This window comes from Haloferax sp. SDI50 (assembly GCF_059802635.1).
Genome location: NZ_JBPULL010000001.1, coordinates 989,311 through 1,046,981, shown reverse-complemented (window position 1 = coordinate 1,046,981; position 57,671 = coordinate 989,311). Strand labels below are relative to the sequence as shown.

The 57,671-nt window shown below is 62.5% G+C and carries 45 protein-coding genes and 3 pseudogenes (2 of these 48 only partly in view); 20 read left to right on the top strand and 28 right to left on the bottom strand.

The genetic code is table 11. The features are described 5' to 3' along the window. The 5 genes from ACSR87_RS05410 to ACSR87_RS05390 form a co-directional block, all read right to left on the bottom strand. Window positions 1-412, bottom strand: partial view of a lipopolysaccharide biosynthesis protein gene (locus ACSR87_RS05410; RefSeq protein ID WP_498529767.1) — the 5' portion only. It extends 1,076 nt beyond the left edge of the window; only the first 412 of its 1,488 coding nucleotides appear in the window; it begins with the start codon at window positions 410-412; its stop codon lies beyond the left edge, outside the window. Between the two features lie 133 nt (window positions 413-545). Further along, window positions 546-1,784 (bottom strand): low-salt glycan biosynthesis hexosyltransferase Agl6, encoded by a 1,239-nt coding sequence (gene agl6 / locus ACSR87_RS05405; protein WP_498529766.1) that lies wholly within the window; start codon window positions 1,782-1,784, stop codon window positions 546-548. A 486-nt stretch (window positions 1,785-2,270) separates the two neighbouring features. After that, window positions 2,271-2,708 carry a type IV pilin domain-containing protein gene (locus tag ACSR87_RS05400; RefSeq protein WP_004062816.1) on the bottom strand — a complete coding sequence of 146 codons (438 nt, stop codon included), beginning with the start codon at window positions 2,706-2,708 and terminating at the stop codon, window positions 2,271-2,273. A gap of 669 nt (window positions 2,709-3,377) precedes the next feature. After that, a complete protein-coding gene (locus ACSR87_RS05395; RefSeq protein ID WP_004041948.1) occupies window positions 3,378-3,539 on the bottom strand; it encodes a hypothetical protein in 162 nt (53 codons plus the stop codon). 282 nt (window positions 3,540-3,821) lie between these two features. Then, entirely contained in the window at window positions 3,822-4,316 is a 495-nt protein-coding gene (locus ACSR87_RS05390) for a hypothetical protein (RefSeq protein ID WP_233521783.1), read from the bottom strand. Window positions 4,317-4,441: 125 nt separating this feature from the next. Between ACSR87_RS05390 and ACSR87_RS05385 the strand changes: the two genes are divergently transcribed. Next, a complete protein-coding gene (locus ACSR87_RS05385) occupies window positions 4,442-4,726 on the top strand; it encodes a hypothetical protein (RefSeq protein ID WP_004062814.1) in 285 nt (94 codons plus the stop codon). Between the two features lie 394 nt (window positions 4,727-5,120). Continuing rightward, entirely contained in the window at window positions 5,121-6,095 is a 975-nt protein-coding gene (locus ACSR87_RS05380; RefSeq protein ID WP_275879766.1) for a CARDB domain-containing protein, read from the top strand. A gap of 163 nt (window positions 6,096-6,258) precedes the next feature. Here ACSR87_RS05380 and ACSR87_RS05375 read toward each other — a convergent pair whose 3' ends face one another. The 4 genes from ACSR87_RS05375 to ACSR87_RS05360 all read right to left on the bottom strand — a co-directional run bounded on the left by ACSR87_RS05375 (window position 6,259) and on the right by ACSR87_RS05360 (window position 12,382). Further along, a complete protein-coding gene (locus ACSR87_RS05375; protein ID WP_004062812.1) occupies window positions 6,259-6,879 on the bottom strand; it encodes a TetR/AcrR family transcriptional regulator in 621 nt (206 codons plus the stop codon). A 178-nt stretch (window positions 6,880-7,057) separates the two neighbouring features. Further along, window positions 7,058-8,170, bottom strand: coding sequence for a tubulin-like protein CetZ6 (gene cetZ6, locus ACSR87_RS05370; protein ID WP_006601223.1), 1,113 nt, complete (start codon window positions 8,168-8,170; stop codon window positions 7,058-7,060). 120 nt (window positions 8,171-8,290) lie between these two features. Next, window positions 8,291-10,810, bottom strand: coding sequence for an efflux RND transporter permease subunit (locus ACSR87_RS05365; RefSeq protein WP_004062810.1), 2,520 nt, complete (start codon window positions 10,808-10,810; stop codon window positions 8,291-8,293). Between the two features lie 3 nt (window positions 10,811-10,813). Next, the gene (locus tag ACSR87_RS05360; RefSeq protein WP_498529765.1) at window positions 10,814-12,382 is read right to left on the bottom strand and encodes a COG1361 S-layer family protein; all 1,569 of its coding nucleotides are present in this window, start codon (window positions 12,380-12,382) and stop codon (window positions 10,814-10,816) included. A 491-nt stretch (window positions 12,383-12,873) separates the two neighbouring features. Here ACSR87_RS05360 and ACSR87_RS05355 point away from each other — a divergent pair, with 491 nt between their 5' ends. Both ACSR87_RS05355 and csg read left to right on the top strand, forming a co-directional pair. After that, a complete protein-coding gene (locus ACSR87_RS05355; RefSeq protein WP_498531038.1) occupies window positions 12,874-14,406 on the top strand; it encodes a DUF7827 domain-containing protein in 1,533 nt (510 codons plus the stop codon). Between the two features lie 457 nt (window positions 14,407-14,863). Further along, entirely contained in the window at window positions 14,864-17,326 is a 2,463-nt protein-coding gene (gene csg, locus ACSR87_RS05350; RefSeq protein ID WP_498529764.1) for an HVO_2072 family ArtA-dependent S-layer glycoprotein, read from the top strand. A 370-nt stretch (window positions 17,327-17,696) separates the two neighbouring features. On the opposite strand, the gene ACSR87_RS05345 is transcribed toward csg, so the two are convergent. After that, entirely contained in the window at window positions 17,697-18,452 is a 756-nt protein-coding gene (locus ACSR87_RS05345) for a TrmB family transcriptional regulator (RefSeq protein WP_004062807.1), read from the bottom strand. A gap of 594 nt (window positions 18,453-19,046) precedes the next feature. On the opposite strand from ACSR87_RS05345, the gene ACSR87_RS05340 reads away from it, so the two are divergent. Further along, window positions 19,047-20,624 carry a hypothetical protein gene (locus ACSR87_RS05340; RefSeq protein WP_163489400.1) on the top strand — a complete coding sequence of 526 codons (1,578 nt, stop codon included), beginning with the start codon at window positions 19,047-19,049 and terminating at the stop codon, window positions 20,622-20,624. A gap of 307 nt (window positions 20,625-20,931) precedes the next feature. Here ACSR87_RS05340 and ACSR87_RS05335 read toward each other — a convergent pair whose 3' ends face one another. Further along, window positions 20,932-21,111, bottom strand: coding sequence for a hypothetical protein (locus tag ACSR87_RS05335; protein ID WP_158543167.1), 180 nt, complete (start codon window positions 21,109-21,111; stop codon window positions 20,932-20,934). A gap of 16 nt (window positions 21,112-21,127) precedes the next feature. On the opposite strand from ACSR87_RS05335, the gene ACSR87_RS05330 reads away from it, so the two are divergent. Both ACSR87_RS05330 and ACSR87_RS05325 read left to right on the top strand, forming a co-directional pair. Further along, window positions 21,128-22,318: a PH domain-containing protein gene (locus tag ACSR87_RS05330; protein WP_233509313.1), complete on the top strand. Its 1,191-nt coding sequence runs from the start codon at window positions 21,128-21,130 to the stop codon at window positions 22,316-22,318. 3 nt (window positions 22,319-22,321) lie between these two features. Beyond that, window positions 22,322-23,182, top strand: coding sequence for a PH domain-containing protein (locus tag ACSR87_RS05325; RefSeq protein WP_004062804.1), 861 nt, complete (start codon window positions 22,322-22,324; stop codon window positions 23,180-23,182). A 72-nt stretch (window positions 23,183-23,254) separates the two neighbouring features. On the opposite strand, the gene ACSR87_RS05320 is transcribed toward ACSR87_RS05325, so the two are convergent. After that, entirely contained in the window at window positions 23,255-25,513 is a 2,259-nt protein-coding gene (locus ACSR87_RS05320; protein ID WP_115891428.1) for an efflux RND transporter permease subunit, read from the bottom strand. A 28-nt stretch (window positions 25,514-25,541) separates the two neighbouring features. Then, window positions 25,542-27,098, bottom strand: coding sequence for a COG1361 S-layer family protein (locus ACSR87_RS05315; protein ID WP_115891429.1), 1,557 nt, complete (start codon window positions 27,096-27,098; stop codon window positions 25,542-25,544). Window positions 27,099-27,489: 391 nt separating this feature from the next. Between ACSR87_RS05315 and ACSR87_RS05310 the strand changes: the two genes are divergently transcribed. From ACSR87_RS05310 to ACSR87_RS05295, 4 genes are all read left to right on the top strand, one after another. Then, window positions 27,490-30,552, top strand: coding sequence for a right-handed parallel beta-helix repeat-containing protein (locus tag ACSR87_RS05310; RefSeq protein ID WP_115891430.1), 3,063 nt, complete (start codon window positions 27,490-27,492; stop codon window positions 30,550-30,552). Between the two features lie 290 nt (window positions 30,553-30,842). Beyond that, window positions 30,843-32,000 (top strand): COG1361 family protein, encoded by a 1,158-nt coding sequence (locus ACSR87_RS05305; RefSeq protein ID WP_004062800.1) that lies wholly within the window; start codon window positions 30,843-30,845, stop codon window positions 31,998-32,000. Window position 32,001: 1 nt separating this feature from the next. Then, window positions 32,002-32,679 (top strand): ABC transporter ATP-binding protein, encoded by a 678-nt coding sequence (locus tag ACSR87_RS05300; protein ID WP_004041966.1) that lies wholly within the window; start codon window positions 32,002-32,004, stop codon window positions 32,677-32,679. Then, the gene (locus tag ACSR87_RS05295) at window positions 32,676-33,818 is read left to right on the top strand and encodes an ABC transporter permease (RefSeq protein ID WP_004062799.1); all 1,143 of its coding nucleotides are present in this window, start codon (window positions 32,676-32,678) and stop codon (window positions 33,816-33,818) included. Before ACSR87_RS05300 ends, ACSR87_RS05295 begins: the two co-directional genes overlap by 4 nt. Before the next feature lie 27 nt (window positions 33,819-33,845). Here ACSR87_RS05295 and ACSR87_RS05290 read toward each other — a convergent pair whose 3' ends face one another. After that, window positions 33,846-34,646 carry a UbiA family prenyltransferase gene (locus ACSR87_RS05290; protein WP_206043028.1) on the bottom strand — a complete coding sequence of 267 codons (801 nt, stop codon included), beginning with the start codon at window positions 34,644-34,646 and terminating at the stop codon, window positions 33,846-33,848. Between the two features lie 333 nt (window positions 34,647-34,979). Between ACSR87_RS05290 and ACSR87_RS05285 the strand changes: the two genes are divergently transcribed. Beyond that, the gene (locus tag ACSR87_RS05285; protein WP_081597005.1) at window positions 34,980-36,614 is read left to right on the top strand and encodes a histidine kinase N-terminal 7TM domain-containing protein; all 1,635 of its coding nucleotides are present in this window, start codon (window positions 34,980-34,982) and stop codon (window positions 36,612-36,614) included. 452 nt (window positions 36,615-37,066) lie between these two features. On the opposite strand, the gene ACSR87_RS05280 is transcribed toward ACSR87_RS05285, so the two are convergent. Further along, complete coding sequence (locus ACSR87_RS05280; RefSeq protein WP_498529763.1) at window positions 37,067-39,169, bottom strand: beta-glucosidase; 2,103 nt, start codon at window positions 39,167-39,169, stop codon at window positions 37,067-37,069. Window positions 39,170-39,579: 410 nt separating this feature from the next. Then, entirely contained in the window at window positions 39,580-41,796 is a 2,217-nt protein-coding gene (locus tag ACSR87_RS05275) for a glycoside hydrolase family 3 N-terminal domain-containing protein (RefSeq protein ID WP_004062795.1), read from the bottom strand. 171 nt (window positions 41,797-41,967) lie between these two features. Between ACSR87_RS05275 and ACSR87_RS05270 the strand changes: the two genes are divergently transcribed. Further along, window positions 41,968-42,342, top strand: a complete 375-nt coding sequence (locus ACSR87_RS05270; protein ID WP_004041972.1) for a DUF8160 family protein — start codon at window positions 41,968-41,970, stop codon at window positions 42,340-42,342. A 596-nt stretch (window positions 42,343-42,938) separates the two neighbouring features. Here ACSR87_RS05270 and ACSR87_RS05265 read toward each other — a convergent pair. Then, window positions 42,939-43,082, bottom strand: a pseudogene (locus ACSR87_RS05265) (galactonate dehydratase); the annotation flags it as partial. Here ACSR87_RS05265 and ACSR87_RS05260 point away from each other — a divergent pair. Continuing rightward, window positions 43,083-43,310: pseudogene (locus ACSR87_RS05260) on the top strand (transposase); the annotation flags it as partial. 149 nt (window positions 43,311-43,459) lie between these two features. Continuing rightward, window positions 43,460-43,576 (top strand): annotated as a pseudogene (locus ACSR87_RS05255) (IclR family transcriptional regulator); the annotation flags it as partial. Here ACSR87_RS05255 and ACSR87_RS05250 read toward each other — a convergent pair. Both ACSR87_RS05250 and ACSR87_RS05245 read right to left on the bottom strand, forming a co-directional pair. Then, a complete protein-coding gene (locus tag ACSR87_RS05250) occupies window positions 43,555-44,880 on the bottom strand; it encodes a class-III pyridoxal-phosphate-dependent aminotransferase (protein ID WP_004041975.1) in 1,326 nt (441 codons plus the stop codon). The pseudogene ACSR87_RS05255 and the gene ACSR87_RS05250 sit on opposite strands and share 22 nt — an antisense overlap. A 246-nt stretch (window positions 44,881-45,126) precedes the next feature. Next, complete coding sequence (locus tag ACSR87_RS05245; protein WP_498529762.1) at window positions 45,127-45,930, bottom strand: IclR family transcriptional regulator; 804 nt, start codon at window positions 45,928-45,930, stop codon at window positions 45,127-45,129. A 373-nt stretch (window positions 45,931-46,303) separates the two neighbouring features. Here ACSR87_RS05245 and arcD point away from each other — a divergent pair, with 373 nt between their 5' ends. Then, window positions 46,304-47,773 carry an arginine/ornithine antiporter ArcD gene (arcD, locus tag ACSR87_RS05240; protein ID WP_163489405.1) on the top strand — a complete coding sequence of 490 codons (1,470 nt, stop codon included), beginning with the start codon at window positions 46,304-46,306 and terminating at the stop codon, window positions 47,771-47,773. A 13-nt stretch (window positions 47,774-47,786) separates the two neighbouring features. Here the strand turns inward: arcD and ACSR87_RS05235 are convergent, their stop codons facing one another. Further along, window positions 47,787-49,034, bottom strand: coding sequence for an ABC transporter substrate-binding protein (locus ACSR87_RS05235; protein ID WP_498529761.1), 1,248 nt, complete (start codon window positions 49,032-49,034; stop codon window positions 47,787-47,789). A gap of 124 nt (window positions 49,035-49,158) precedes the next feature. Then, a complete protein-coding gene (locus ACSR87_RS05230) occupies window positions 49,159-50,172 on the bottom strand; it encodes an NADP-dependent oxidoreductase (protein WP_004062789.1) in 1,014 nt (337 codons plus the stop codon). Between the two features lie 169 nt (window positions 50,173-50,341). Here ACSR87_RS05230 and ACSR87_RS05225 point away from each other — a divergent pair, with 169 nt between their 5' ends. The 4 genes from ACSR87_RS05225 (at window position 50,342) to ACSR87_RS05210 (ending at window position 53,008) form a co-directional block, all read left to right on the top strand. Next, window positions 50,342-50,986, top strand: a complete 645-nt coding sequence (locus tag ACSR87_RS05225; protein WP_498529760.1) for an SDR family oxidoreductase — start codon at window positions 50,342-50,344, stop codon at window positions 50,984-50,986. An 83-nt stretch (window positions 50,987-51,069) separates the two neighbouring features. Continuing rightward, entirely contained in the window at window positions 51,070-52,278 is a 1,209-nt protein-coding gene (locus ACSR87_RS05220; RefSeq protein ID WP_498529759.1) for an MFS transporter, read from the top strand. Window positions 52,279-52,389: 111 nt separating this feature from the next. Continuing rightward, on the top strand, window positions 52,390-52,539 hold the full coding sequence (locus tag ACSR87_RS05215; RefSeq protein ID WP_008575170.1) for a DUF7535 family protein: 150 nt from the start codon (window positions 52,390-52,392) through the stop codon (window positions 52,537-52,539). 76 nt (window positions 52,540-52,615) lie between these two features. Next, window positions 52,616-53,008 carry a hypothetical protein gene (locus ACSR87_RS05210; protein ID WP_498529758.1) on the top strand — a complete coding sequence of 131 codons (393 nt, stop codon included), beginning with the start codon at window positions 52,616-52,618 and terminating at the stop codon, window positions 53,006-53,008. 523 nt (window positions 53,009-53,531) lie between these two features. Here the strand turns inward: ACSR87_RS05210 and ACSR87_RS05205 are convergent. The 7 genes from ACSR87_RS05205 to ACSR87_RS05175 all read right to left on the bottom strand — a co-directional run. Then, entirely contained in the window at window positions 53,532-53,813 is a 282-nt protein-coding gene (locus tag ACSR87_RS05205) for an HPr family phosphocarrier protein (protein WP_498529757.1), read from the bottom strand. Between the two features lie 101 nt (window positions 53,814-53,914). Then, on the bottom strand, window positions 53,915-54,148 hold the full coding sequence (locus tag ACSR87_RS05200) for a hypothetical protein (RefSeq protein ID WP_498529756.1): 234 nt from the start codon (window positions 54,146-54,148) through the stop codon (window positions 53,915-53,917). Between the two features lie 18 nt (window positions 54,149-54,166). Beyond that, window positions 54,167-54,628, bottom strand: coding sequence for a PTS sugar transporter subunit IIA (locus tag ACSR87_RS05195; protein WP_498529755.1), 462 nt, complete (start codon window positions 54,626-54,628; stop codon window positions 54,167-54,169). Window positions 54,629-54,743: 115 nt separating this feature from the next. Next, window positions 54,744-56,186 (bottom strand): PTS galactitol transporter subunit IIC, encoded by a 1,443-nt coding sequence (locus ACSR87_RS05190; RefSeq protein WP_498529754.1) that lies wholly within the window; start codon window positions 56,184-56,186, stop codon window positions 54,744-54,746. A 172-nt stretch (window positions 56,187-56,358) separates the two neighbouring features. Continuing rightward, window positions 56,359-56,655, bottom strand: coding sequence for a PTS sugar transporter subunit IIB (locus tag ACSR87_RS05185; protein WP_004062782.1), 297 nt, complete (start codon window positions 56,653-56,655; stop codon window positions 56,359-56,361). Window positions 56,656-56,761: 106 nt separating this feature from the next. Beyond that, window positions 56,762-57,439 carry a triose-phosphate isomerase gene (locus ACSR87_RS05180; protein ID WP_498529753.1) on the bottom strand — a complete coding sequence of 226 codons (678 nt, stop codon included), beginning with the start codon at window positions 57,437-57,439 and terminating at the stop codon, window positions 56,762-56,764. Window positions 57,440-57,467: 28 nt separating this feature from the next. Next, window positions 57,468-57,671, bottom strand: the 3' portion of a protein-coding gene (locus ACSR87_RS05175) for a class I fructose-bisphosphate aldolase (protein ID WP_004041989.1). It continues 573 nt past the right edge of the window; only the last 204 of its 777 coding nucleotides appear in the window; the start codon falls outside the window, past its right edge; the stop codon is at window positions 57,468-57,470.

The window sequence follows — 57,671 nt, the reverse complement described above, 5'->3', positions numbered from 1 at the left end:
GTATTAACGGTGAAAGGCTAAGTACTCGGATGAGTGATGTTGCTTGGGGTTCATTGAAAACATCTGAAATAAATGGAGCTAATATATATGCTATGGACGCAATTGTAGCTCCTCTAACAATCTTCATAACCCACACAGTATTTAGGTACTCATCCACGTTTTCGTCTTTGTGCTGAATTAATGCTTGATCCAGACCTAATCGAGAAAATTGTTTGAATGCGGCGAGAGTAACTAGCCCGATACCAAGCAGCCCGAATGCAGCCGGTGAAAGTAACCTTGCTAAAACGATTATTTTCACCAGTTGTAAAATCCGATCCCCTACATTGATTCCTGTCACCCAAACTCCACTTTGGATGGCCTTTTGTTCCGTAGTGCCATCTGAAACTAACCTATTGTAGATACTTTGAATCACGGATCTCAATGTTGGTTCCTCGTCGCTGTAAGTATCAAGTCCATTTTCTAAGTATTATCGTAATATTTTCGCAGCCGTTATCTCTCAGAAACTAGTTTAGTATTGACTCTTGGAGGGGAGTTAATGAGGTTATTTACTCAACCGACCCCAACAAGAACGACCCAAAGACCATCTGCAACCCGACCACCACAGCCACGGTCGCCACAACATCAGCAACCGCGATAGGCAACGCACTGAACCCGCTCGTCACCCACGTGAACGCCAGGAGCCCACCGTAGGCCAACCCGCAGAGCAACACCACAGACCCAATCGTCGCCCCACGCTCCAAGGAAATTCGCTCGGTGAACCACGTCGTAAACGGATCGGAAGCCCCGCGAACCGGATCCGAAGACACCGTCGAGAAGGCCCCGAACAGCATCAACTGGAAGCCGGCGAGCGTCAGCAGGCCACCACCAATCCCGGTGTGAATCCCGAACTGCGCCCCACCGAGCTCCACACCGCTCCAGGCCAACACCAGCGCCAACACGCCAATCACAGACAACCCGAACCCAGGCGCGGAAAACAGATACCCCGGCGCGTTCACGAGCATGAACCGGACGTGTCGCCACCCGTCGGGGAAGCTCTCCAGATTGGCCTCGCCCTCGCGGGGGTGGTAGGTAATCGGCTTTTCTTTAATCTCCAAGTCCTTCGCGCCGGCTTCCATAATCATCTCGCTGGCGAACTCCATGCCCGTCGACGAGCAGTCCATGGTCTCCCAGGCGTCGCGGCTAAACACGCGCATCCCACTATGCGCGTCACTGACGCCAGCGCCGTAGAAGACGTTCAAGAACTTCGTCAACAGTGGATTCCCGACGTGTTCGTGCAGCGGCGGCATCGACCCGGGGAGAATCTCGCCCTCCAGTCGCGACCCCATGGCCATGTCGGCGTCGCCGGAGCGAACCATGTTCAACAGCTTGGGAAGCTCCTCGAAGTCGTAGGTGCAGTCGGCGTCGCCCATGGCGATGTACTCGCCGCGGACGCGCTCGAACGCGTACAGATACGCGTAGCCGTAGCCCTTGCCGTCGGGCTCGATGACAATCGCCCCATTTTCCGCCGCGATCTCGGGCGTGCGGTCGGTCGAGCTGTCCGCGACGACGACCTCGCCGTAAATCTGCATGTCTTCGAGGGCGGCTTTGACCCACTCGATACACTGGGCGATGCCACCCTCTTCGTTGAGGGTGGGCATCACGACCGAGAGGGTGGGTGCGATATCACTGTCTGCGGACAGCAGTAGCTCGTCACCGCTGAGGTGGATGTCCGAGGCAGACTGCCCGTTCGTCGCTCCCTGCTGTGGAGCGTCTACGGGGGATTCTGATTGGGATCTCGTGCTCATTTACTGGATTCCTCCGTGTCACTAGTGGGTGTGCCTGCGAGGGGCTGCAAGCGTACACACTCCGAGTTGACGCGTACTATCAGATAGACGAAAGCACACCTATAAAGAATTTGGCCTCTTACGACTTCCAGGATATCCTAGGACTTACGAGACCTCTATAGTGAGAGCCACGGACCGAGGGGTTCAACCGCAAAACCCACAGGTATGTCATCAAAAAATCTCTGTATTTCCACGACTGTTCAGGACGGTTCGAGGGTGTCCACGCGCTGTGACGCCGAGGCTGAGCGGTCGCCGCGGCCGAACTCGCACCGAGTCGTCGGTGTGCGTCGAGCGCGGCACAACCGCCTGACGACGGCGTGTCGCTCGCGGTCTCCCGCGGCGTACCGGTGCGTTTGGGACCACAGCACTAACGGACATATGGCTGTTTTATCTAGCTGCTGTTACTGCTCGTCGACACGCTCGCAAAAAAGTCGGTCAGTGGTTCGTTCAGCCGTTGTACGTCCAGCTCTGGAGCGTCGAAGAGCTGGAGCCGGAGTCGGAGGTCCAGATTACGCGGACCGTTTCGCCGGAGTCGAACGAGCTGCCGTTCGCAGTGACGGTAATCGAGCTCCCTGCGGTGATTTCGGTCGCTGAACCGTCGATGTCCGCCCAGGTGTCGCCGTCGTCACCCACGGGTCCCGAGATAGAGACGCTGTCTGCATCAATCGAGGTTCCGCTTTCGTGGGTAATCGTGAGGTTTCCTGACGTGTTGGTGTAGTCGAAGTCGAAACTCGCTTGCGGCGACGTTTCGCTGACTTGGTCGCCGAGACCGAGGACGAACGTGCCGATGACGGCCGCGAGAATGACCGTAATCGCGACCATGAGAATCACACCGATAACCGGTGAGACGGCGGAATCGTCGTTGAAGAGAGTTGTGAGTTGCATTGGAAATTCCTGCGCCCGGACAGGGAGTGGTCGACGCGCGATGCCGACAGTCGAAGCGACGTTCCGTTCGGCGCTCGTCGACGATGTGACCCACCTGCGGGGCTTAGATAGCCATTCGAACGGATTGCTATTAAAAGCAGATTGAGCAATCGTAACATAGCACGGGCGGTCTGCACCGGGGTCGTCGCGAGTCGGCCGACGCGGGCCGCGCCTGCCGTCCGCTCATCGTCGTCAATCGGTGGCGGTCCATCCGTTGTGGCAGTCACCACGCACGCGACCGCATCGGCAACGAGCGAACGCTGTGTGGGGACACTTTGACGGCCAAAATCCTCAAATACAGATATATTATCCACTTCTGATGAATAAAATCGGACTCCAAATCCGTCATCTGAATATGTATGAAAAAGCGAATTTAAACACGAATATTCTCTAAAAACATACACTATATAGGAGGAATACGTAGTCAAAATCGAATATCTGAACACACTACTCATGCTCTCCTGCTGTGAATTATATCTGAGAAGCGATTAGATTCAAAATTAATCCGAATATTTACTATTTTACCACGGCAGACGTGCGACGCGAGATGACTCGTCGGTCGCCTAGCCAGTCGTCTCGGCGGGAGACCCACAACACGCGGGACCGGCCCCGGTTGCGGTGAGAAGAGCGTCAGTCGGCGTCGTTCTGTTCCGTTCGGTCAGCCACTCCGTCCCACGCACAGAGTTGCAGCGCGTTCCGGAGGTGGAAGTCTTTCTCGTCGGGATCGTCCGTTTCGAGCGCTTTGTAGAGGTGATCTTTGGTCTGCTCGACGAACCGGGACGGCCCACTCATCGCTGTGACGCCCCCATATCAGTCGTTCCCTGCCCAGGGACATCCCGAGTGCCGCGACGTACCAAATTGTACAACCCAACCATCATGTCTAATAGTTAATCTAATCTAAAAAGTGTTTCTAGACCGTCTACCTCTTACGTGCTGTCTTCTCGGTGCGTCCTGATTCAAGCCGGGGCACTGATAATTCTGCGACACGAATACGCGAGGACCTGACTCCCAGTCGGCTTGAGACGGTTGAACTGGGACGCGGCCCGAGTTGGCCGAGGAAACCGGACCGTAGTACTAGTCTCGGGCGAACCCGACCTGGTAGTAATCGGGCGTTTCGGGGCAGTTTTTTTTCTTTCGCGTCCAGCGGTACGTGCTGTCCGTGTCGATGCTGTTGTCTCGCGTGTAGATTCGGAGCAGTTCCCCTTCGAGCGGGCCGCTCTCGTATTTGAAGTTCCACCACGGGAACGGGAGCGCGCCGCCTTTCCCCGGGGGGAACCGTCCGCCTTGGCCGTTACACCGGAACGGAAGCGAGTCATCGCGACAGGAGCCGTCGGGCGTCCGGTTGTCGCACGTTTCGGCTTCGAGAATGACGAACGACTCCTCTGGGTAGTACTCGTCTTCCTTGACGACCGCTTGGCCGCCTTTGCCGTTGGCGGCTGCTGTCCCCGTGGCGAGGAAGAGCGCCCCCGCACCGGCTGACGCTTGCAGCACCCGTCGGCGCGAGACTCCCTCGGAGCCAGACGTCTCCCGGTCGGCGGCCGACGTATCCGGCGAATTTGACAGTGGCATCATACAGCCCACTCGGACGACGCTAATCAAGATTCCGTCAGACAGCTGTTCGCTGGCTGTCGTGTCGAGCCCGACGCCATATTTATAATGGTTGTTGATGAATTACATGGTGGAGGTCGCTACGGATGTACAATCAACACGGGGGAGTGCCCGACGATGACCAATCAACACAGCAAGTAATCCAACCCGCGGAGATTAACGCGACTGAGCACTACGTTTGTAGCCTCATCGGTCTCGTCACCATGGTCGGAGTGGTCGTCCTCTTCACCCCGCTTTTGGTCGCACTCACGCGACCCTTCCAGCAACTGTCGGCTACCGCCTTCGTCTTCGTCCTCGCGACGGTCTGGTTGCTCGTCTGGCTGGGGACGGAACTGGTATGGGAATGGCAAACCGGACGACTCTTCCCCTGAGCCGCTTTTCGGCTAGTCTCGGTCGTGAGCGGCGGGAAAGCACGCCGACATCGGCCACTTGTCAATTATTCATCGAATCCATCGAGTCCTCCCTCACCGAGTATTAGGCTGGCCTAAAAACCGATGGCTTTTTATTTATTTAGGCAAGCCTAAAGTCTGCATGACAGCGAAAATCGACCGCGAAACGGGCGGAGTAGTTGGATTAGTAATGATTCTTTGTTTACTCACGGTTGGAAGTGTGGTGGGTGCTGCGGCAGCGGCACCCGCGCATACCGCCGTTACCGGAGTGAGTGTCTCCGAGGAGGACCCCGAAACTGGCGACCGTATTATAATTACACCGACAATTAGTCATTCTGGGTCGGGGAGCGGCAGCTTCGAAGTCACGGAGGTAACGGTGGAGGACAGCTCTGGAACGAAACATAGCGAAGCGAACCAAATCGGGGTGCTCGGCGCTGGCGACACCGCCGAAGTGCCGGTGAGCGCGCGCTTCGACACTGCCGGTGATAAGCGACTGACGGTGCACGTCCGCGGTCGCTATTACGACTCCGACGGTGCGACCTCGGAAATCGTCCACCTCAAGCATCCGGTGTTCGTCACGGTCTCGGAACCGAGCACGTCGACGACGGTTCCGCCCCGCGTCCACATCGAGACGCACAACGCAGTCGCCGAGACTGACACCACCGTGACGGTCACGGTGTCGAACGGTGATGACGAGGCGCTGACGGACCTGTCGCTTCGACTCGACTCGGTCGACGGCGAAATGCAGAGCCGGACCGCGATCACGCCGGTTCTCGCCGCGGAGAACTCGACGACCTACGAGTTCACGGTCGAACCGTCCGAGGCGGGCGAAACCGCGCTCAAGGCGACGCTCCGGTACAACGACGGCGAATCCGTCGAAGCGTTCGACACCGTCCAGGTCGAGTCGCTTCGGGACGACGTGTCGGTCTACGCGACCGCCTTCGAGGAAAACGACACGGTCTCCGTTCGGTACCGCGTCACCAACCACGGGAACGCACCCATCGACGACGTCGTCATCTCGGGCGTGTCGAACGAGTCGCAGCTGCCGACGACCTCGCTCCAGTCGGTCGATGCCGCGACTTCGAAGACGGTCGTCGTCGACGTGAACGAGCGCCCGTCGAGCACCGCAACGGTCGCGGCAACCTACGACATCGGCGAGACGACTGGTCAGGCGACGCAGTCGGTGCAGTTCGATTCGTCGGCAGCTTCGACAGGTACGAACGCGCTCACCGTGAACCTCGGCAGCGTAGACCCGTCGAACACGTCGACGTTCCTCCTGAGCGGCTTCTTCGGCGGGCTCGTGGTGACCGCGCTGTTGTTCACTGGCCGCCGGTGGGTCCGAGACGACTGAGAGCTGAGCACTGAGCCCGCACACTCCCGTCGGTCGGTCCCCGCTGTCCCTCCCGTCGCCGTGACGACCCTTCTTTCCGACATTCGACAGCAAGCGACCCGCGACTGTCACCTCCCGTAACGCACTCGCACGACGCCTCCCAGCGCCGCGTGTGCCGTCGAACTCAGCGGTAAATCCGATCAGCGAGGTGCTCTTGAATCTCGCTGTGCAGCTGTTCACCGTCGACCGAGCCGGTTGTCGCTTGCCGAAACAGCACCCCCGCCACGAACGTGATGATATGCTCGCTCGTTCGCTCGGGGTTTACCGGCTTGAACTCGCCCTGTTCGATTCCTTCTTCGATTGTCTCCGTGAGCCGCCGTTTGACCCTGGTCTCCGACTCGGTGAAAATCGCGCGGTAGTCCGGGTTCGAAGCCGATTGCGTTCGTAGCTCGACGTACGTCTTCGCGAGCTGTGTCAGTTCGGCCTCCGGCTGGCAACTCACCGGCTTCGCGGCGACGAACAGGGTCAGAAACCGTTCAAGCTCTTCGCGCGGTGTCGTGTCCTCCTGTTCGAAGATTTTCGCGAGGAACCGTCGATGCACGACGTCTAAGAGTTCCGCCAGTAACGACTCCTTGTCGTCGTAGTAGTGGTAGATAACCGATTTGCTGATGCCGACCCGGTCAGCGATTTGCGAGATGGAGATCCCATTGTATCCGGACTCGAGTAATATCTGGTGGGTCGCTTCGAGGATCGCCTGCTGTGTCTGGTGGCGATCGGAGTCTGCTGAATCCGAGAAGTAGGTCATAAATTCCGTTATCGTCAGTACGAGGCTAACGAAGCTAGCGCCGATTCGAAGTTAAACGTGTCGTTAGCTGGGACAGCAGTCCGAGAAATCGCGCAACTCCGCGCGGTCGTGGGGCGACCCCCAGTGTTCGCCGCCGCTCTGTGGCGCCGTCTCGCGACGTTTATCGACCCCCGTGCGTTCACGCGTCGCCCGAGTCACCTGCGTCCGCAACGGCTTGGAGCGCGGTCAACTGTGCGGTCGGGTTAATCCCGCCGAGGAGGACTAACACGCTGAGGGCGTCCGCATCCGGCCGGGGGTCGTCGCCGTTCCGAACCTCCAGACTCCCCGTCTGCTCTTCGATCCAGCCTTGGTTCTGACTAATCGCGTCTCGGTTGAGCCATGCCGGTCGCCCGGTGATAACGAGCAGGCCGCGGGACGCAGAGCCGATATCGCAGGAGAGCGTCAGCTGTCCGCGGACGGCTTCCCGCGTCTGTGTCGTGATTCGGTTGAGCGAGTCGATCTGGTCGACGGACTCGGCGTCGTCGCCGACGAGTCGCTTGAGACGCCCCACCACGCTCGTATCGCGCGGCGGGAGCGGGCGCTCGGAGTACCCCAGCGTTGCGAGTCCGCCGCCGCGAAGCGTGTTCATAATCTCCGAGGCGTCGACGACGCTCGCGCCGACGTCGTCGGCGGTCGTGACCTCACCCGCTGCGAAGAGCGTGCCGAGACGGCGTGCGAGCTCCGCGTTGAGCGTGTCGTACGTCTCGTCGGAGATCGGTTCGTCTTCGTTTTTGACCCACGCCGCCGTGTCGAAGCCGAAGACGTGGTCGGTCTTCGACACGAGTTGGCGGAGCGACCGCAACGTGTTCGACGCGCGCTGTTGGTCCGTCGTCGCCGTCGAGAAGATGCCGACGCCGTACACCGGCTGGTCGTACACCTCCGAGAGCCGCTCGGCGAGCACCGCGGCGGTCGGGCCGCCGGTCCCGCCGCCGAGACCGGCACAGACGACGAAGGCGTCGCTCGCTGCAATCGGCGCGTCGTCGGTCGGTTCGAGGAGTTTTCGATGCTCGTCTGCGGCGGCGGCAGCGCCGCGCTCGGCGTCACCGTCGAAGCCCTGTCCGTTGGTTTCGGTCGCACCGAACAGCACGCGTGCGTCTTCGGGAATCAGCTCTAAGGCGTCGAGGTCGGCCGCGGTCGTATCGCAGGCGGCCGCGCCGCTGATGAAATCCGGCTTGCGCTGTCGTTCGTACTCCAGCAGTTGTTCGACGACTCTCCCTCCTGCCTTCCCTGCTCCAAAGCAGAACACGTTCATGTTGTCTGCTCTGCGACGTACCGAGCGAAAAAAATCCCGGTCTCCCGCGGCTTCGCGCGACGCCCCGTTGGACTCCGGGACGTGCCGGCGGTTCGGCTTTCAGCGTGAGCGTCGTCGGGGTTACACCGCACCGCCGGCGCCGTCCGGGCCGCTCGCCGCGTCGGTCGACTCGGCGTCCTCGCCGTGGACGAGTCGCGCCCAGACGACGAGTGCCGGCGGTAAGACGACGAGCGATGCCACGTACGAGTACAGAATCGAGACCCCGGTCAGGAGCCCGAACTGCCCCAGAATCGGCGTGATTGCGATGACGAGCACGCCGATGCCGGTCACCGTCGTCAGCATGCTGCCGGTCAGCGCACCGCCGGTCCCGCGCACCGTGTCGGTCAGCGCGGCGAACACGTCGGTTCCCTTGTCGTACTCCTCGGCGAAGCGGTGGACGAGGTGTGCGGAGTAGTCGATGCCGAGACCGATACCGATCGATAGAATCGTCCCGGTCATCACGTTGAACGGGATGTCGAGATACCGCATCGTCGTGGCGATAGCGGCGACGGTCACGACGATTGGGACCAGATTCACCACGCCGAGCGAGGGCCGCCCTTCCAGCAGGGCGTAGATGAGGACCAGGAAGACCGCCGAGCCGGCGAGTGCGAGCACAAGGCTGATGAACGCCGACTGGGCGATGACGTCGGAGACGGCTTTCAGGATGACGACGTTCCCGGTGGCCGTCGCTTCCACGCGGTAGCGGTCCGCGACCGTGCGCGTGTCTTCGGTCACGTCGGCCTGGCTGGCGTCGGATTCGACCGCGTACTCGACGCGCGCGGAGGTGTAATCGTCGGTGATGTAGTTGAGCGCCTGGTCGCGGGCCGGCGACGCGAGGAGCGCGTCGTATATCTGCTTGAGGTTGTCGTCGGGGATGCCGTTCGCGTCGCGGTCGTTCCGCGCGACGAGCGCCGCGAACTCGGGGTCCCGCTCCGCGTAGCTCTGGATGACGGTGACGATACTCGTCTCCCGCGCGTGGCCGTCGTCGACGACGAAGCTGTCGGGGGGGCTGTTCCCCGCCCGCCAGATGGATTCTAAGGTACCACCGTCCGTCAGCGACCCCTCGACGTACACCGTCGTGACGTCTTCCTCGCCGGTCTGGAAGTTGTCTTCGAGGAAGTTCGTCGTCTCGGTCACGGTGTAGTCACGCGGTTGTAGCTGTTGGGGGAACAGTTCGAGATACTCCGGGTTGTCCTCCGGCGGGAGGAACGAATCCTGCGTGAAGCGACTGTCGACGCCCGACCCGTAGTACCCCATCCACGCGGTACTCACGACCAGCAGGACGAGGAACGCCTTCGGGGCGAGGCGCGCGATGTGAATCCCGACCGGGAGAATCTTCCCGAGGACCGAGTCTTCCGCACCGAGTGGTTCGGACCCGAACTCGGGGAAGCCGACCCGCTCTCGGAGGCTGTCGAGATACACCTTCGCCGCCGGCAGGAAGATGCCGAAGATGAAGAAGGTAAACACGATGCCGACGGCCGCGACGATACCGAAGTCGCGGATGGGCCCGAGTTCGCTCGACGCGTTGGCCGCGAAGCCGATGACCGTCGTTCCCGTCACGATAGTGAACGCGACGAGAAGTTGGTCGGTCGCCGTCCGCATCGACTCGTGGATGCCGAAGCCCTCGGTCCGCTCTTCGCGGTAGCGATTGATGGCGTGAATCCCGAAGTCGATGCCGACCGCGAGGAGAAGCGGCGGCACCGCGATGAGCATCTGTGAGAACGCGATTCCGGCCAAGCCCATGAAGCCGAACGTCCAGAGGACGGCCATCGCCAGCGAGATGACCCCGATCAGGAGGTCGATTGGGTCGCGGTACGCGAACACCAAGAAAAACAGGATCAAGACGACCGCCGCCGGCACGACGAGCGCGAGCGAATCGCCGATGACCGAGGAGAACTCCTCGGAGAGGATTCCGCTGCCGAACACCCGGATATCCCCGCCGACGGAGCCGACGATGAACTCGGCGTGTCGTTGAATCTCCGTCAGCGGACTGTCGCCGCCCGTCCCGGCCGAGTCGGACACCTCCGTCGTGAGCGAGTGCGTGACGATGCCGATCGTCGCGGACGCCGACGCGGAACGCGCGTTGAAGTCCTCGCTCAGACTCGACCGAACCGACGGGTTTTGTTCGACGGCGACTTGGACTGCGCGGTCGATTTCCGTCGGCGTCGCCTGTTCGACGGCGTCGATTTCTTCGTCGATGGTTGTCGCTGAGGGGTCTATGGCTCTGGCGACGGCGCGGGCGACGCTCGTCGTCTGTACGACAGATAGCTCGGGATTGGCCTGCAACCGCTGTTGAGCCTTGAGCATCCTGAGTAGCTCGGGCTTCGACAGGACGTTCGACCCCGATTGGATGAGCTGTGTCGTACCGGTGTCTTCCTCGAACGTCACCCGCTCGAAGTTGTCGTTGACCTCTTCGAACGCTTGGTACGCGGCGACATCTTCGGTAAACTGACTGGTTCCAGACGAGGTTCCAGACTGTCCGAGTCCGGCGGAAAACCCCGCCGAAAGCAGTAAGAAGACGAGGAGCACCGTCTTCGGCTGGTCGACTATCCAGCCGTCGACGACGTCGATGTAGTGCTGGTAATCGATCTGGAGGTCCATTAGTTACTCGTCCGTGTTGAAGCGCCGCCAGCCGAACACACCGAGCACGCCGATAACGATGACTGCACCGACGATTAGCCCGACCGGGAGGCCGCCGCCCTCTGACTCGATTACTTCGATGGGCGTGGTGTACGTCTGGGAGACTTCCGTGTCACCGTCCGGCATCTCGTACTGGAAGTCGAACGAGACCGGGTAGCGCTTCGGCAGCGCGTTGGCCCCGGCGCTCAGCGCAATCGTGAACTCTTCGGATTCGCCCGGCGGGAGTTCGCTGATGATTCCCTCGTCGTTGCCGCTACTGAGCGGGTCGCTGACGAACGCCTTCGCTTCGATGTTCGTGAGCGGCTCGTCGCCGTTGTTGGTGACCCGAACGCGGAGCGCTCTCTCACTGCCCGCTTCGATGGTGTTGTTGACGACCTCGACGACGAAGCGGTCCCGATGCGGCGCGATTTCGGCGTTGGTCGTGAGACTGTCGCTGACCCGCGTGTTGCCGCGGCTGTTGCGGTACGCCACCGAGAGGTTGAGCTGTTGGACGTTCGCGTTCGCGGCGTCACTCACGCCGACCTCGTACGAGAAGTCGGCGCTGTCGCCGGGTTCGAGGTCCGGCAGCGCGTACTCGGACGATTCGACGTTGATGTTCGGGTTGCTCGAACTAAACCGGAGCACCGGGTCGTCGACGCGTTTCGGCCCGTCGTTGACGACCGTGCCCGAGACCGTTCCGTCCGCGCCGACGCGGAGGTTCGTGGTGACGTTTTCGAGCGAGAAGCTCTGTTCTTCGACGGGGGTGACGCCGACGTTCAACGTTCGCGACGTTCGAGCGATGCCGTCGGTGTCGGTGTAGTCGACATCGAGGTTCACCGTGTAGCCGCGAACCGTCGCGTCTTCAGCGAGCGAAACCGTGTAGTTGACCGTCCGGCGTTCACCGACAGCCCAGCGACCGACTTGCGCGGTCGAACTCTCCGAGGCCGTTCCGAACACGAGTTCGTCGCTGCGGGAGGTCGCCGTCACGCTCGCATCGGTCGCGGCGCGGGTGCCGGTGTTCTCAACCGTCACCGAGAGGTCGCCGGTGTTTCCGACCTGTGCGGTCGTTTCCGTCTCGACGACTTCGAACCGTGGCTGGTCGCGCACGCGAACCGTCACGTAGTGGGTCCTCGTCCGCGTGTTGTCCGTGTACTCGGCCCCCGATGGGTCGTAATCGACGAGTCGGGTGTACGTGTACGACACCTCGACCGGGATTCGATACGTCCCGGGGGTCGCGTTCTCGGAGACCGTGATATCTATCGGCGAGAGGTCGACGGTCCCCGTCGGGACGTTTCCAGCGCCGATTGTGCCGGTGTTAATCTCGACCGGGGCGTCCCCCGGGCGTGCCTCGACCGTGACGCCACGGGCCGTTGTCACGCGACTCTCGTATCGTTCCGGACCCGATTGGTCGATCTCGCCGTTGTTTCGGAGCGTGAGCCTGAGCTGGGACTGCGTTCCGGGCTCGAACTCACTCGTCGACGTGAAGACGTCGATGTCGGGAGAGCCGTACACTTGCCCCGAACTGGCAGTCTGGGCGACCGCGGGGGTAACCATAGACGTAGTCAACACGAGAGCGAGACCGAGAGTCAAAAGCGTAGAACGGAGGGTGTCTCTGTGCATCAGTACGTCTCAGACGTGTGAATGAGAACGGTAGTTGAACAAGACTGCGCGCGCCCCGATACCTGTGTATACATCTCTACTAACAGTAGCGACACACAACTAATATCTTTTGTGGATATCGGTCGGTGAATCAACAATATACCCCCGAATGATGGGGGTAGCGAACGTCAAAAGAGGGTATTCGGAACCGACTGTGACCTGCGTGACATCTCTTTGCTCGAAGCGACGGACACGCTACCTGGTGCAGTTCACCCCTCGTGTTAGCGTCACATCAAGAGTTCACCGAAAACCGGACGCACAACGGATCTGTAAGCGTCCTAAGGCGTGTGGACGGTGACTGTGACAGAAAGTACTTACTACCGGACCAGATAGTCAGGGGTATGAGTCCACGGACCCGCTCGATACGAACATTATCTGTTATTTTCTTGTTGATTCTCGGGTTGACGGCGATTCCCAGCGGCGCAATCGCTGTCGATTCTGACGAATCGGCAGCTGAATCGGTACGGTTCGCGGACGTCCAACGAGTCGAACAGCAGGGTGACTTCGTAACGCGCACGCTGATCCTCAACAACACCGACGAGGCCAGGTTCCAAATCTCAGCTGTGGAAGGTGAGTTCTCGACGACGGTCTCAGTGACTGACGGCTCCGGCGACGGTAGTGTCACCGTGGTGTTCGACACGCAACAAGCGGATAATCCCGGCGCCGCATTCCGAGTGGCGGACGCAAACGACACCGTCTCGGTCCTCACGCGGCCGAGCAAGACCAGCCAAACGACACTCCCGACAGGTCGGTACAGCGTGATTGCCTCTGCCGGCCACACCCGGATTGCGGACCGACTCTGGATCGAACCCCCATCGGTTCGTGGGAGTGCGGTGTGTTCAGTACCAGCTTCCCAGCAGCCCAGCCACATCGACTGTGCCGATAGAGTACGCGAGACTGGGTCCCCGTCCGTCGTTGCAGTCGGTGATGATGCAGTCGTGCAGTACCGTGTGAGTGGACTCGAAAGTGCCGTTCAGCAACCCGCTCCCGGTACGCAACCGGTGTTCGCACGCAACGCGTCCACGAACGCGCACACGACACACGTTGTACAGTGGTCGCCAGAGAGCGACGCTCGTACGGGCCAAACGCTTCGGATTACCTACCGCGGGGGTCCGTCTCCCTCGCTGCACAGCTCACGGCTGGTCGACCACATCGGGATTGATACGGATGCCGACGGTGAGATCGACCGGTCGCTCAGAACCGCCGTCAATCGGTATCAGGTCACGTCTACTGGCGGGCTGACAGTCGCGTTCGACGAACCGATAACAGTCGCGGACAACGAGACGCTGCTGTTCGAATACCACGTCGTCAACCCCCGTACGGAAGGCGTAAGCGATGCTTCGGTATCGTTCGGAGGCGAGACCGTCCACAGTAGTCTCGAATACGCACCGAATGGTCTCGGTAACGTGGGTCCCGGTGTCGACCTCCGGGTTGAGAGCTCCGAGATGGATCTCATCTCCCCGCAGACGGTGTTCGATGTCGAATACGATGCGGAGACTGACAGCCTCAACGTCGTCGCTGACTCCGCCCGCTTGGAAACCGGGACGTACAACGTGACGGTCGCAATCGACAGCGATATCCACGCCGACGGCGAGCAAGTCGTACTGACTGAAGCGTTCACGGTCGCCGAACCGTCGGTAGATAACCTCTCGGCCACCATGTCCGACACGAAGCTTAACGTCTCGGCACGGACCAATCTCGCTCCACAGACCAAGATGGATATCGACCTCACGATGTCGCAGGAAGGAACCACGTACTTCTCGCGGTGCCTGACGACGGTCGGCAAGAACGGCGTCGTCACTTGTAGCTTCGCTCCGCCAGGAACCGGCTCTGCGAACGTCTCGATTAGCTACAACGACACGGTCGTCGCGGGGCCGGAAGAAATCGAAATCGAGTCGAATGTGACCACTCGCGGGTGACGTTCTTCCACGCGGTACTGCCGTCGGCTCGCGACTGAAGCTGTGGTCTGTCCGTGGACTCTCGCCCTGACTCGTTTCGGCGGTTGTGGTCTCTTTTGTGCGTTTCGTTGACTAGTGAGGTTGAGGCTGCCGTCGTCATCACGACCGTTCTTGTCGTGTCGTTGTCGGTGGTCGGATTGGTTCGATGCTCGGTGGCGGTCGGGTTCTCGGTCGTCTGCTCCGAGAGTGTTGACCGGTACCGTCCGCTGACTCTGACTGTATTGTTGCGTGCGGGCGGGCCCGCGACCGGACGCCAAGTGGAAGACGAAAACGGGGACAGCGACCAAACATGCAATAGAAACAGAAAGCATTTACCAAGGCCGCTTATATCGTTCTACCGTACCCCTGCCCATCCCCCGCTAGTAGGGATCCGCGTTATAGCGAACTGCGCGGAAAATACTGGCGCTACAAGTACACTATGACAAAGCTCAAAGATCAAACGCGTGCGATACTTCTCGCCACGCTGATGGTAACTTCCGTCTTTGCGGGAGCCATCGCGTTCACGGGAAGTGCCGCCGCGGAGCGTGGAAATCTCGACGCTGACAACGAAACGTTCAACAAGACAATTGCATCCGGCGACCGCGTCTTCCTCGGTGAGGAAATTGACACGGACGCCGGCCTCGGTGCTTCGGAGCCGCTTCTGACGGGTGTCTCGGGCAACGCGGAAGGTATCTCCCTTGACCTTACCTCGCCCATCCCGCAGAGTTCGGAGAACCAGCCGCTTGGTACGTACTCCGCTGACGGCAACAGTGGTTCGGCCAACGTCACGCTGCTGGCGCCGCGCATCACCGACAGCGAAATCGTGACGGCTTCCGGTGGCGACGTCACCGGCTCCGCCATCAGCTCGGACGACGCTGACGAACTCTACGTCAACGCGAACTACAACTACGAGTCCGCCGAGAAGGTCACGGTGACCGTCGAAGATCCGAGCGGAACGGACATCACCAACGAGGTCCTGACCAGCTCCAGCGACATCATCAACGACAGCACGGTTGACTCGCAGAACGGTGCCCAGATCGACATGTCCGGTCAGGACGCTGGCGAGTACACGATCATCCTCGAAGGCGCTGAAGACCTCGACTTCGGTGACGCTTCTGAGACGATGACCCTCACGATCTCGTCGCAGGACGAGGTCGGCCTCGAACTCGACAGCGAATCCGTGACGCAGGGTACTGACGTTCAGTACACCGTCACGAACGGCATCGACGGCAACGAGCACGTTGTCGCTATCGACCTCTCCGACCTCCGGAACGACGCCACGACGGAACAGGCCAAGGCGGTCTTCCGTAACATCGGCGACACCTCGGAAGTCGGCATCGCGAACAGCAGCGCTACGAACGCGAGCGGCTCCGCCACGGGCCCGACCGTTGAGACTGCTGACATCGCGTACGCAGTCGTCGAAATCGACGGCGCCAGTGCAGTTGGCGGCGTTGAAACGCAGTACCTCGACGACAGCGACGTCGACATCGAAGTCTACGACGCTGGTGTGAGCGCGACTGCAGCAGTCGATCAGGACGCGACGAACGACATTACGCTCACCGTCGAAGAAGGCGGTGCATCCCTTTCGAGCCCGACCGGTCAGTACGTCGTTGGCTCGGAAGTCGACATTAACGGTACGGCTACCAGCTCCGACAGCGTCGCAATCTACGTCCGCGACGATGGCGACTGGCAGCTCCTCGAAATCGGTGGCAACAACGAAATTAACGTTGACTCCGACGACACGTTCGAAGAGGAAGACGTTGCGCTCTCGGGCCTCGGCGGCGACGGTAGCAGTATCCTGTCGCTGACGGGTACCTACCGCATCGGTGTCATCGACGCGTCGGACGCTGACGTTGGCGGCGACGGTTCCGTCGACGACTCGCTTACGACGTCCGAATTCACCAGCGGTGTGAGTAGCAGTAACTCGCTCCGTGTGACCGACCAGGCCCTCACGGGTCAGTTCACCACGATCAACGGCCAGGTCGCTCCTGTCGCCTCCGGTACGGTTGACGTTAACGGTACCGCCTCCGGTGCCAACTCCGTCCTCGTCATCTTCGTCGACGAGCGCGGTAACGTCAACTACCAGGAAGTGAGCGTTGACAGTGACGGTACCTACGAGGAGGACGACATCACCGTCGGCCTCACGCAGGGCCGGATCACCGCCCACATCCTCTCGGTCGGTCGTGACGGTAACGTCGGTGACGGTTCGCTCCCGCCGGCTAGCGGCAGTGGCGACCTCTCCGAACTGATGACCTACCTTGACGATCTTGACGCAGGTAGCAACAACGGTGAGCAGGTCAACGAGCTCATCGCCTCCGAAACGGTTGACGAGACGGCGAGCGACGACCTGATCGTCACCGAGACGTTCCGTCTGGCCGAGTCCTCGACGTCCATCGACTCGATCTACCCCGACGCCGCTGAAGCGTCTGGCATCAACCCGGTTGCAACCGGTGAAACGATGGTCATCGCTGGCTCGACGAACCTCAAGCCGGACGACAACACCATCAGCATCGAAGTCACGAGTGAAGACGGTACGTCCGTCGCACTCGAAGACACTGACGAGTGGAACAACGACGGCCAGTGGATGGTCGAAGTTGACACCACTGACTTCGAGACGGGTACGTTCACCGTGGAAGCCGACGACGGCGACAACACGGACACCGTGAACGTCGAAGTCGTCTCCGAGCGTGAGGACACCACGACGTCCTCCGACAACGCGACGGACACGACGACGACCACGGACGAACCCACGGAAACCACGACGACCGCAGAGCCGACTGAGACCACCACCGAGACTGAGGAGACGACCACCACGTCCTCCAACACGCCCGGCTTCGGTATCGCAGTCGCTCTCGTCGCACTCGTCGGCGCGGCACTTCTCGCCCTCCGCCGCGAGAACTAACGCCGCCGTCCCTCCTCGTCACTCCGACGAGGATGTGACGACAACAGACGAGTAATCGCCGGACTCGTTCCGGTCTTTTATTTTCTTTCCCCTACTCCACTGAGAGACATCTCCGAGAGACCGCCGTCGCTTCGCACGGAACTCAGCGACCGCCGGTGTGCAGACTCAGGGTCGTGCCGAGCGAGACGACTCGTTGCGGCCTTCCGGTGGAACGGGGGTGAATCCGGACGCCTGTGCAACCCGGTTCTGCAAAACGCGTCGTACGACAGGAAGCCGTCGAGAGCTCAGAGTTCCTCGACCGGTAGCCAGAACGCAGAGGACCTACGGTACTCGAAAACAGCGCAGCGCCCGCCGTGCAAACCAGGCCGTCTCACTCGGTGACAGGGAGGCTACTCGTGAGGAGTTGTAAGAACGCCTCGGCAAACGTCGTGTTTGCGCTCCAAATCGCGATTTCGGGCGCTGATCGATTGCTGCGGACGCTCAGCAGGAAACTATCCGAATCAACGAGTAGCAACCGGACCGCGTGCTCACTTTTGGACTGTTGTGGCGGGACCGACACGCTGGACACACACTCGGTCTCCCTCCACGGCTCTGCGATCTCTTGGCCGTTATTCTGGAGCAGGAGTACTGGGACCTCCCGAGAACAGCACGACCGGACCGAACTCAGGAGTTCGGCATCCGGATGCGCGAGGTCCTTGGCACCGTAGATCACTCGCGTTTCGGCTTCGTCGATGAGTTGACTGGCCCGGCCGATAATCGCCGGAGTACCCGTAATGGTCCACACGTCTTCGCTCTGTTCAGCCGACGGTGCTGTCTGCCGCTCGAGCGTCTCAAGCCGGTCGAACGCCGTGTCGCGCTTGGACTCGAACTCACGGCTGAGTTGAGACTCGACCTCGGACAGCGAGATGGGTTGGAAGACCTGTGGGTTGGCCCGTTGAACGCTGATGAACCCTCGCGATTGTAACTCTTTGGCCGTCGTGTACACCTGTGACCGAGGCACGTCCGACGTCTTTGCGACCTCACGCGCCGTCCCTTCCCCGAGTTCGATAAGCGCAGTAAACACGCGGGCCTCATATGTAGATAGACCGAGTTCGATGAGTGCATCAATCGCTTCGCTGTTATCCATGGATAGACTACCTCTCGGTGACTGGTAGCGGTTTGGGTACTTGTCTCCGATGGTTCAATCTTTCGCCGGGTGAGCACTTACGAGGGCATCGGGCAGGTGGCGGCGCGGTTGCCAAATCGTCGGCACGGTGCGGGAAAGTCCACCACTGAGAACGACGACCACCCGCCGACTGTCCCCAGGCACCGACCGCGGAGAGCGACCCCCGTCGGGGTGAGCGAAGTCGGGCGGGTCGGTAACCGAGATAGGGGTGCCTGAGATGTGAGTTGAGACCGAAATAGATTAGTATCGATGGCTGTGATGAAAAGAAAGGTTGGCGCTAAGCCAGCCTCTGTATGGGCAGTCATCAGTTTCGACCCGACTAGGTGTGTTAGTGGCCGGTTGTTCGATGACTGTATATGCGGGTAATCGTGTAGATTTGCGTACTCGCAACGACAGGCCAGTAACATTCCATCTTGGACGGGTGGCTCCCGACTTCGGGACCGTCTTGGCCCGCGCTCTTGGAGTCACCTCTGTTGGTCCCCCTCCGAATTTCAACGATGATAGCCGGGTGTGTAGATTTATCTTCGAAACGCTCGCTGGCTAGTGTATTCGAACATGGACTCCAAGCACGTGGGTTGGGCGGCCGCGGTTCTCCTGGTACTTTCTTTTACTGCCGGGGTAAGCGCCGCAGCGGAGCCACCAACGACAACTGGAGACGCAGCTATCGACGTCCCCGACACACACCGGCAGGTCGGGCAGAACAATTCGACTGGCCTCTCAGAGCCGAACCTGACGGTGGTCATCGACAACCGAACCGTCGCCGACGGTGACACGATTACGACCGACGATAACCCCACACTCACGGTCCGAGCAAACGGTTCGGCACCGATCGACTTGCTGGTCGTCCGCGTCGATGGAGACAGCAGACGGATATATACGCCGAACAGCACCGCGGTCAACGAAACGGCGACGCTCGATGTGAACGCCGGTGAGCACGCGCTGGAGGTGCTCGTCCAGTCGAACGGGCGGACCACCGCCCACCGGGCGACGATAATCGAAGATTCGATCGCTCCGGCGATAGTGTTCTCGTCGCCGTTCCGGACGGGCAACACCAGTATCTACGACCGCCCCGAGAACAACTACACGATCAATCGGTCGCAGATCCAACTCGATGGGACGCTTCACGACCACTCTGATGTCGAGCAGGTAACCATCGAGCTACGCTATCACGGACAGGGTATCGATGCCCCCTGGGGGTTCCGAAAACGAATCGTGATCGACGACCCGAACACGTCGATTTCCAAATCACTTCGGCTGGGACCGTTCAACGAGCAAGTGGGTGCCGGCCAAAACAGCCTCAAAATCACGGCACTCGATTCGCGCGGCCATCGCCGTCACTACAATGTCAACCTCTACGTTGAGGACGAGGACCCACCGTCGATCGAGATACTCGACCAGCGTCTGATAAACACGCGCTCGGCAGTTCGGTTGACGATTCGGGTGACGGATCAGGTCGGCATCCGCTCGGTCGGTGTTCGTCGAGGGTCGGCCGACGGGTCGGGGTTGAACTACGAGATTCAGCCGAAGCCAGTCGGAGCACGCCCTATCGAGCACACGTTCACGAAGACGATTCCGCTCGCAGGAGACAGCCGAAATATCACCATCGTTGCGGATGACGGCACCGAGAACGCGACGAAACGCGAAATTGAGGTGGACCACACGCAGCTCGTGCGACCGGCGATTGAGGTCCGACCAGATACGCTTCGGGTCAGCGATAATCGCGTCCACGTCGAAGGCCGCGTGTACGATGGCCGCGTGACCAGCGTGTACGCCGAGACGGTCGGCCCCACTGGCAACACCGTCGACCTCGCTCAGATATACGGTGGGGGTGTGACCAGCGCCGTTACGATCAACGAGACACTCCAACTGGATAGCTATCCGGCACGCGTCCGGATCCGCGCAACCGACTCGACCGGGAGGGAACACATCGAGTCGGTCCAAGTCGCACAGCCAAATGCGACGGCCGACCCGGAGACCGCGTCGACGACGACCCCGGATAGCACGGTGCGGACGAACACGCCGTTACCCGGTGTCCCGTCGGAGTCTTCGTCGCAGGGACTTCTCGGAACACTCGTTGAGGCGGTCAGAAACTTGGTTTCAACAACTGCCACCGGTGAGTCCCTCGAGGTGTAACTTCTCGGGGAACGCCGAGGGCTGGGCCCGTGGCCCGTTCGATATTCGTCCACCACCCCGCGAGCGGTCGTTCGACGTGAAGTGCTGATTCGTTCAGTAGTGCCAAATCTATTATAAATCCTCATTTTGAATACGTCTACCACATGCCCTCCGACACGGAGTCGCCGCGGACCGTACTCATGCTACTGTGTCTCGTTGCGGTCGGTGTGGGACTGACACCACTTGCGACCGCAAGCATGGATGTCGCCTCCAACAACGATGCAGAACCGACACCGCCGGATGCAGACGTTCCGGACCATACGCTGGCTCAAGCCCAACTGTCGTCGACCACGGACACGGCGACCGAGACAGCGAACACGACGCCCACGCCCACGCCCACGACCACAGCGACGTCGACACCGTCACAGACACCAAACACGACAGCCACCGCCACGCGAACTCCCACGCGGACGGCGTCTGCAACACCAAACACGACAGCTACCGCCACACGGACGACTGCTCCGGTGACGGCCGACGCGCCACAGGGGCTTACCGTTGCAGGGCTTTCGGCACCGGAACGACTTCGACCGACGGAGCCGTACACCGTGACCGCGACGGTCCGCAATCCCGCTAACGAGACGCGCTCGGAGCGGATTGAATACGTCTTTTCCGGGTCGACGATCACAAACCGAACGGTTCGGTTGGCCGGTGGTGCGTCGCGCGAGGTCCAGTTCGAACTGACGGCGAGCGGGCAGTTGACCGGCACGGAGACGGTTTCGACGGGGACGTACGTCCACGGCGTTCGTAACGCGTCGGGAGCGGGTATCCCGCGCTACCTGCGTGTGACACCCGACGTCGACCTCGCGATTGAAGCGTTTCAAGCGCCTGCGACGGCACCCAGCGACCGCGAATTTGTCGTCCTAGCGACCGTCTCGAACCCGGCCGAGACAACGATCACGCGTGATGTCGCCTATCGCTTCGCTGGAACGACGATCAGCGAGAAAACCATCACCGTCGGGAGCGGCGAGCAACGGCAGGTCGCATTCGCAGTCACGACCGAGCGGGTCGAGGCCGCAGATAGCCTTATCCAGCGAGGTCGGACCTACGACCACAGTATCGAGACCGCTGGTGGGGCAACCGTCAGCGATGCGATTCGACTGCGAAGCGAACCGAGTGCACGCGCGGCGGCGCTCACGACACGGGACGTGCAACTCCCGAGCGACCTTCGGGAAGATACCCGATACACGGTCGCGGTTACGGTCAGGAACGTCGGAACAACTGCTTTCGACGGGCAGTTCGTCTACCGCCTCAACGGAACCGCCGTTGCGACGCAGAGTCGTAACATCCCGTCTGGCCAACAGCGGACCATCAGCTTCGAAATCGCCTACGCCGACATCGAGCGGGCGGCTCAGCCCCTTTCGACGCGCACGTCGACACAGTCACTCACCGTGGGGAACGCGTCGCTGGCCAGCGAGGATGTTACGGTCCACGGACGCATCGCGGACACGGACAGGCGCACAGAGTCTCCGACACCTCGACAGGCGGCCAACTTCACCAACGACTCGGAGGAAGACCCCGAAGCGTCTCGTGCGACGTGCGAACGAGGATTTTTCAGTCGATGTGGCGAAAAAACTATTGACCAGATGACACTGACGCTTATCGGCACGCTCAGCTCTGTCGTCGCGATTCTCTACGAAATGCTCTCGGGGACCTAACCAATGGCGCGAGGTCTCCCTGCGCTCTGGAGTTCGGTTTTCGGGCTCCCGCTCGTCGCCGCCGGGGCGTATCTGTCCGGATTCGTCGCGGAGCTGTCGGGCGGCTCACCGAGCCAGTCATCGCCGGCCGCTGGGCTCATCATCGCCGTCTTCGGGCTGTTCATCCTCGCGATGGGGTGGTACGTGCATTTCGTGACGGCTCCGGAAACACCCCAGATGCGAGCCGACGAGCACCTCGTCGAGACGCGGAATCCCGCACAACGAAGCGCGCTCGCGGAAGCCGCGCTCGCCGTGCCCCTCCTCTCCCTTGGAGGGTATCTGCTGTATTTCACGCACCGCCCGCTGTACCAGCCGACGATTGCGTTCGGAGGCGGCCTGCTTTTGTTCTCTAGAGGAATCTATCGCTACTGGCAGAACACGCTTACCACCTACTCCTTGACGAATCAACGCGTAATCGAAGAGTACCGATTTATCTCGTTGTTGCGAAACGAGGTGCCGCTTGAGAAGGCTCGTGGCGTCGAGGAGACCCGTTCGGCGTGGGATTCACTGTTCGGGCTGGGGAACGTCAGGATTCGGTCCGGGGCAAGCGGCGGTCTCACGGTTGCCGTCGAGCAAGTGTACGACCCCGCCGACTTTGCCGGACAGGTCCGCCGGGAACTCTCCTCGGGAAGCGAGCAGACAGCGGCCGCTCAGGAGCCAACGGCTGAGGCGCGTGCTGACGGTGTGGCTCCGCCCTCGGCTGACGCGGGGGCCGAACGGGAGCGGTCCGTGGACTCGACCGAGTCGGCCACGGGCGACGCGACCGACAGCGAATCAGAGGCGGTATCGGCGGACCGGAGCCCCGATACGGACGAAACCGCGTGATGCCCGTCGGAAGCATCTGTCGCGGACTGCGTTGAGCAGTTTGGGTGGAGGAGAGGGGGAGGGAAGGGTGTGTTACGAGGACGAGGACCGGCTGGCAGCCACGCGCTCGGCAATCGAGTCCAAGAGGACGAGCGTCGGCGGGAGCGTCGCCAACGACGCGATGAGCGTCAGGAACACGACGCCGACGGTCAGGAAGCCGAACCCGCTGAGAATCGGGAACGGCGACAACACCAGCGCCGAAAAGCCGAACACGGTCGTCATTCCCGACACGCTAATCGCCTTTCCGACCCGAGTGGCCGCGGTCTGAACGGCATCGAGTCGACTGACGCCCGCCCGCTGTTTCTCTTGGTAGTATCGGTCCATCACGATGATGGTGTACTCCGCACCGATTCCGACTGTCATCGCCCCGAGACTCGCACCGAGTGGCGAAACCGGGATATCCAGCAGATACATGTAGATGTTCTGCCAGCCGATGACGAACACCATCGGGATGAGCGGCGCAACAGCCTTCACCAGATTGCGGTAGTACACGAGGAGCAGGATAAACACGAACAGGACGCCCAGTCCGGTCGTCACGTTTCGTGAGTTGATCTGCTCCACGATAGAGGGGGTCGCAATCGCGGCGGTCCCCGTGATTTCCGCCGTCACTCCGGGTGGGGGGCTACTGTACGCGATTGACTCGCGCGTGTTCTCCAGGAACGAGAGGGCCTGCTGAGTGGTCATATCCTGTGCGGAGTAGACCATGATGTGCGCACGCCCGTCGTTGTAATACTGGAGTTTCTGTCTCTCGGGGACGGTTTCGAGCACGCGTTTGACGCCGCTCTCAGTCTGGGGGAGTTGGCCCCCGTTGTACTGTTTAACCAGCGTCGCTGGCGAATCGACGCCTTGTACCAGCGGGGTCTGTGTCGCGATGTGCTCGAAGTCGAGCATCCACTGCAACGTTGCCGGATGTTTGAGATTCGTCCCGGTCACGAGCACGTCGTAACTCGTGCTCGAACCGCCGCCGGCAACAGAGCGGAACTGCTGGAGGTCGGTGTAGGCGGGGAGGTCCTGCGGGATGAACCCTTCCGTGTCCGCGAGCGTGTCGAGCGACCCGCCGGCCTGAAAGCCTACGAGAGCGATCAGCAGTGCGATACTGAGGACGAGCACCGGATGACTCGCGAGTATCCGCGCCGAACGACCGAGCAGTTCCCCGACGAGGCCGACGCGATCCGAGTCGCCTTGGTCTTGAGACTGCGTCGTTGTGGCCGTTGTCGGGGCGTCGTCTTCGTCCGGCGTCTCGTCTTCGGCGTCGCCCCGCCGGCGAACCCAGAGGGTAAGCAGCGGGAGGAGAACGAGTATCCCCGCGATGAAGGTGAGAAGCACGCCGAAGATCGAGGTCTGGGCGAACCAGATAATCGACGGCGACGACGTCGACACCCACGTCGCTCCGAACCCCAACGCGGCGGCGAGCATAGCGACGAAGACCGGTGGACCGATTCCGCCAAGCGCTTGCGGAAGCGCTTCGCGCGGCGGATGGTTTTCGAGTTCTTCCTCGTACCGCTCGTGGAACTGCACGGAGTAGTCGATGCCCAACCCAATCAAAATCGGGAAGACCGCGCTGGTCATCGTCGAATTGGGGACACCGGCGTATCCAATCGCTCCGAACGTGTAGATGACGCCGACGAAGACGGCGACAATCGGGAGGAGGCGAAGACGGACGCCGCGGAACAGGAAGAACAGCGCCACGACCATGAGCCCGATTGCGAGGCCGAGTAACTGCTGGGTGCTCTGCTGAATGAGCGTCGAGAGCTGTGCAGAGAACGCGGCACTGCCAGTGACGGTTACCGTCGTCCCGGAGGGGAACTCCGCCCAGTCAGTCGCTTCAACGGCCTGCGTGTAGATGGGGCGTTCCTCCGTCTGAGAGAGCCCCGTATCGAAGACGATCTGGACGACCGTGTAGTCCGGCGACCCGATAACGCTTCGAATCTTCGCCTCCGAATCGGGGATTCGGCCGTACTCCCGGCGGACCTGATCGGCCGGACTCGTTACGGTATGGACGTTCGTCTTCGTCGACATCTGCTGGTCGACGCGGTCAATCGCGTGGAGCGTCTGCGGCTCCGTAATATCTCCCCGTACGAGAACGGCGATGCTGCCCCGGTCAAACGACTCCGTAAACGCGTCGAACGTTGGGTTGTCCGCAACGAATGCAGCGTCGCCAGTAACGCTGGTAATCTGCGCAGCACCGCCGAACGCGGTGAAGATAAGCAGGACTGCGAGAAGCAGCACTGCGATCGGTCGCTGTTGGACCTGTCTTCCGACCGCGCTGAACAGCTGGCGTAGCTTATCCATGGTTACTCCTTGTCCCGTCCATGGTCCGTCATCGACGGCGGTAGATGACGGCTATCGCTCCGATTCCGAGGAGTGCGACGACTCCGAGGACCGACATCGGAACCGGGAGTCCACCGCTCGACGGGGAGAGCGCAATGCCGACCGGCAGGCCGTCAGTGTACCTCGTGTCGCCGTCAGCCTCGTCGTACCGAACCTCGACCGAGGCGTCGTAAGCCTTGACAACCGCACCCGACCCGGCGCTGACGGTGAACGTCGCCGTTTTCGTTTCTCCCGGCTGCATCTCTCCGAGATACGCGCCGTCGTCGGACGTCGAAATCGGGTCGCTCACGAAGAGCTTGGCGTTCGTCGCCGACACCGGCTCTTCGCCGTTGTACTGCACCGTGACGTCCACCGTGTCGGTCGCGCCCGGCGAGACGCTCGTGTTGACGCCGACGACCGTGAACGGGTCCTGTTCGGGTCCGATTGCTATCGACTTCCGAATCGGCGACGTCGTTCTCACGTCACCGTCTTGGTTCTCGTATTCGACGACGAACGGGAACGTGTTCGTCCCCGGTTCAGCGCCCGCCGGAATCGAGACGGTAAACGAGACCGGCTTCGACTCGCCGGGGGCGAGGTCGCCGATAGCTGACTCGCCGTTCGTCGGCGTCACGAGCGCCGTGTCTCCGATTTGGACTGCGAGGTTGTTCGCGGTGCCGCTGCCCGTGTTGACGACCTGTGCGTTGATTTTCGCTTCACCTTCGTCGACCCTGAATCGCTCCGTCTCGATGTCGCGTATCTCGAAGCTTCGCTCGGGGTTCACCGCGATGCCGGTCGTCAGCGTGTCCGACGTTTCGGTGACGCCGTTCTGGTTCTGGTACGACACGGCCAGGTTGACGGGGTACTCACCTGCCTGGGTCTCCGCCGCCGCACCGACCTGGACCGAGAGGTTCGTCCGCTCGCCCGGTTCGAGGGTCGGGACGTACAGGCTCGTCGACGACTGCGGATTCTGCATCGTGCCGAAGAAAATCGTCGGCGACTGCGTCGTGAGCTGGACCGACGACGACGTCGCGGTTCGCGTGCCCGTATTTTCGAGCGCGAACGAGAGCTGGCCGGTGTCGCCGGCGAATACGGCGTTGTTACCTTCGCTCACGACCTCGAACTGCGGGCGGTCTTCGACTTCGACCGTCACCGACTTCTCTCTCGTGACGGTCCGCCACGTGTATTCCGGTCCGTCGACGCTGCCGTAGGTGACCATCCGGACGTACTTGTACTGCACCTCGACGGGTATCTCGTAGGTGCCCGGCTCGGCGTTGCCGAGTTCGATGTTGAAATCAAACCGAGCGGTCCCCGAGTCGGGGATGGAGCCCGCGGTAACGGTTCCCGTCTTCACGTCGATTGGTGCATCGATCTGTTCTTCGAGAATCTCCATCTCCACGCTCTGTGCGGTCTGGACTTCCTGTTCGTACTGTGCCGGCCCGCCCTGTTCGAGCCGACCGTTGTTGCTTGCGACAACCGACAGCGTCGCGGCCTCGCTCGACCGGTAGGTGTTATCCGACACGCTGAGCGAGAGCTCCGGGTTCCCGTACACCGAACTCTCGGCCGACACGGGGACTGCGGCAATCGACGTTACGACTAGTACACAGAGGAGTATCGCTGATTTGTTCCGAACCATCGTATGATCTTGTTAGGTGTCTGACTGGCCGTTCGGAGGGTGACTTCCCGAGTCTTCGTCCGCTCCGATATCCGAGTTCACACCTGTGACGTGATTGGTTGAGGTGTAAAACTCTATCGAACGGTCGTTCTATCAAAATAATTCTATATTGGAACAGCCAGCAGCAGCGCCAAGGCGTCCCCTGTCGAACCAGTGACGTGTAACTTAACGAAGGCGAAAACTAAATCCGTATCCTGACGTATCAAGGTGTAAGACAAACGTGGTGGGTAACAAACTGATTTCGTGGGCGGTGGTGCTCGTTGTCGTCTGTACGCTTTTTACACCCGTGTCGAGTGCCCCGGCCGCGGCAGCGCCGCCCGCGGTCACGTTCGTCGAGACGCCCATCCAGTCGGATACGACGTGGACCGCGGATGAGGGTCCGTATCGGCTCATCCGGAGCGTCGCTATCGAACCCGGTGCGACGCTCACGATTCGCCCCGGTACGGAAGTGCAACTGGCGGAGGGGGTTTCGCTCACCGTCCGGGGCTCGTTGCAAGCCGCGGGCACTGCCGAACGGCCGGTTCGAATCACGCAGAGCGCGGCGTCGGGGCGGAATCTCAGATGGGAGACGATTCGCTACAACGGCACCGACTCGTCGACACTCTCGCTTCGACACACGACGCTCCACGGCGGTCACAGCGGGATTACGACGACGAGCGGAGCCGGCTCCGTCACAATCGTCGACTCGCGCCTGGAGAACTTCTCCGTGGCGGGTATCTCCGTCAACGGCACGGCGATGCCCCCGGTCGAACTCACGCGGTCGACGCTGACCGACATCGGCGGCCACGCCGTCCGCGCGAGCCCCTCAATCGGGGCCGTCGAGGAGGTCGAACTGAACACGACGGACCGACGACGGAACCAGACGGCACGGCACACGCTCGGACTCGCCCCCGGCGTCGGCGTCTCGATGGAGACGATTCGGCTCCGGTATCCCACCGAGCGGTCGGTACGCGACGTCGACGCCGAGACGCTCGACCGAATCGGCCTCGACACCGACAACGATGGAGACATCGACCGGTCGCTCGACGACGACGTTTCGGACGTCTCGGTCAGCGGGCGTCACGTCGAGATTTCGCTGTCGCGGTCGGTGTACGTGTCGAGTCGGGACCGGCTCATCGTCGAGTACGGCGGGGTCGTGAACCCACGGACCCGAGGCGTGTACCCCGTCGGCGTCAGCGTGCTCGAACACCGGACGCCGCAGCTATCGGACGGTGTCCACGCGATGTACGTCGTCGGCGAGGAGACGACGCCGTTCGCGTACACGCGGCCGACCGACCTCACACGCGTCCGAGGTATCACCGTCCGTCAGTCCGTGTTCGACGGGATTGATGGTGCGGGAGTGTTCGCCGCCGCGGATATCGTCACCGGCGTCAGAATCAGCGAGAGTCGGTTCACCGACGTACGGGGCGACGGCGTGGCGATACGGGCCGCCCAAAGTGAAAGCAGTTTCCGCGACAACCGCCTGCGCGCCGGCGATGCGGGGATTCACGTCGAAACCCGAACGCAGACGACGCTGGTCGCGAGCGAAAATCGGATTTCGGAGTCGGAAACCGGGATTCGCGTTCGACAGTCCGAGCGGCGCGTCCGCGGCGTCACGCGGGTGACGCTCCGCGGAAACGAGTTGGTCGCCAACGACCGCAACGGACTCGAAATCCAGTCCGAAACGAGCGAGGGCGAACTGCTGCTCGCGAACAACACGATGAGCGAAAACGGGGACGACGGGGTCGCGCTCTCGAACTGGGCCATCAAGGACAGCCGCGTCAGCGGCAACCAACTGTTCGACAACGGCGACGACGGCATCGCAATCGACAGCCACGTGGTGCGGAACCTCACGCTGTCCCGGAACCGAATCGCGGACAACGGCGGCGGCGGACTCGACGTGTCCGTCCGCGCGTTGGTTCGAGATGTCGCTGCGACCGACAACACGATTTCCGACAACCGGGGCCACGCGCTCGCGGTGCGCTCCGACCTGCTCGTCCATCGCGTTGCTGTCGCGGGGAACGACCTCACCAACAACGGCGGGGCTGGGCTCCTCGTTTCGACCCCGCTCACGCACAACGGGCGGCTCAGCGTGACGGACAACGTGCTCGTTGCGAACGGTTACGGACTCGTGGCTCGCGGGACGCTGAATGCGACGGTGCAGCGCAACGACATCGTGTTCAACACGAACTCGCACGTCCGACCGCCACCGCTTCCCGGCGTCGACCCCGGTACGGGAGTCTACATCGCGGAAGGGCCGCGCGGTGCGGTCCTCGACCAGAGCGACCCGGACGCCCCGTTCGCTGAGCTCGTTGCGAACCCGCAGCTCCGGCAACAGATCGAGATTACGCGGCTCTGGGGCGATACGGTCGCCGTCCTTCGCACCGACGGGGTGAGCCACGTCCGCTCGACGACCGAGGGTGCGGTCGACATCCGCCGCGTCGACGGCACGCTCCCGACGGGTGTCGAACTCTCGTACGCCAACTCGACCCCCGACCGCTTCCGGGTCGCCGACAACGACATCTACGGTCACGACACCGGGATGGAGATAAATATCACGCAGCTCGTCACGGCGAACACGACGGCACGAATCGTCACCGACTCGATACAGACGGTCAACGCGGAGTCGAACTACTGGGGTGCCGCGAGCGGACCCTACCACGCGTCCATCCTGCCGGAAGGCGAGGGCGACGAGGTCACGATTACCAACGGCTGGGTCGACTTTATCCCGGTCGCGGACGCTCCGACCGGCCAGCAGTACCGGCGGCCGACTCCCCGCCTCGACGCGCCGTCGGCGGCCGAGCCGGGCAGTCGAATCGACGTTTCGGGGGCCGATAGCACAGCCGGGACCGGGTCGGTCACCACGTATCATTTCGTCGTTAACGGGACGAACCACACGACGCGGGACAGCGCCGACCTCCGCCTCCAGATGCCGAACGAGACGCTCTCGGTCTCACTCGCTGTCGAAGACGACCTCGGAATCGACAGCAACGCCTCCGCAACGGCGCGCGTCCGGGCGGCGTCATCCGGCGACGCGGCGGTGAGCGCTCCGGGGAGTCCGTCGGTCGCGTCCGGCCCCGAACAGGGGGTGTCGTCCGGGGCTGGACTCCGTTCTGCGTGGGGTCTCCTCGGCGGTGGCTGTCTCCTGGCTGCGCTCTTCTTCGGCGGCTACGGGATGGTCCGGACGGTCCGAAACCAGCCGGTCCCGATGCGCGGGGTGTTCGTGCAGGCGCTCGCGGCGTTCGGTATTCTGGTCTGGCTCGTCGCCGGCTTCGTCGGCTCGACGCAGCTCGTCCTCGTCGGCGGTGCCGCCGGGGTCGTTTGGGGCGGGCTCACCCTCGTCGCGTACCTTCTCGCCACTCGCCTCTGAGGCGTCGTCGAGGCCGACACACGGGTGTCAACCCTGTTCGACTGCGGCGGTATGTATGACGGATTTGGGTCTAAGTAGTGGAAAAACTCATTTATTCTTGGCTCAGTGAACTGTCCTGTGGAAATGGAGCAATCCAACCTGACAGTCCCACTGACCTACCGGCCCTCCCAGAAGCAGACACCGAGTACACGACCGGTTCGGATTCGAGAACGACCCGACTGCGGCGGTGTATCGAGTGTGACATCCGGGGCCGACGTATGACAGCTAAACGCGGCGCTCGACTCGCTGTCGTGGCGACAGTCGCGCTGGTTGCCGTTACGAGCGTACTCGTCGCGAGCCTCCCGGCGGTGAGCGCACAGTCGGGCCAAATCGTGGTCAACTCGACGACGGTCGAGCCGCGCGAGCCGTACGTCGGTGAATCCGTCACGGTCAGGGCGACCGTTTCGAACTTCGAGAGTAGCTCCGGCGGCGTCGACCTCAAAGAGGTCACGCTCCGGTCGGGCGGCGGCATCGTCGCTGAAGCGAACAACCTCGGAACGCTCGGACCGGGTGGGTCCGTCGACGTGCCGCTGTCCACCACGTTCACGAGCGCAGGGGAAAAACAGCTCAAAGTCCACGTCTCCGGCCGCCACGAAAACGGGAACGTCATCAACGTCGAGTACCCGGTCATCGTGACGGTCGAAGAACGAGACGTGCGGGCTGGCCTCTCGGTGGGCGAACAGACGAACGACACCGTCAACGTGGAGTTGACCAACTACGGGAACACGAACCTCTCGAACGTCGAAATCACCGCGTCAGTAAACGGTTCCCAGATTGCCCAGCGGTACACCGCGAATCTCGACCCGGACGCGAACCGCTCTGTCGTGTTCGACACCGCCGATATGAGCGACCGGGTCGTGCTGTTCACTGCGACGTACACCGTCGACGGAGAGACGTTCACGACCACGCTGTCGGAGGAGATAGACGACGACTCGGTCCCCGGAGAGATTCGACTGACGAGCATCGAGACCACGCAAAGAGCCGGCTCCGTGACGATACAAGGCGACGCCGCAAACGTCGGGAACACGGACGCGAGCTCGGTCTTGCTGACGGTCGAGGAGACGGCAAACGTCACCCACGGTTCGCCGTCCGGCGGCTACTTCGTCGGGCGCGTGGAGGCGAGCGAGTTCGCCACGTTCGACGTGACCGCAGAGCTCAGCGGCGAGCCGACGACCGTTCCCATCGAGGTGTCCTACATCGTCGACGGCGACCGCGTGACGACGACACAGGAGGTGCCACTCGATTCCGGTGGTGCCGCGCCTGTCGCCGCCGGTTCCCAGTCCGAGCAGGGTCCGGGCTCCAATGAATCGCAGTCGGGCGGTTCCCAGCTTCCGTTACCCGTTATCGGGGGCGTGCTGGTGGTCGTCGTGCTCGGTGGGGTCGGCATCTATCGCTGGCGCCAGCACTAGCATGAGTGTCATTGAACTCGCTGACGTCGTGAAACGGTATCAGAACGGCGAGGAGGTCATCGCCGCGCTCGACCACGTCGACTTTCGCGCCGACCGCGGTGAGATGGTGACCATCATCGGCCCGTCTGGGTCCGGGAAAAGTACCATGCTGAACATGATCGGGCTGCTCGACACGCCGACAGAGGGGACGGTCCATCTCGACGGCCGTAACGTGACCGACTTCTCTGAGGACGAACTGACAGAAGAGCGTCGGTCCGGTATCGGGTTCGTGTTTCAGGACTTCCACCTGCTGCCGATGCTGACCGCGACCGAGAACGTCGAACTCCCCTCGATGTGGGACACCTCGGTCGACCGGCACGACCGCGCCCAGGACCTCCTCCAGCGGGTGGGGCTCGGTGACCGACTCAATCACACTCCCGACCAGCTCTCGGGCGGGCAGCGACAGCGCGTCGCCATCGCGCGGGCGCTCATCAACGAGCCGGATATCCTCCTCGCCGACGAGCCGACGGGGAACCTCGACCAAGACACCGGCGAGACGATTCTGACCGAGCTGACTCGGTTGAAAGAAGACGAGAACGTTGCGATTGTCGCGGTCACCCACGACGAACAGATGCTCGAATACACCGACAGCACCGTCCGACTCGTCGACGGCGTCGTGACGGAGGTCTCCGGACGATGAGCGTCGTTGATTTCCTCTGGCGCTTCCCCAGCGTCCAGATGGCGTGGCGGAACCTCGGCCGGAACAAACTGCGGACGATGTTGGCCGCGCTCGGCATCATCATCGGCGTCGTCTCGATCTGTTCGCTCGGAATGGCGACGGCTGCGATTCAACAGCAGGCGACGTCGCAGTTGGGAAGTATCGGCAACGAGGTGTCGATAACGTCCGGTCAGGACAGCGACACGGACGGGGTGACCGACGACCAGGTCGATACGATACGGAATCTGGTGACCGACGCGGAGGTCGTCCCCCAGAAGACGAACTCGACGACGATCTCTTCACGAAACGGACGGGAGGTGAGGGTAAGCGTCACCGGGGTGACGAACGCGGCAGCGCTATACAACCTCACGTCCGGCGAAGCACCCTCCCGGCTGTTGAGCGGCGCGCTCCTCAGCAACAGCACCGCCACGACACTCGGGATTGAGGAGGGCGACCCCGTCGAGTACGACGGCCAACTGTACCGCGTACAGGGGCTCATCGAGGAAGAAAACGCGTTCGGCTTCGGCGGCGGTGAACTGGTGTTACCCGAGTCCGGCCTCTCCGACCAGAACCACTACAACACCGTGACGGTCGTCGCCGAGGATAGCGCGACCGCGACCGAAATCGGTGGGGAGCTGGATCAGTACTTCAACACCGAAGACGAAGAAGAACTCAGCATCAACACGTTCGGGAACGCGGGCCAAGTCGGCGGCTTCTTGGAGACGCTTTCGCTCGCCTTGTTGGCCATCGGCGGCATCTCGCTCGTCGTCGCGAGCGTCGCCATCCTCAACGTGATGCTGATGAGCACGGTCGAACGCCGCGGGGAAATCGGCGTCCTCCGCGCCGTCGGCATCCGCCGCTCCGAAGTGCTGCGGATGATTCTGACGGAGGCCGCCCTGATGGGTACACTCGGCGGGCTCGTCGGGGCGACCCTTTCGCTTGCGGCGGGGCTCGTCATCTTCCAGATGATTACTGGAGACCCGCTCGGAGCGCTCCAGTGGAGCAGTGCGCAGTATCTGGTGTACGGGTTCGCGTTCGCCGTCGTTGCGAGCGTCCTCAGTGGGATTTACCCCGCGTGGAAAGCGGCGAACGACCGCCCGGTCGACGCATTGAGAGGCTGAGTCACTCCCGTGGGAACGCCCGCGGCCTCAGCCGCCGGCGGATTTCTGCGTCGTCTCCGAAGCCGGGCCACCCTTGTGCAGTCGCGTGAGCCGGCGAAACACCGAGAGTACGAGTAGATAACAGAGAACAAGCCCGGCAGCGAACGCCCCGGCGACAACCCAGAACACGACCACCCCTCCCGCTTTGAGCAGTCGAACCAGAAGCGACGCCGCGTTGGGCCCTAAATACCCTGCGAGCGTGGTTTTATTCGCCTGTGAGTCTCCGGTGATATCTTGGATGTTGCGGGACTCGACGCCGGCCGCGGTGATAAGAAACCAGCCGGCGAAAACGGTCACTCCATCGAGCGAATACGGCTGCGGCGTTGCTGCAACGACCGAAAACACGGCCACAAACGCCCAGGTGAACCCGACGCCGATAGAGTCGAGCGTCGGATAGCGCTTCAGCCAGCCGTAGCTTCCGAGGACGACGAGGGGAATCTGCGCAAAGAGTAGGTCGCTGACGTTTGCAGTCCCCGTCCGAAACACCAGCAGACAGACCACGAGCTCGTAGCCGAGCAGCGCGAGTAGCTCCGTCACGAGTAGTTCCGTCTGGTACCGTCGCACGAGCTTCGTCCGATACGGCTGATTCACCTCGTCTTCGGCTGTCACCCCCCGCCGGTCTTCGACATATATGAAATAGAACAGGAGCGGTGCGAGCAGCAGCCCTCCCCCAACTGAGAGGGGAGCAACTCCCAACGCGACACCCGTGATTGCAACCATCGCGGCAGAGAGCAAGCACAACCAGATGTTCAACTGGAAAAACAGGAATCGCATATCCGAGACTCTCATCTCAGTATGCACCTCCTTGAGGGGAGGCGTTGCGGTAGATACGGTGTTGACGCCGCGGAGGGTAGTCCGTCCCGGTCATCTCTCGGACCTACCTCGCTGCTCGTACTATACTTGTTTGGTCAGCAACTCGCGACCGAAACGACAACCCGGCCGTCGACTGCCGTTCACGCACCGTCGGCACCCGTTTCTTTCATTTCCGTGACTAGATATGCGTCTCGGGTGCAAATCTGTGGACTATATTACATAATTCCAAAAAGAATAATTAGCTCCCATCTACTGGTATAGAACACGGTGTTTGACCGATGGCTCACCCTCGAAATCTCCATAGCGCTGATGTATCTTGGGGTGATTCCATCTGTCGTGAACTGCTGTCTTCTCTGGGAGGAACGTGACAAACCAGGAGTCATCTGGTTTATCTTATCGATGGCCACGGGGGGTCTCTGGGCACTATTGTTCGCGACGTTCACACTCATCCCGGACCCGGGTCTCACGTTAGCGGTCGCAAATTTCTTCTGGGTGTCGATTCCGACTGCCGCAGTGACGTTCTTCTTACTCGCGTACGAGTTCGTTTTCAAACAAACGGTCCCGTCAACCGTCGTTGCTGCGTTGTTCAGCCCACTCGCAGTGTTATTCGTTCTCTCCTGGAGTAACCCGTACGAGTTGGTCTTTACAACTGCATACTACGTGACCGCCGATGGGGTGTTACACTTTCCAGTGTTCGACGGCCCGCTGAAAGTTCTCGTAACGCAGGTCTATGGCTACCTCCTCGTGTTTCTGGCTGCGGGCATGTTCGTCGGCGAACTGCTCCGGACGAACGGCACACAGCGCCGACAAACCGTGTACCTCCTGGTCGTGTTTTCGATGCTCGTCGGCTCGACGATGGTTAAGGTCGCGGGGGTCGTTCCGATTTATTTCGATCCTACGTCGGTCTTGTACTCGTTTTCCGGACTCTTTTTCGCGTATTCGATTCGAGAACACGGGTTGCTGAAGTTCGTTCCCGTCGCTCGCGAACAGACGTTTGATGAGATTACGGACCCCATCTTCGTGATTGGCTCTTCCGGGCACATCGTGGATGCGAACCGGGCCGGGAGCCAACTGTCTGATCAGAGTGTCATCGGGACCAAAATCGAACAACTCATCTCCGAATCCGCCGTGTCTTCGGACGAACAAGACACCGGCGTCATCAAATTAGAACTGGACGGCGGCACGCGGATATTTTCCATCGAAGCATCCGAAATCGTCTACGGTCGGGGCGTGACCGGGAAAATCGTCGTGTTGAGCGATATTACGGCGCTCAAGGAGCGCGAAGAGGAGTTAGATCTGCTCAAGCAAGTTCTCTCGCGTATCTTCCGGCATAACATTCGGAACGACCTCAACGTAATCGCGGGGTTTGCGGCGATTATCCGAGACTCAACGAACGGCGAGACCGCGCGGTCGGCGGACCGCATTCACACGCGTTCGATGAAAGTCGTTGACCAAGCGGCGAAAGCGCGGAAGATCGAGACCGTGCTGTCGTACGCCGAAACGGACCAGCGCCCGCTCGAAGAGTACCTCTCCAAGGTCAAACAGAACATGCCGGCCGAGCTGTTGAGCTGTGTCTCGTTCGCTGTCGACGACGTCGTACTCGACGCACACCCCCGGTTTGACCTCGCACTCACCGAGTTAATCGAGAACGCTATCTCTCACCACTCCGGCGAGGAGCCGATCGCTGTGCGCGTCACAACCGACGTGTCCCCGACGGACGTGACGATTATCGTCGAGGACAACGGACCGGGGTTACCGCCATCCGAATTCGCCGTGTTAGAAGCCGGCGAAGAGACGGACCTCGAACACGGGTCCGGTATCGGTCTGTGGTTGGTGTACTGGATCGTCTCCCGCTCGAACGGGACGCTCAGTGTGCAGGTCTCCGATTCCGGAACGGAAGTTCGAATCACACTGAATCGACCGGACTCGACCCCTGACGTTTAGCAACTCCCTGCGACCCCCGCGTCTCCAACAGAGCCCCAGTCGTTTGCGAGAGACCGGACACGGCCGCAACAGTATTGTGTAGCTTTGAACTACTATATACGTGAAATGACTATCTTAATACCAATCTAGGTTGGGTATTTTTCTCAGAAGAATTGTTGAATTTCTGTTACTGGTCACTTTCTGACGAATATATCCCATATTAAATTTGAAACAGTTATAAAATATTAAATTAACATTTTTAAAATAGAATTTAATCAGAACTCCGACACGAGATATATTTGAAAAATTATTATTCTTGGCTTATATATTTTCTTTCCTAGTTAGTTATGCTTTAATTACACATATCTCTTCATTCGAGCCGATGTGAATATGTGACCGGAGTTCGATGCCAGCGTAGTTCCGTTCCTTCATACCCGTCCTCCACGCTGTGAGGGGCGACGGCGCTCGGTCGCTTACAGCGTCAGTTCGAACTCGACGTCTCGCGCCGACCGACCGATTTCGATGGTGAACGGCCCTTCGAGCGCGGTCCAGCCCGCGGTCTCGTCGTACTCCGAGAACGCGAGGTCGTCGAGGTCGACGTCGACGGTCACCGTCTCACCGGCCGGAATCGAAACGGCTTCGAAGCCGCCGAGTTCGCGGACGGGCCGGTCGTCGCTCGCGTTCGAGGGCCGGACGTACGCCTGTACCACCTCGCGACCCGCCCGGTCGGAGACGTTTTCGACCGTGACTTCGACGCGGCGCTCGTCGACGAGTTCCGCGCCGCGGTATTCGAACGCCGCGTAGGACAGCCCGTAGCCGAACGGATAGACGGGGTCAGCCTCGGTCGCGTCGAAGTACCGGTAGCCGACGAGCAGGTTTTCGTCGTACTGCACCTCGCCGTCGATTCCCGGGAACGTCGCGTCGTCGGTCACCGGGTAGTCTTCCTCGTTCGCGAAGGTGACCGGGAGCCGTCCCGATGGGTCGGCGTCACCGAACAGGACGGCCGCGAGCGCGTCGCCGTCGGCCTGTCCGGGGTACCACGACTCCAGAACCGCGCTCACGTCGTCGCGCCACGGGAGTTCGACGGGGCCGCTCGACTGGACGACGACGACGGTGTTGTCGTTGACCGCCGCCACGTCTTCGACGAGTTCGTCTTGCCCGCCGGGGAGCGTGAGGTCGTCGCGGTCGACCGCCTCGGCGGCGGCGTCCTCGACGACGACGACGGCGACATCGGCGTCCGCCGCCGCCGAGACCGCATCGTCGAGTGTGGGGTCCGGTCGCTGGTCGTCGCCCTCGTCGTCGCCGCCGAAGAACGAGACTTTCTCGATGGGCGGGACGCCGCGCTCGACGGTGACGCTGCCCGTCGCGCGCGCGTCGATTCCCGTCGCCGTCGGGGCTTCGTGGAGCGCGTCCATCTCCGATGACCCGCCGCCCGTCGAAATCTCCTCGACGCCGGGGCCGATGACCGCAACGTCCGCGTCGTCCGCGAGCGGGAGTGTGCCGTCGTTCTCCAAGAGGACCGTCCCGCGAGCGGCGATGGTCTCTGCGAGTTCTCGGTGGCCGTCGTCCTCGGGTGGCGATGCCGCACGGCCCCCGCCGAGCACGCCGATGCGCTCCATCTGTCGGAGTATCCGCGTGACCATGTCGTCCAGTCGCGCGTGCGGGACGTCCCCGCGTTCGACGGCTTCGCGGAGCGGGCCGCCGAAGTTGCCGGTGTTGGTCATGTCCGGCATCCCGTCCGAAACGTCCGCGGTCTCGCCGAAGACGGCGTCATCGTCGTCTTCGGGGGGTTCGAGGTCGAACATCTCCCAGAGTTCGTCGCGGGTGACGCCCGGCATTTCGAGATCCAGCCCCCCGTTGGCCGACTCGACTGTGCTGACGGCTCCGAACCAGTCGGAGACGACGTAGCCGTCGAAGCCCCACTCGCCTTTCAGCACGTCAGTGACGAGCGGGCGGTTCTCGCTCATGAACGAGTCGTTGACGCTGTTGTAGGCGGTCATGACCGACCCGGCACCGGCGTCGACGGCCGCTTTGAACCCGGGGAGGTAACACTCCCTGAGCGCACGCTCGCTGACGCTCACGTTCACCGACGCTCGGTGTGTCTCTTGGTTGTTGGCGACGTAGTGTTTCGGGGTCGCGATGACGTCGGCCGACTGGATACCCTCGACGGCCGCCCCGGCGAACGCGGCCGTGAGAACGGGGTCTTCGGAGTAGTATTCGAAGTTCCGTCCGCAGTGCGGCACCCGAATGAGGTTGAGCCCGGGACCGAGCAGCGCGTCTTGGTCGCGGGCGTTCGCCTCGCGCCCCATGGCCGCCCCCTGCTCGCGCGCGAGATTCGGGTCGAACGTCGCCGCGAGGGCAATCGACGCGGGAAACAGCGTGGCGGGCGCGCCGTTGACGCGGACGCCGAGCGGTCCGTCGGCCAGCCTGAGCTCCGGAATTCCGAGTCGGTCGACGCCGGGGAGGTAGCCCGTCGCCGTTCCGTCCGGGTCGACCGCGCCGTGGACGAGTTGGATTTTCTCTTCGAGCGTGAGTTCGTCGACTACGGTCTCAACGTCGGCTTCGGCGGTTTCCATCCCTGTGGTCAAGTGCCGGCAAACGCTCATAAAACGATTGGAAATATGACTAGTATTACTCGCCGGCTCGCCGCCCCGGATTTCAGGTCGAAACCGAACACTGCACTCGAACGACCGGAAGGAGAACTTCGGAGTCTCGCCTTGAAGCACCGCTGTCTCCCGTTCGGTTGGGAGAGCCATCCCATCGACATCATATCCGTATTACTAGTATTTCTAAAACGGAATCGCATGCGCGGGGTCGACACGTTCACGTTGGGACTCGACGCGATGTGTGCGTCCCCGCGACCGGAGATTACACGAATAGGCGTGTAACCTTATCTCGCGCCCACCCGACGTTCGGTCCGTGCCCGTGTTTAGTTCGGCGGTACAGGTGTGTATAAAACGAACCTCGCGAGTCGGTAATACCGGTATTACGAAATCGCCAGCGTCTGGGTTCGGTCGCCGACGAACAGCTCGTACGCCCCGCTTTCGAGCGTCCGGGAGCCGTCCGGTTTGACGACCCGGAGGTCGTCGGCGGTGAGCGTTATCGTCACCGTTCGCGTCTCGCCCGGCGAGAGTGTGACCTTCGTGAAGCCCTGCAACTCACGGACGGGCGTCACCACGGAGCTGTGTCGGTGCTCACCGAACAACTGGACCGTCTCGGTTCCCGCGCGGTCGCCGGTGTTCGTCACCGTCACCGACACGGTCACCTCGCCTCCGTCAGCGATGGTCTCCTCGGACACGTCGAGCGAGTCGTACGTGAACTCCGTGTAGCTCAGCCCGAAGCCGAATTCGAAAAGCGGGTCGTACGACGGGAGATGTTCGTCCATCCCCAACGGACTCGGATGCGGAAGCCAGTCGTGTCGAACCGGGAAGTCGCCCATCGAGCGGGGGAACGTAATCGGCAGGCGACCGGACGGGTTCGTGTTCCCGACCAGCACGTCGGCAATCGCGCGACCGCCTTCGAGACCGGGGAAGAACGCGACGACGACCGCGTCGACCTGGTCGAGCACGTCCGTCAGAACCAGCGGTCGCCCGGTGACGAGCACGAGGACCGTCGGCGTGTCGGTTGCGGCCACGGCGTCCAGTAGGTCCCGCTGTGCCGGTGGCAGTTCCAGCGAGTTCCGTTGCGGGAAGCCGCCGTTCTCGCCACGTAGCGACGCCGGGCCGAACTCGTGGAGGTACCACGGCTCACCGAGGACGGCGACCGTCGCGTCGGCGCGTTCGGCGCGACTTGCGACGGCGTCTCTCCCTGCGGACTCGTCCGAACCCACGCCCGGTTCGTACGTCACCGTCGTTCCGTCGTCGACGACGTGTTCCAAGCCGTCCCGAACGGTCGGGCCTTCGTTTTCGTCGAAGTCGAACACCGTCCAGCCGCCGAGGAGGTTATCGAGCGAGTCGGCGTTCGGCCCCGTCACGAAGAGTTCGTCCACGTCGCCCAGCGGCAGCGTCTCCTCGTCGTTCTGCAAGAGGGTCACGGACTGTCGGGCGGCTTCCCTCGACACCCGCCGGTGTTCCTCGGACCCCACGTCGATGATTGCAGACCGCGGTGAGACGTACGGGTCCTCGAACAGCCCGAGTTCGAACTTCAGCGCGAGGATGCGCCGCACGCTTCGGTCGAGTAGTGACTCCGGGAGGTCGCCCGACTCGACCAGTTCACAGAGCGTGTCCGCGTGCTGGGTTCCCCCCACGGACGCGATGTCGAGTCCGGCGGTCGCGACTTGTTCGACCGCCTCGGCGAACGATGCGGCGGTCTGGTGCCGCTCGACGAGCATCCAGACGGCGAGCCAGTCGGAACAGGTCACGCCCTCGAACCCGAGGCGGTCTCTGAGGAGGTCGGTCAGGTAGAACGTCGAGGAGTGCGCGGGTTCGTTCCCGAGCGCGTTGTACATGGGCATCACCCCCGCGACCCCCTCGTCGATGGCGCGCTCGAACGGCGGGAGGAAGACGCGTCGGAGCGTCCCCATCGAGATATCGACGGGTGCCGTGTCCTCGCCGCGGGTCGGCTCACTGCTCGCCGGGTAATGTTTCACCGTCGCCGCGACTGACGTGGGGTCGCGCAACGACTCACCTTGGAGGCCCCGCGTCTCCGCCGCGACGAACGCCTCGACGAGCGACGAGGACTCGCCGTACGTCTCGTACGTTCGCCCCCATCGGGGCTCCCGGGCAACGTCCGCGGTCGGAGCGTAGTTCTGGTTCGCGCCGGTCGCCGCCATCTCGACCGCCGTGATTCGCGCGGCGCGCTCGGCGAGGTCGGGGTTCCACGTCGCCGCCATGGCGAGATTGTGCGGGAACACGGTGGCTCCCTCGATGTGCGCGTGGCCGTGAATCGCGTCGACCGGGACGAGAAGCGGGATGCCCAGCCGCGTCTCGTTCACGGCGACGCGCTGGAGTTGATTCGCGACGCGGCCCGCGACGACGGCGGTGTTGTACGGCGAGAAGCCGGTGCCGAACGGCGTGGCCGACCCGACCTGGTGGTCGCGGATGGCGTCTTTGGCGTCATCTAACGTCGTCGTCCAAGAGGTCTCGCGCTGTAACACGGTGAACGAGCCGACGTGCAGCCCCACCATCTGCCCGGCTTTCTCCCGGAGCGTCATGCGCTCCAGCAGGTCAGCGACCCGGGCCTCGGTCGACTGACCTGAGTCCATGTATGGCGGCTGGCTGGTCATACTAGACGATGCTGTGAAACCCATATCAAACTACCTCCGATGCGGGGAAACTGTTATGCCCGCGGCGAGTAACCCGTAATACGAGTAATACACGATGTCTCTCACAGCGATATTCGACACGGATGCCACCGCTTTCCGGGAGGCCCACGCATGACTGACGACGAACCCACGGACGCCCCGGAACAAAGCCCGCTGGAGCATCAAGAAGCGCCGACCGGGCTCGCAAAGCAGTGGTCAAACCGGTCGAACCAGCAGACGACGCTCCCGAACGACGACCTCGACGTGAAATCCGAGTGGGTGGGGATAACCGTCTACCTCCCCGCGGAACTCCGCGAGGAGCTGGAGCTGGTGTTCCGAGAACACAGCCTCGAATCGAAGCGGTCGAGCGGTGCCGAGCTAAAGAAACTCCGGCACTACTACCCGCTCGTCGTCGCACTCGGTCTCGAACTGCTCGAAGACGCCGAACCGCGAGACATCGCGCCGCTTCTCTCCTACGTGATGGACCAGTACGAGACCGAACAGTAAGTTCACTATTGGGCCGGCAGATTCGACCGCGATATCGCCGCGTTCGGCGGGCTCGCTCACTCATCGGGTCGTGGACCGGCGCGTCGAGGATGGTTAAAGCGCTGTCGCAGGACTACTCGTCGCTCGGTCCGCGCCGGTCGATTGCGGCGCTCGCTCGTTAGGTCGTGGTGTCCTTGGCATCGAGGACCCCCGTGGTAAACACTGATTCGAGACGCGATTACCGCGAACAATCTCCCATATAGTAGTGTGAATACTATTCAATAATGTCTGAATAGAATATATTAGAAACGACGATATAGAATATCTATTCTCAGAGATATTTTGAAGTTTTTTGACATATATCGGTTATCAATAGGGACAATCTATTTAAATGTGGATATATTAGTATTTATATAGTCTTTCTCCAACTCTAGTTTGATTTCAGCAATAGATCTATTTCTCAAAGATAGTCAATTCTATCCACAAAAATTATACTAATCTGTATATTTTTCTGTTAACTCAGATAACTGTATTGTTCGAATAGAGCATATATGTGGTGAAGATACTGACCGACCGGCCTGCCTCACGGTGAGTCGTTTGCGGCGGACGCCCCCCGCTCACCACTCGGCGAGTCGGCCGTCGTCGTGGTGCCAGACGGGGTTGTACCAGTTGACCTCGTCTTGGGAGCGCTCGCGGACGTACCCCTCGTCCACCTCGATACCCAACCCCGGGCCGGTCGGTCGCTTGACGAAGCCGTCGTCGAGAACCAGCGTGTTGAACGTGGACTGTACGTGTGTAAGGAGTGCGATACAGTGGCGAACGCGGACGTGAATGGTGCAGAGAATATTCGACAAAAGGTACTCTCAAGTCTCGCCACGGATGGCGGTGATAGGGATAGCGGCTGGTTGGCACAGCCAGCGGTTCACCTGTTCGACCGTAGTGAGGGCCGTTTCGCCCCACGAGAACAAGTTGCTAACCGCGAACCCTGATATCCCAACTGCGGTCGGGATTCCCGCGTTGACGAGACGCTCTGCGCCTCGTTCGCACACCAGAACGCTCTGCGTTCTGGGGACGTCTTCAGGCGCGGGGAGATGTCAACGGGGTTGGAACCCCATCGCCCTGACTGCGCGCGCCAGCGGCGGCTATCGGGGTCTGCGGGCCGTCGAGTCGACTCACCGGCCGGTATCTCGAAGAGGACATCACCGGGCAGGTCATCAGCACCGCGAAATCTATTCAGGTCGACCTGACGCGGTGAGTCGCGACGCTGTCGAGGGCGGTTTCGAGGCATTCGAGTGCGAGGTCGAGTTCGCGGTCGGTCACGTCGAGCGGCGGCAGGAGGCGAAGCGACCGCTTACCGCAGCCGAGCGTGAGAAGCCCCTCGGACAGCGCGGCCTCGAGGACCTCGTCGCGACGGTCCTTGGTATCGAATTCGACGGCAGTCATCAGCCCGAGGCCACGCACGTCAGTGAGACAGGGGGTCCGCTCGGCGAGCCGAGAGAGGTCCGAGCGGAACCGCGTGCCCTTTTCGGTCGCGTTCGCCATGAGGTCCTGTTCCTGAATGACGTCGAGCGTCAGCGTGCCCTGAATCGACGCGAGGATGTCGCCCGCACCCCACGTCGATGACAGTCGCGCTTCGGTGTCGGGGAACAGCGCTTCGTTCGCCACCGTCGCGCCGACCCGAAGCGCCTTCGCGCTGGTGATGACATCCGGTTCGAGGTCGTAGTGGTCCGAGGCCCACAGTTCGCCGGTCCGACCCACGCCGGACTGAATCTCGTCGGCGATGACGGGGATGTCGTGTTCGTCGCAGATGGCCTGTACCTCGCGCATGAACGCCTCGCTCGGGACGTGGTAGCCGCCTTCGCCCTGAACGGGTTCGAGGATGAGGAACGCCACTTGGTCGGCGGGGAGGTGGCCGTGGGTATCGTCGAGTTTGTCGCGCAGCGTTTCGAGGCCCGCCATCGAGTACGGCACGTCGTGGATGCCGCTCACTTCGGGGAACTTGCGGCGGTGGACGGACTTCGAGCGGTTGAGCGAGAGCGCGCCGAGAGTGCGGCCGTGGAACGCCCCGTCGAAGGTGATGCCGTACTTCGGGGTCTCGCAGGCGTCGTAACAGATTTTGATGGCGTTTTCGACCGCTTCGGCCCCGGAGTTCGACAGGAACACCGTGTCGAGGCCGTAGTGGTCGGTGAGGTCGGTCAGGCGGTCCATGAGATGGGCCGGCCCGGGTAGCGACGCCGTCTCGGGCGACCCGCCGGTGCTCACGTAGAAGTCCTGACCCGCGATTTTCATCGGGTCGACGAGGTCGAGGTCGTCGAGGCGGGACCGCAGTTCGGGGTTGTTGTAGCCGAGCGGCGCGGCCGCGACGTGGCTCGTGAAGTCCAGCAACACGTTGCCGTCGGGGTCGGTACAGAACGGCCCGACGGCGTCTTTGGTGATATCCCACACGAACTCGTAGACGTACGTGCTCGTCGCGGCGGTCGACTGGTGATACTCGACCCACTCTGAGGCCTTCGGTCCCGGGAGCGACGTGACGGTCGGCTCGACTGAGTCTCGATCCATACGAACACTTTGGTGGACAATGTAACATAAAACTACCTAGAAAAATGAGTAACATCTTCAAAGATGGGGATCGGTAACCGAACGTCTGATTATCCAGAGAAGTTATTTGATAATAACGAACTATATCGGAGCGTGCGAACGCGTCGCAGGTCGCGAATCGGCGGCGGTTCGCGCCGAGGGCGCTCCTCGTGAGGTGACTCGCCACGCGCCGGAGTCGCGCGACGTTTGGAATCGTCAAAGTCCGGCTCACCGGGACGGGTCGAACGTGGTCGTTTCGAGGTTCACCTCGATGATGTTCGCCGCCTGCATCACGAGTTCGGGGATTTCCGAGCGAAAGCGGTCCCCGGAGAGTCGGCTCGTCGGCGCGGTGACGCTGACCGCCCCGCAGACGTCGCCGTCGACGCCGCGAATCGGTGCACCGATAGAGCGCATGCCGCGAAGCTCCTCTTCGTCGTTGACCGCGTAGCCCCGCTCGCGAATCTCCTCGAGTTCGTCGAACAGGCGGTCGGCGTCGGAGATGGTGTTGTCGGTCTGCTCCACGAGCCCCTGGTCGTCGACGATGTCGCGGACGCGGTCGTCGTCGAAGTGGCCGAGCATCGCCTTCCCGGTCGCCGTACAATGGAGGTACTGCGGGGCCTCGCGCATCCGCAGGTGGTAGTCGGTCGCGACCGCGTTGTCGCCGCGGCTCTCGTAGATGGTCACCTCCTTGCCGCGGGAGACGACCGTCAGGTGGACGTACTCGCTGGTCGCCTCTGCGAGTTTGTCCACCTCGACTTGCCCCGCGCGGTACAGCGGCGTCTCGTTGCGCACGGTTTCGCCCATCGTGACCAGTCGGAGGCCGAGGCGGTAGCGGCCGTCGTCCTTCGCCACGAGTCCCTCCGCTTCGAGCGTCGCGAGATAGGTGTGGACGGTCCCCTTCGAGGCGTCGAGTTCGTCGCAGACGTCGCTGAACGTCGGGTCGGACCGCCGCTGTATCGCGGCCAGAATCTCGCTCGCCGTCTGTACGGATTTGATTCGACGCGGGCCGTCCGCGGGGTGACTGTCGTCCATACGACCCCGAACTCGGTGGAGTGCTATTAGTTCTGTTATATCAAACTGCGATTCGACTGACAACCCCGTTTGTCCGCTCTAGTCGCTATCTTGTTTGACTTTATCAAACATTCGCTGGTGAAATCTCCAAATAAAAATTTATATGGGACATTCATGATTGTTCGAGTGGTATGGTCTGTCAACCATCTGGCCGCCGCCGGGATGCGCCCGCGGTGGACCGGGTGCGAGCGCGCACGTATCGGCTTCCAACGACGGTCGGTGAACGCGGACCGACGGCACGCGCCGACCGCGCCGGTCCGGTCTCGGGCGGCCTCGGCCGCGGAACTCCGACGGGGCGGACGGGCGACGGACGGCGACCGGTGGAGGTGTCACGATGGGGTTAGCGTTCGAGCCCCGCCTGTACGAGGAACTCGACGCCGACGACCGACCCTCGCTGCTCGAAGCGTTGGTCCCCGTCTTCGGGATGCTCGTCTTCCTCGGCGTCGGCATCGTCGTCTACGGCCTCGACCCGCAGTTCCCCCTGTTTTGGGGCATCAGCTTCACCGGTTTGTTCAGTCGGTACTGGCTGGGCATCTCCTGGACGGAGCTCTACGACGGCATCACCGACAGCCTCCACATGGGGATTCAGGTCATCCTCATCATGTTCGTCGTCTACGCGCTCATCGCGACGTGGGTCGCTGCGGGGACGATTCCGAGCCTGATGTACTACGGCCTCGACCTGCTGACGCCGACGATTTTCCTGCCCATCACGGCGGTGCTCGCGTCGATCGTCACGTTTGCAATCGGGTCGTCGTGGACGGCCGCCGGCACGCTCGGCGTCTCGTTTATCGGCATCGGCGCCGGGTTGGGGATTCCGGCCCCGATGACCGCGGGGGCCATCCTCTCGGGGGCGTACATGGGCGACAAACAGTCGCCGCTGTCGGACACGACGAACCTCGCGGCCGCCGTCACGAACACCGACCTGTTCGACCACGTCAACGCCATGCGCGACAGCTCGCTCGTCGCGTTCGGCATCGCCGTCGTGTTGTACGCGGTCCTCGGCGTCCAAGCCTCCGGGAACATCCCGGTGGGCCGCATCACCGAGATCCAGGGCGCGCTCACCGGGTCGTACGCGATATCGGCGCTCACCTTCGCCCCGCTCGTCGTCACGTTCGGCCTCGCGCTCTACGGCGTGCCCGCGTTGCCGACGCTCGGCGCGGGCGTGTTCGCGGGCGCACTCACGTCGGTCGTGATGCAGGGAACCGCGTTCGGGGCCGTGTGGTCCATCGCGCAGTCGGGAACCTCGCCGTCGACCGGGATGGAACTCGTCGACGGCCTGCTGGCCAGCGGCGGGATGATCGGCGGCGCGTGGGTGGTCACCATCGCCATCGCGGCGCTGTCGCTCGGCGGGATGCTCGAACGCGCCGGCATCCTCGCCGTGCTCGCACACCACCTCGGCCGGCTGAGCCGCGGTGTCGCGAGTCTCACCGGCGTGACCGCCGTCTCCGCGGTGTCGATGAACGTCCTCGCCGCCGAGCAGTACATCAGCATCGTCGTCCCCGGCATCACGCTCCGGAACCTCTACGAGGAACAGGGACTCCAAAGCGAGAACCTCTCGCGGGCTATCGAGTCCGCGGGGACGACGACGAGCGCGCTCATCCCGTGGAACAGCGGGGCGCTGTTCATGGCCGGCACGCTCGGCGTCGGTACCCTCGAGTACGCGCCGTACTACTTCTTCGGCCTGCTGTCGCCGCTCGTCTTGCTCCTCATGGGCGTGACCGGGTGGCAGATTACCTACCAGCCGGGCGAAGCCCCCGGGGACGCCGGCGACCGTCGCGGCTCGCCCTCGTCGACCGACGACTGACGAGGACCCGCACCTACAAACTCCCTCCCGCGACGAGTTCCTCGACCCGCGCGTGGTCGAACAGCTGTTCGTCGGCCCCGAAGTCGGGGTAGTCGTCGCCGTCCTCGTAGGTCGGCCACGCGCCGAACCGCTCGGGATAGAGCTGTTTGGCCGTCATCTCGGTCTGGAACAGGTTCATCAGCGGCCCCTGCCACCGGGTCCCCTGCGGGTAGACGCGGTCGTTCCGGACGGCCGCCAGTTCGCGGCCGACCGGGTCGTCCCGGAGGTTCTGTTTCAGCCCGTCGAAGTCGAACGTCTCCGTGACCGTCCACAGCGCGAGAATCACGTCGGGGTCGGCTTCGAGAAGCGCCTCCACGTCGACCTCCTGGAACGGCCCCGTGAACTCTTCGTCACCGAAGGCGTCGACCGCGCCGAGCGGCCGGGTGTGGGCGTTCCAGTAGCCGGGCGCGTTCAGGCGGAGCAGGTAGATGCTCGACAGGTCCGTCGAGATGGAGAGGTACGCGGCGGTCGGGCGCTCGGACTCCGGCGGCAGGCCGTCTTCGACGGTAGTGAGCTGGTCGTCGCGGACGGACTGGAGCGCTTCGTAGCGCTCGCGTTCGCCGTACAGCGACGCGACGCGCTCGAACAGCTCCCAGAGGTCGTAATACTCGTAGCCGTCGGCCCACTCTTCGGGCGGCGCGGCGTTGAAGTTACTGTAATAGTTCCCGAACCACGGGCCGATGTTGTCCGCGACTTCGTCGGTGTCAGCTCGGTTCCAGTTGTCCTGCGTGGTCACCCACGCGGGGTCGACGAGGTGGAGGTCGCTGTCGAGTTCGTACAGTCGCTCCTTCGTGAAGCCGTACTCGCCCGCCGCGTCCGCCCACTCGATTTCGAAGCCGTCGAAGCCGGCGGTGAAGTATTCGAGCCCCGCGACGGTGCCGTCCCACCAGAGGTTGTTGACGGTGTCGCCCTGCCCGAGCGCGCTCGCCATGTCCGGGAACCACGGGAAGTGGGTGAACACGTTCGTCGGCGGCTCGTCCAACGTGACCGTCCCGACCGGCGACAGTTCGGCCTCGTAGCTCGATTCGGCCGTCTCGGTCGCCGTCTCGGTGGCTTCCGCCTCGGCCTCAGTCGCCGTGGCGGTCTCGGTCGCCGTCGTCGTTGCGCCGTCGCCCGACTGCCCGGCACAGCCAGCGAGCGCTCCGCCACCGAAAAGCGCCCCGCCGTACTTCAGGTAATCTCTCCGCGTCGGTTCCGCGTTCTCGTCGGCGTCGTCCAGCATACGAATTAGGCCAGCCTAAAACAATATAGCTGCTTCGGAATTTAGCCCGGCCTAAAACTAGATGACACGACGGTCCGCGTTCGGGGGTCAACCGGGCCCCGCCCACGCCCGCGTCGGCGTCGGATTAGGGCTCCGATACGCCGACGACCTGCTTGCCGATGTTGTCGCCGGAGAACAGTCCGAGGAACGCGTCGGGCGCGTTCTCCAGCCCGTCGACGACGGTTTCGCGGTGTTCGAGGTCGCCCGACGCGACCCACGACCCGAGCTGTTCGCTGGCCTGTCCGAAGCGGGTGGCGTAGTCACCGACCAGCAGCCCTTGGACTTTCGCGCGCGGCGCGATGAGCTGCGGGAGCTTTCGCGGGCCGGTCGGTACGCCCTCGTCGTTGTAGTGGGCGATTTGCCCGCAGACGGCGACGCGAGCGTCGAGGTTCAGCTTCGTGAACACCGCGTCGGTGATGGGGCCGCCGACGTTGTCGAAGTAGACGTCGACGCCGTCGGGGGCGGCGTCGTCCAGCGCCGCCCGGTAGTCGTCGACCGCTTTGTAGTTGATTGCGGCGTCGAAGCCGAGGTCGTCGGTGAGCCACGACACCTTCTCGTCGGAGCCGGCGAAGCCGACGACGCGACAGCCGTTGAACTTCGCAATCTGGCCGACGACGGAGCCGACCGCGCCGGCGGCCCCGGAGACGACGACCGTCTCGCCGGGCGAGGGGTCGCCCACGTCGAGCAGGCCGAAGTACGCCGTCCGCCCGGGCATCCCGAGCACGCCGAGATAGGCGGGGAGGTCCGCGACCGATGGGTCGACCGGCGCGACGTTGTCGGCGTCGAGGACGGTGTAGTCGGCCCACGTCCCGTTACCGCTCACGAGGTCGCCCGCGTCGTACGCGTCGCTTTCGCTTTCGACGACTTCACCGACGACGGCCCCCTGCATCGGGTCACCGACCGACCACGGCTCGGCGTACGACTCCGCGTCTCGCATCCGGCCGCGCATGTACGGGTCGACGGAGAGGTACCGCACGCGAACGAGGAGCTCCCCGTGTCGCGGCTCCGGCAGGTCGCCCTCGCGGAGTTCGAAACTGTCCATGTCCGGTTCTTCCTCGGGCCGTTCGGCGAATATCCACTGGCGGTTCGAATCGCGCATACGTGAACACCGACCTGCGGACCAACGACGGTGTTGCTTCCAGCAGCACCCGCCGGTTCGACGAGGGATATCGGGTGTCGGGGTCGGTGCTCCACCGCGACGGGTCACGCACGCCACCTTCGCTGAACCCAGCCCCTATCTGGCCGGGCCGACTACGGGACAGCGAACGATGCAGGTCGCAGTCATCGGCGCGAACGGCGGTATCGGACGGCAGCTCCTCCCGCGGCTCGCGGACGCCGGGCACGACCCCGTCGGCGTCGTCCGCGACGAATCGCAGTTCGAGGCGGTCCGCGACCGCGGCGGTGAGCCGCGACTGGGCGACCTCGAAGGCGACTTCGAATCGGCGCTCGACGGGGCCGACGCGGTCGTGTTCACCGCCGGCTCCGGCGGGTCGACCGGCGCGGACAAGACGCTCACGGTCGACCTCTGGGGCGCTCGGCGGGTGATCGACGCCTGCGTCGAGGCGGGTATCGACCGCTTCGTGATGATTAGCTCCATCGGCGCGGGCGACCCGCTTTCGGGCCCGGAGGCGCTGCGCCCGTATCTGGTCGCCAAGCGCTGCGCGGACGACTACCTCGAACAGTCGTCGCTCGACGCGACGATTCTCCGCCCCACGAGGCTCACCGACGCGGCGGGCACCGGCTCCGTCTCGCTGACCGTCGAGAGTCTCGACGGCGACACGCCCGAGATTCCGCGGGCCGACGTGGCACAGGCGGTCGTCGCCAGTCTCGATATCGACCGGACGGTCGGCGAGACGCTGACGCTCACGGGCGGCGACACGACCATCGAGCGGGCGCTCCGCGGGGACGACTGAGTCGGTGAGACACCCGCGGTCGCGGCGCAATCGGACCGCAATCACGCGGTTTCATATCCTTCCGCCGAGCAGGTAGCGAAACCGTGAGTACGACTGACGACACGACGGGCACGCGACGCGAGACGCTGGGCATCGTCGTCGGCTTCTTCCTGCTTTCGACGGCGGCCGCGGCCTACGAAATCGCCCCGGCGAGCGTCTTTCCGGCCATTCAGGACTCCCTCGGACTGAGTTCGAGCACGGCGGGCTGGCTCGTCAGCATCATGTACGCGACGGCGGTCGTCACGAGCGTCCCCGTCGGCGTCGTCCTCGACCGCTTTTCCGTGCGCCGCGTGGTCGGACTGGCGACCGTCGCGCTCGTCGTCGCCGGCGGCTGGGGCTGGTACGCGGCCACCGCCGGCGCGTTCGGCTGGCTCCTCGCCTCGCGGGTGCTCGGCGGACTCGCCTACGTCACGTTCTGGAACGCGGGCGCGAACGTCGTCGGCAACGCGGTCCCTCCGGCACAGCGCGCGACCGCGGTCGGCGTGTTCACCGCGAGCGCGCCCGTCGGCTTCGCCCTCGGGCAGTTCGGGAGCCCGCTTATCGCAAACGCGGCGGGCTGGCCCGCGATTCTCCCGCTGTACGCCGCGGTCGCCGTCGTCGGCGTCGTGTGCTTCGCGGCCGCGACTCGCCGCCGCGTCCCCGGTGTCGACGCGCCGTCCCCCGACGGGGCGGCACTCCGCGAACTGTTCGGGAGCCGGGCGGTCTGGACCGTCTGCGCGCTCTGTTTTCTCGCCTACTCGCTGTACCTGTTCGTCAACACCTGGCTGCCGAGCTTCCTCGCCAGCGAGTTCGAACTCTCGCTGGCGGCGAGCGGTCTCCTGACCGCGCTGTTCCCCGCCATCGGCGCGGTCGCGCGGTCGACGAGCGGCGTGGTGACCGACCGCGTGTTCGGCGGTCGTCGCCGCCGCGTCATCGTCTCGTCGTTCGCCCTCGCCACGCCCGCGGTCGTCGCCTTCGCGTTCGTCTCGGGACTCGCCTCCGTCGTCGGCGCGGTCGTCGTCGTCGGCTTCGCCATCCAGCTCGTGACGGGACTCATCTTCTCGTACATCGCTGAACTCGTCGCCCCGTCGGTGCGAACCACGGCCGTCTCGCTCCTGACGAGCGTCGGCCTCCTCGGCGCGTTCGCCGCGCCCATCGCTGCCGGCGCAATCATCGACTACGCGGGCTACGCGCCCGCGTTCTTCGCCGCGGGCGGCGTCGCCGTCGTCGGCGTGCTTCTGGCGCTCCGCGCGCCGGAACCGACGCGGGCGTAACCGCGCGCGCCGCTCCGCCGTCTCCCCGCCCGTAACCGCCGCTCTCGCCCGCCGATATTTATATATTAACTATTCAGTCAGCTTATGTATGATGGGAACGGACGACTACGTATGGCCCGCGCAGTCAACCCCGTTCGAACCGACTACTCGAACACCCAGATGGGTCTCATGGGGACGCTCATCGTCGCTGGGATTGCAGTACTCATGATTCCGTTCGCGCCGTTCATCCTCCTCGGTCTGCTGTGGAGAGCGTTCCACTAGGGACGGCGAACCACGCGTTGACCGGCGGATATCGGGCACAACGCATTTTATCGCGCCAAACGACCGACCGACTGGTATGTCCGTTCCCCGACGTACACTCCTCCACCACTGTGGCCTCGCCGCGATTGTCGGGCTCGCGGGATGTGCCGGCTTCGGTACGTCCCCCGACGGTGCGCCCGACCTCGTGCTCGTTAATCAGAACGACGCCCCAATCACTGTCGAGACGACTGTCACCGACGCCACCGGCGAGACGCTGGTCTCCACGCGTCTCGACGTGCCCGTCGTCGAGGGTCACGGTCGTCCGAACGCGTCGATCGACAACGTGTTCGATACCGACGGAACGTACACCGTCTCGGTCGACGTGACTGACGGACCGTCGGCCACGACAGAACTCGATGTCGACGGAACTGCTGAGGACACCGACACTCACCAAGTGTACTTCGAGGGTGACGAGATTACTTTCTCGTGACCGCCGAGACGGACCCACTTTCCCGCCGACTCGCCGTCGGTCTCTCCCTCTCGCCCACCGACAAAATATTCGGAAACCATGTATGTTCAATTGAATATATAATAATTGGTACGGTTTGTGTAGTTGAAATCTTGAATCGACGTATTACCCACAGCTGAAGCATTGAACCGCCGAGATAGCTTCTCAGGCGCGTCGCTCGCGTTCTCGAATCAAACTGCGATTCGAAACTGACGACACACGAGCTGAAAGAGCAGTTTGGGTGCTATTCGAAGCAATATCTCAACCATCATTTCGACACATATGTTAATTGTTACTACTATTGAATACTCAAAACACTGTCTTGAATACACGGCCCGTGCGACGGTGTTCACGCCGGGCGTCACCGGCGGCAACAGCTCACAGTAGAACCACAACTGTCGACCGTCAGGACGATGCAACGCATCGGCTTGACGGCGATGCTCAGCTATCGTCGTCACTCCGGCCGTCGGTCGCGAGCATCGCGGGCGATGGTGAGTTCGATTGTTTACTGATCGAGGTCGAAGTCGTTCTCGACGAGTTTGACGAGCCGTTCGACGGCCTGCTCGCCGTCGCTGCCGTCGGCGGTGATGACGATTTCCTCGTCCGGACCGACGCCGAGCGAGAGAACGGCGATGCTGCTTTTCGCGTCTACTTCCGTCTCCCCGCCCGCTTTCCGCACGGAGATGTCCGTCTCGAAGTTCGACGCCGTCTGGACGAACATCGACGCGGGGCGTGCGTGAAGACCGGTCTCGTGCTCTACGACTACTGTCGCTGATTTCGCTGGCATCCGTGCGATGATTTCCCACGCCGGTACTAAAGGCTTTACCTGAATTAAGGCGCTAAGGACCCTTCCTCAACGAGCGAGCGAGTGGGGAGGGGATACAGCGTTCACAAGAGCAGAAACCGATTCCGTACGTCGACTCCGACCTCGGCGATAACCCGTTTCTCGGCGTTCGCGGCGTCCGGAACGTCGACGACGAGTCGGCGGCGGCGCTCGCCGAGGCGGCTCTCAGCGCCGAGACCCGCGAGGACGTGCGAGCGCTCGTCGACTGAGAACTGGATAGAGTGGCATGGAGTGAAGTGGAGTACTGGCCGCTCGCTCGTCGTGAAGCACCACTCCACGGCGTCGTCATCTCCCTTTCAGCCGTCGAAATCGACACAGCGCTCGACGACGAGGTCGAGCAGGCCGTCGGCGTCGCGGCGCTTCGTCAGTTCGGCGAACTCCTCGGCCTGGAAGAGTTTCGCGAGGTTCGAGAGGAACGACGAGTACCCGTCGGTGTCTGTCACGAGGAGTAACACGACGACTTCGGCGTCGACGCGCTCGTCGGGGTTGTCCATGCTCCGGAACGCTATCGACTCACCCGCGGGCGGCAGTCCGAGGAGCACGGCCTGTTCTGTGACGTGGTCGGGGTCGGCGTGGGGGATGGCGATACCGAACCCCATCGTCGGGATGTCGAGTCCCGTCGGGTATTCGGTTTCGCGTGCCAGAAGGGCGTCCGCGTAGCTCTTGTCGGCCCAGCCTTGGTCGTAGGCGTACGCGCCGAGTTCCGTGAGGACCGCTTCGTCCGTCTCGCCAGTCAGTTCGAGGCTTTCGGTTCGCATCGATGAGTCGTACGCGGGTCTCCGAGAAAAGTGTTGGTACCGGTTCGCCGGCGATGCCGCACAACGCGGCGACTCGTCGCGGTCGAGTCGCGGACACCGACGGGTAACTGCGCGGTCAGTCGTCGGAGCGACCCTCTGCGCCCGAGGCGTCGACGGTCGAGCCGATTTTGTTGGGCAGGAGGCCGCCGCCTTTGCCGGTGTGACGACGTTCGACGGTCTCCCGCGCTTTCTCTTCGGACGCGCCGGCGACCATGTACATCCGCTGGGGCCACATCCGAAGCGCGACCCAGATACCGAGGACGATGACGAGCCCGACTGCGAGGGCGACCGGTGCCGGGATGAGGGCCAGAATGCCCGTCGCGGGCGACCCCGCGTCAGCGACGGGCGACGTGATGAGCCCGCGACCACCGAGGTCGAAGCCCGCGCTCCCAGCCGCCTGCGTCAGGAGCGGAGCCACCGCGGAGGAGATGTAGTGCAGCGGAACCAGCAGGATGGTGCCCGTGACGACCATCTTCACGATGTTGCCGTTCATGATAGGGACCATCAGCGCGAAGAAGAACGGGAACGTCGCCAGGTCGATTCCCCACAGCACGTCGTTGCCGGGGAGGATAATCGACATCACGATGGCGATGGGGACGATGAGCAGGCTGGACGCGATGACCGACTCGTGGCCGATGAGGATAGCCGAGTCGAGGCCGATCGCCATGTCGCGGTCTTCGAACCGCGAGGTCATGTAGTTCCGGATCGACTCCGAAAGCGGCGTCAGCCCCTCCATGAGGATGCCGACCATCATCGGGAGGATATGCATCACCGCGGCGAACGAGATGCCGGCGGTGAGGATGGCGTACCAGCTCTCGGCGACGAAGAGCGCGTTACTGTAGGCGGCGATACCGATGACGAGCCCGATGGCGAGGCCGACGAAGATTGGTTCACCGAGAATGCCGAACCGGTCTTGAATCGCGTCGGGGTCGGCTTCGATGTTCCCGAGCGGCGTCTTATCCACCGCCCAGTGAATCGGAATCGCGGCGACGGCGTAGGGTGCCGAGGTCCCGTGCGGAATGGAGATTCCGGGCGTGTCGAACGTCTCTTCGACGGCCGGTTGCGTCCAGTCCGCGGCCACGAGGACGAACAGCCCCAGCGTCAGCCCGACCGCCACCGAGTACAGCCAGTTGTTCGTGCTCATGTAGACCAGTCCGCCGATGAAGGCGAAGTGCCAGTAGTTCCAGATGTCCACGTTGAGCGTGTACGTGAAGCCGATAGCGAAGAGGACGAGGTTCATCACCACGAACAGCGGAATCATCCAGACGCCGAGTTCCGCGATACCGAAAGCGATGGCGGCGGCGGCGGGCCAGCCGACGTCGACCGCCGGAAGCGTGATGCCGGTCACCTCGACCATCTGTTGGGCCAGCGGACTGATGTTCTCGCTGAACAGCCCGATGACGAGATTGATGCCGATGAAGCCGATGCCGATGAGGATGGACGAGCGCGCCGCCTTCAACACGTCCACCCGGAACGCGAGCGCGATGAGGAAGATGATTATCGGCAGGAGGACGCTCACGCCCAACGATTGGATTACGCTGTTGATAGAATTCAACAGGGAACTCACACCACTCTGTAAGAATACTTCTGGTACTGCCATGTTATTAACTCACAACCCTGTCTCAGAATGAGAGTGCCTCTACATAAATGTTGCTGTCATTCGTGAAAGATTCGTGTCGGCGACGTATCGGTCAGCCTTCGAGCGCCGCGGCGATGTCGTCGAGGACCTCGTCTTGGCCGATACCGGTCATGAACGCCGTCGTGTGGATGACCGGGATGTCGAACTTGTCTTCGTTGAGTTGCGTCGTGGTGACGATGAGGTCGAAGTTCCCCGACGAGACCTTGCCGGGGGCTTCCGTCGCCTTCGCCTTAGCGATGGTCCCGATGTCGAGGCCGCGCTCCGGGAGCTTCTCTTTCAGCGCTTCCTTGACGACCGTCGACGTCGCAACCGATGTGCCACACACTACGAGGATGTTTTTCGCTGTCATTGTCGTGTATTGCACATCATCGATGACAACTAAAAAGATTGCGCCGGTCCGACGCGCCGCAGCCCCGAGCGGAGCGAGACGGGACGGTCTGCCGTCGGCGGCCGTCTCAGGGAAAACTCGCGGCGATGTCGCGGAGGAGCGGCTCCGGCTCCGACGCGAGCGACACGGCCGACGCGGCACCGGTCGCGTGACCTCCCTGTTCGAACGCGAGGCGGACGTCTTCGGCGGTCGAGATGCCGCCGCCGACGAGGACGCGAGTGCGCGGGTTTTCCTCTTCGACCATCGACATGAAGTCGCGGACGCGGTCGGGATGTGTCTGCGTAATCGCGCGGTCCGACGAGATGTCTTCGGGCATCTCGTATATCATCGAGTCGGGGTCGAACTCCGCGACCGCCCGACCCATCTCGATGCTGTCGACGCAGACGACCGAGTCGAGGTCGAGGTCGCGACAGCGCTCGATTTTCCACACGAGGTCGGACAGCGTGTCGCGGTTCTCCGCGTGGTTGATGACGACGCCGTCGGCCCCCGCGTCTGCGACGGTCTCCGGGAGGATTTTCCCCATCCCGCGACCGGGCTCGACGGCGTCCATCGCGGGCGCGGTGACGGCGAGGTCGGTGTGTTCGGTTATCAGCCGGATGTCCGGCAGTTGCGGCGTCAACACGAAGCGCGCGTCGGTCTCCGCCTCTATCGTTTCGAGCAGCCGCGCGAACGCGAGCGCGTCCTCGCCGCTCGTGTCCGGATACACCTTGAAGTTGACCTGAAAGTGGGGGTACGGGAGGTTCATGAGTGGGTCCGGGGACTACCTCGGGGAGTCATAACAGCGTCTCCGCCTCCTCGATAGTCGCGCCCTCGTGGACGATGGCCGAGAGCGCGTCGATGATGGCCGCGGGGTCGTCCCGCTGCCAGACGTTCCGGCCGAACATCACGCCCTGCGAACCGGCCTCGACGGCACCGTGGACCATCTCCAGTACCTCTCGGTCCGTCTCGACGGTGGGGCCGCCGGCGATGTACGTCGG

Coding starts and splice junctions, on each gene's coding strand:
- ACSR87_RS05365 (WP_004062810.1), bottom strand. CDS start 10,810: ATGGACCTCCAGATCGATTACCAGCACTACATCGACGTCGTCGACGGC.
- ACSR87_RS05250 (WP_004041975.1), bottom strand. CDS start 44,880: ATGGATCGAGACTCAGTCGAGCCGACCGTCACGTCGCTCCCGGGACCG.
- ACSR87_RS05375 (WP_004062812.1), bottom strand. CDS start 6,879: ATGACCTACTTCTCGGATTCAGCAGACTCCGATCGCCACCAGACACAG.
- ACSR87_RS05340 (WP_163489400.1), top strand. CDS start 19,047: ATGGACTCCAAGCACGTGGGTTGGGCGGCCGCGGTTCTCCTGGTACTT.
- ACSR87_RS05215 (WP_008575170.1), top strand. CDS start 52,390: ATGGCCCGCGCAGTCAACCCCGTTCGAACCGACTACTCGAACACCCAG.
- cetZ6 (WP_006601223.1), bottom strand. CDS start 8,170: ATGAACGTGTTCTGCTTTGGAGCAGGGAAGGCAGGAGGGAGAGTCGTC.
- ACSR87_RS05360 (WP_498529765.1), bottom strand. CDS start 12,382: ATGGTTACCCCCGCGGTCGCCCAGACTGCCAGTTCGGGGCAAGTGTAC.
- ACSR87_RS05325 (WP_004062804.1), top strand. CDS start 22,322: ATGGCGCGAGGTCTCCCTGCGCTCTGGAGTTCGGTTTTCGGGCTCCCG.
- ACSR87_RS05180 (WP_498529753.1), bottom strand. CDS start 57,439: ATGAACCTCCCGTACCCCCACTTTCAGGTCAACTTCAAGGTGTATCCG.
- csg (WP_498529764.1), top strand. CDS start 14,864: ATGACAAAGCTCAAAGATCAAACGCGTGCGATACTTCTCGCCACGCTG.
- ACSR87_RS05345 (WP_004062807.1), bottom strand. CDS start 18,452: ATGGATAACAGCGAAGCGATTGATGCACTCATCGAACTCGGTCTATCT.
- ACSR87_RS05300 (WP_004041966.1), top strand. CDS start 32,002: ATGAGTGTCATTGAACTCGCTGACGTCGTGAAACGGTATCAGAACGGC.
- ACSR87_RS05235 (WP_498529761.1), bottom strand. CDS start 49,034: ATGCTGGACGACGCCGACGAGAACGCGGAACCGACGCGGAGAGATTAC.
- ACSR87_RS05230 (WP_004062789.1), bottom strand. CDS start 50,172: ATGCGCGATTCGAACCGCCAGTGGATATTCGCCGAACGGCCCGAGGAA.
- ACSR87_RS05205 (WP_498529757.1), bottom strand. CDS start 53,813: ATGCCAGCGAAATCAGCGACAGTAGTCGTAGAGCACGAGACCGGTCTT.
- arcD (WP_163489405.1), top strand. CDS start 46,304: ATGGGGTTAGCGTTCGAGCCCCGCCTGTACGAGGAACTCGACGCCGAC.
- ACSR87_RS05270 (WP_004041972.1), top strand. CDS start 41,968: ATGACTGACGACGAACCCACGGACGCCCCGGAACAAAGCCCGCTGGAG.
- ACSR87_RS05225 (WP_498529760.1), top strand. CDS start 50,342: ATGCAGGTCGCAGTCATCGGCGCGAACGGCGGTATCGGACGGCAGCTC.
- ACSR87_RS05275 (WP_004062795.1), bottom strand. CDS start 41,796: ATGGACTCAGGTCAGTCGACCGAGGCCCGGGTCGCTGACCTGCTGGAG.
- ACSR87_RS05390 (WP_233521783.1), bottom strand. CDS start 4,316: ATGCCACTGTCAAATTCGCCGGATACGTCGGCCGCCGACCGGGAGACG.
- ACSR87_RS05290 (WP_206043028.1), bottom strand. CDS start 34,646: ATGAGAGTCTCGGATATGCGATTCCTGTTTTTCCAGTTGAACATCTGG.
- agl6 (WP_498529766.1), bottom strand. CDS start 1,784: ATGAGCACGAGATCCCAATCAGAATCCCCCGTAGACGCTCCACAGCAG.
- ACSR87_RS05385 (WP_004062814.1), top strand. CDS start 4,442: ATGTACAATCAACACGGGGGAGTGCCCGACGATGACCAATCAACACAG.
- ACSR87_RS05285 (WP_081597005.1), top strand. CDS start 34,980: ATGTATCTTGGGGTGATTCCATCTGTCGTGAACTGCTGTCTTCTCTGG.
- ACSR87_RS05295 (WP_004062799.1), top strand. CDS start 32,676: ATGAGCGTCGTTGATTTCCTCTGGCGCTTCCCCAGCGTCCAGATGGCG.
- ACSR87_RS05185 (WP_004062782.1), bottom strand. CDS start 56,655: ATGACAGCGAAAAACATCCTCGTAGTGTGTGGCACATCGGTTGCGACG.
- ACSR87_RS05395 (WP_004041948.1), bottom strand. CDS start 3,539: ATGAGTGGGCCGTCCCGGTTCGTCGAGCAGACCAAAGATCACCTCTAC.
- ACSR87_RS05245 (WP_498529762.1), bottom strand. CDS start 45,930: ATGGACGACAGTCACCCCGCGGACGGCCCGCGTCGAATCAAATCCGTA.
- ACSR87_RS05280 (WP_498529763.1), bottom strand. CDS start 39,169: ATGGAAACCGCCGAAGCCGACGTTGAGACCGTAGTCGACGAACTCACG.
- ACSR87_RS05400 (WP_004062816.1), bottom strand. CDS start 2,708: ATGCAACTCACAACTCTCTTCAACGACGATTCCGCCGTCTCACCGGTT.
- ACSR87_RS05210 (WP_498529758.1), top strand. CDS start 52,616: ATGTCCGTTCCCCGACGTACACTCCTCCACCACTGTGGCCTCGCCGCG.
- ACSR87_RS05195 (WP_498529755.1), bottom strand. CDS start 54,628: ATGCGAACCGAAAGCCTCGAACTGACTGGCGAGACGGACGAAGCGGTC.
- ACSR87_RS05320 (WP_115891428.1), bottom strand. CDS start 25,513: ATGGATAAGCTACGCCAGCTGTTCAGCGCGGTCGGAAGACAGGTCCAA.